General features: G+C 64.2%; 52 protein-coding genes (1 of these 52 running past the window's edge). 33 read left to right on the top strand and 19 right to left on the bottom strand.

The window, feature by feature from the left end:
* From N826_RS16130 to N826_RS16110, 5 genes are all read left to right on the top strand, one after another.
* A protein-coding gene (locus N826_RS16130; protein WP_044430648.1) for a (Fe-S)-binding protein crosses the window boundary here: on the top strand, positions 1-191 show its 3' portion. The gene continues 574 nt to the left of window position 1, outside the view; 191 of the gene's 765 nt are visible here — the last part of the coding sequence; the start codon falls outside the window, past its left edge; it ends in the stop codon at positions 189-191.
* Positions 181-1659: a LutB/LldF family L-lactate oxidation iron-sulfur protein gene (locus tag N826_RS16125; RefSeq protein WP_084720801.1), complete on the top strand. Its 1479-nt coding sequence runs from the start codon at positions 181-183 to the stop codon at positions 1657-1659. The genes N826_RS16130 and N826_RS16125 overlap by 11 nt, the downstream gene beginning before the upstream one ends.
* Complete coding sequence (locus N826_RS16120; RefSeq protein ID WP_044430523.1) at positions 1652-2320, top strand: LutC/YkgG family protein; 669 nt, start codon at positions 1652-1654, stop codon at positions 2318-2320. The genes N826_RS16125 and N826_RS16120 overlap by 8 nt, the downstream gene beginning before the upstream one ends.
* A 91-nt stretch (positions 2321-2411) precedes the next feature.
* A complete protein-coding gene (locus N826_RS16115; protein WP_084720800.1) occupies positions 2412-3188 on the top strand; it encodes an FCD domain-containing protein in 777 nt (258 codons plus the stop codon).
* A 153-nt stretch (positions 3189-3341) separates the two neighbouring features.
* Positions 3342-4397, top strand: a complete 1056-nt coding sequence (locus tag N826_RS16110; protein WP_044430521.1) for a glycosyltransferase — start codon at positions 3342-3344, stop codon at positions 4395-4397.
* On the opposite strand, the gene N826_RS40090 is transcribed toward N826_RS16110, so the two are convergent.
* Positions 4361-6079, bottom strand: a complete 1719-nt coding sequence (locus tag N826_RS40090) for a calcium-binding protein (RefSeq protein ID WP_052831392.1) — start codon at positions 6077-6079, stop codon at positions 4361-4363. The genes N826_RS16110 and N826_RS40090 overlap by 37 nt on opposite strands.
* A gap of 485 nt (positions 6080-6564) precedes the next feature.
* Between N826_RS40090 and N826_RS16100 the strand changes: the two genes are divergently transcribed.
* A complete protein-coding gene (locus N826_RS16100; protein WP_044430519.1) occupies positions 6565-7617 on the top strand; it encodes a LacI family DNA-binding transcriptional regulator in 1053 nt (350 codons plus the stop codon).
* On the opposite strand, the gene N826_RS16095 is transcribed toward N826_RS16100, so the two are convergent.
* From N826_RS16095 to N826_RS16065, 7 genes are all read right to left on the bottom strand, one after another.
* Positions 7598-8533, bottom strand: a complete 936-nt coding sequence (locus N826_RS16095) for a dihydrodipicolinate synthase family protein (protein ID WP_044430517.1) — start codon at positions 8531-8533, stop codon at positions 7598-7600. The genes N826_RS16100 and N826_RS16095 overlap by 20 nt on opposite strands.
* 89 nt (positions 8534-8622) lie before the next feature.
* On the bottom strand, positions 8623-9642 hold the full coding sequence (locus N826_RS16090; protein WP_044430515.1) for a TRAP transporter substrate-binding protein: 1020 nt from the start codon (positions 9640-9642) through the stop codon (positions 8623-8625).
* A gap of 115 nt (positions 9643-9757) precedes the next feature.
* Positions 9758-11281: a malonate--CoA ligase gene (locus N826_RS16085; protein ID WP_044430513.1), complete on the bottom strand. Its 1524-nt coding sequence runs from the start codon at positions 11279-11281 to the stop codon at positions 9758-9760.
* Between the two features lie 124 nt (positions 11282-11405).
* Entirely contained in the window at positions 11406-12905 is a 1500-nt protein-coding gene (locus N826_RS16080; protein WP_044430511.1) for an aldehyde dehydrogenase family protein, read from the bottom strand.
* A gap of 17 nt (positions 12906-12922) precedes the next feature.
* Positions 12923-13816, bottom strand: a complete 894-nt coding sequence (gene mmsB, locus N826_RS16075; protein ID WP_044430509.1) for a 3-hydroxyisobutyrate dehydrogenase — start codon at positions 13814-13816, stop codon at positions 12923-12925.
* Positions 13817-13849: 33 nt separating this feature from the next.
* Entirely contained in the window at positions 13850-14917 is a 1068-nt protein-coding gene (locus N826_RS16070; protein ID WP_044430508.1) for an enoyl-CoA hydratase/isomerase family protein, read from the bottom strand.
* The gene (locus tag N826_RS16065) at positions 14914-16065 is read right to left on the bottom strand and encodes an isobutyryl-CoA dehydrogenase (RefSeq protein WP_084720797.1); all 1152 of its coding nucleotides are present in this window, start codon (positions 16063-16065) and stop codon (positions 14914-14916) included. The genes N826_RS16070 and N826_RS16065 overlap by 4 nt, the downstream gene beginning before the upstream one ends.
* 196 nt (positions 16066-16261) lie before the next feature.
* On the opposite strand from N826_RS16065, the gene N826_RS16060 reads away from it, so the two are divergent.
* Together N826_RS16060 and N826_RS16055 are read left to right on the top strand one after the other, a co-directional pair.
* Positions 16262-17167: a LysR family transcriptional regulator gene (locus tag N826_RS16060; protein WP_044430507.1), complete on the top strand. Its 906-nt coding sequence runs from the start codon at positions 16262-16264 to the stop codon at positions 17165-17167.
* A 166-nt stretch (positions 17168-17333) separates the two neighbouring features.
* Entirely contained in the window at positions 17334-19043 is a 1710-nt protein-coding gene (locus N826_RS16055) for an AMP-binding protein (protein WP_044430505.1), read from the top strand.
* Between the two features lie 122 nt (positions 19044-19165).
* On the opposite strand, the gene N826_RS16050 is transcribed toward N826_RS16055, so the two are convergent.
* Positions 19166-20758: a GMC oxidoreductase gene (locus tag N826_RS16050; protein WP_044430503.1), complete on the bottom strand. Its 1593-nt coding sequence runs from the start codon at positions 20756-20758 to the stop codon at positions 19166-19168.
* A gap of 276 nt (positions 20759-21034) precedes the next feature.
* On the bottom strand, positions 21035-22987 hold the full coding sequence (locus N826_RS16045) for a cytochrome c peroxidase (RefSeq protein ID WP_052831390.1): 1953 nt from the start codon (positions 22985-22987) through the stop codon (positions 21035-21037).
* Positions 22988-23724: 737 nt separating this feature from the next.
* Between N826_RS16045 and N826_RS16040 the strand changes: the two genes are divergently transcribed.
* The 8 genes from N826_RS16040 to N826_RS40085 all read left to right on the top strand — a co-directional run bounded on the left by N826_RS16040 (position 23725) and on the right by N826_RS40085 (position 31944).
* Positions 23725-24765 carry a sugar ABC transporter substrate-binding protein gene (locus N826_RS16040; RefSeq protein WP_044430502.1) on the top strand — a complete coding sequence of 347 codons (1041 nt, stop codon included), beginning with the start codon at positions 23725-23727 and terminating at the stop codon, positions 24763-24765.
* Positions 24766-24811: 46 nt separating this feature from the next.
* Complete coding sequence (locus tag N826_RS16035; protein WP_044430501.1) at positions 24812-26317, top strand: sugar ABC transporter ATP-binding protein; 1506 nt, start codon at positions 24812-24814, stop codon at positions 26315-26317.
* Positions 26318-26435: 118 nt separating this feature from the next.
* On the top strand, positions 26436-27470 hold the full coding sequence (locus N826_RS16030; RefSeq protein WP_084720795.1) for an ABC transporter permease: 1035 nt from the start codon (positions 26436-26438) through the stop codon (positions 27468-27470).
* Between the two features lie 138 nt (positions 27471-27608).
* On the top strand, positions 27609-27830 hold the full coding sequence (locus N826_RS16025; protein WP_147040770.1) for a hypothetical protein: 222 nt from the start codon (positions 27609-27611) through the stop codon (positions 27828-27830).
* A 15-nt stretch (positions 27831-27845) separates the two neighbouring features.
* Positions 27846-28478: a hypothetical protein gene (locus tag N826_RS16020; RefSeq protein WP_044430499.1), complete on the top strand. Its 633-nt coding sequence runs from the start codon at positions 27846-27848 to the stop codon at positions 28476-28478.
* A gap of 116 nt (positions 28479-28594) precedes the next feature.
* Positions 28595-29935 (top strand): CynX/NimT family MFS transporter, encoded by a 1341-nt coding sequence (locus N826_RS16015; protein ID WP_044430638.1) that lies wholly within the window; start codon positions 28595-28597, stop codon positions 29933-29935.
* Between the two features lie 2 nt (positions 29936-29937).
* Positions 29938-31080, top strand: coding sequence for an MFS transporter (locus tag N826_RS16010; protein ID WP_044430498.1), 1143 nt, complete (start codon positions 29938-29940; stop codon positions 31078-31080).
* A gap of 126 nt (positions 31081-31206) precedes the next feature.
* Positions 31207-31944, top strand: coding sequence for an FkbM family methyltransferase (locus tag N826_RS40085; RefSeq protein WP_052831388.1), 738 nt, complete (start codon positions 31207-31209; stop codon positions 31942-31944).
* Positions 31945-31951: 7 nt separating this feature from the next.
* Here N826_RS40085 and N826_RS16000 read toward each other — a convergent pair whose 3' ends face one another.
* Positions 31952-33883: an acyl CoA:acetate/3-ketoacid CoA transferase gene (locus tag N826_RS16000; protein ID WP_044430497.1), complete on the bottom strand. Its 1932-nt coding sequence runs from the start codon at positions 33881-33883 to the stop codon at positions 31952-31954.
* A 109-nt stretch (positions 33884-33992) separates the two neighbouring features.
* Entirely contained in the window at positions 33993-34349 is a 357-nt protein-coding gene (locus tag N826_RS44800; RefSeq protein ID WP_052831386.1) for a helix-turn-helix domain-containing protein, read from the bottom strand.
* A 364-nt stretch (positions 34350-34713) separates the two neighbouring features.
* Here N826_RS44800 and N826_RS15990 point away from each other — a divergent pair, with 364 nt between their 5' ends.
* A complete protein-coding gene (locus tag N826_RS15990; RefSeq protein ID WP_052831454.1) occupies positions 34714-35100 on the top strand; it encodes a response regulator transcription factor in 387 nt (128 codons plus the stop codon).
* A gap of 5 nt (positions 35101-35105) precedes the next feature.
* Here the strand turns inward: N826_RS15990 and N826_RS15985 are convergent, their stop codons facing one another.
* Both N826_RS15985 and N826_RS15980 read right to left on the bottom strand, forming a co-directional pair.
* Positions 35106-36230: a patatin-like phospholipase family protein gene (locus tag N826_RS15985; protein WP_084720794.1), complete on the bottom strand. Its 1125-nt coding sequence runs from the start codon at positions 36228-36230 to the stop codon at positions 35106-35108.
* Between the two features lie 158 nt (positions 36231-36388).
* Entirely contained in the window at positions 36389-37072 is a 684-nt protein-coding gene (locus N826_RS15980; protein WP_044430496.1) for a response regulator transcription factor, read from the bottom strand.
* A gap of 244 nt (positions 37073-37316) precedes the next feature.
* On the opposite strand from N826_RS15980, the gene N826_RS15975 reads away from it, so the two are divergent.
* The 3 genes from N826_RS15975 (at position 37317) to N826_RS15960 (ending at position 39455) form a co-directional block, all read left to right on the top strand.
* Positions 37317-38081 carry an HAD-IA family hydrolase gene (locus N826_RS15975; protein ID WP_044430495.1) on the top strand — a complete coding sequence of 255 codons (765 nt, stop codon included), beginning with the start codon at positions 37317-37319 and terminating at the stop codon, positions 38079-38081.
* Between the two features lie 317 nt (positions 38082-38398).
* Positions 38399-38875 carry a Panacea domain-containing protein gene (locus tag N826_RS40080; protein ID WP_169789359.1) on the top strand — a complete coding sequence of 159 codons (477 nt, stop codon included), beginning with the start codon at positions 38399-38401 and terminating at the stop codon, positions 38873-38875.
* Between the two features lie 382 nt (positions 38876-39257).
* A complete protein-coding gene (locus N826_RS15960) occupies positions 39258-39455 on the top strand; it encodes a hypothetical protein (RefSeq protein WP_044430492.1) in 198 nt (65 codons plus the stop codon).
* Positions 39456-39474: 19 nt separating this feature from the next.
* Here N826_RS15960 and N826_RS15955 read toward each other — a convergent pair whose 3' ends face one another.
* Complete coding sequence (locus N826_RS15955; protein WP_044430490.1) at positions 39475-40968, bottom strand: FGGY-family carbohydrate kinase; 1494 nt, start codon at positions 40966-40968, stop codon at positions 39475-39477.
* 7 nt (positions 40969-40975) lie between these two features.
* The gene (locus tag N826_RS15950; protein WP_044430488.1) at positions 40976-42088 is read right to left on the bottom strand and encodes an ABC transporter ATP-binding protein; all 1113 of its coding nucleotides are present in this window, start codon (positions 42086-42088) and stop codon (positions 40976-40978) included.
* 193 nt (positions 42089-42281) lie between these two features.
* Here N826_RS15950 and N826_RS15945 point away from each other — a divergent pair, with 193 nt between their 5' ends.
* The 7 genes from N826_RS15945 to N826_RS15915 all read left to right on the top strand — a co-directional run bounded on the left by N826_RS15945 (position 42282) and on the right by N826_RS15915 (position 48905).
* Positions 42282-43313, top strand: a complete 1032-nt coding sequence (locus N826_RS15945; RefSeq protein WP_044430486.1) for a zinc-dependent alcohol dehydrogenase — start codon at positions 42282-42284, stop codon at positions 43311-43313.
* 90 nt (positions 43314-43403) lie between these two features.
* Complete coding sequence (locus tag N826_RS15940; RefSeq protein ID WP_044430484.1) at positions 43404-44741, top strand: ABC transporter substrate-binding protein; 1338 nt, start codon at positions 43404-43406, stop codon at positions 44739-44741.
* A gap of 76 nt (positions 44742-44817) precedes the next feature.
* Positions 44818-45744, top strand: coding sequence for a carbohydrate ABC transporter permease (locus N826_RS15935; protein WP_211099301.1), 927 nt, complete (start codon positions 44818-44820; stop codon positions 45742-45744).
* Between the two features lie 3 nt (positions 45745-45747).
* Positions 45748-46620, top strand: a complete 873-nt coding sequence (locus tag N826_RS15930; RefSeq protein WP_084720793.1) for a carbohydrate ABC transporter permease — start codon at positions 45748-45750, stop codon at positions 46618-46620.
* A 31-nt stretch (positions 46621-46651) separates the two neighbouring features.
* Complete coding sequence (locus N826_RS15925) at positions 46652-47656, top strand: sugar-binding transcriptional regulator (protein WP_044430482.1); 1005 nt, start codon at positions 46652-46654, stop codon at positions 47654-47656.
* The gene (locus tag N826_RS15920) at positions 47653-48219 is read left to right on the top strand and encodes a phosphoheptose isomerase family protein (protein WP_244619620.1); all 567 of its coding nucleotides are present in this window, start codon (positions 47653-47655) and stop codon (positions 48217-48219) included. Before N826_RS15925 ends, N826_RS15920 begins: the two co-directional genes overlap by 4 nt.
* 2 nt (positions 48220-48221) lie before the next feature.
* Complete coding sequence (locus N826_RS15915; RefSeq protein ID WP_186818091.1) at positions 48222-48905, top strand: SDR family oxidoreductase; 684 nt, start codon at positions 48222-48224, stop codon at positions 48903-48905.
* On the opposite strand, the gene N826_RS15910 is transcribed toward N826_RS15915, so the two are convergent.
* Entirely contained in the window at positions 48892-50406 is a 1515-nt protein-coding gene (locus N826_RS15910) for a xylulokinase (RefSeq protein ID WP_044430477.1), read from the bottom strand. The genes N826_RS15915 and N826_RS15910 overlap by 14 nt on opposite strands.
* 100 nt (positions 50407-50506) lie before the next feature.
* Here N826_RS15910 and N826_RS15905 point away from each other — a divergent pair, with 100 nt between their 5' ends.
* From N826_RS15905 to N826_RS15890, 4 genes are all read left to right on the top strand, one after another.
* A complete protein-coding gene (locus N826_RS15905; RefSeq protein WP_244619619.1) occupies positions 50507-53170 on the top strand; it encodes an MGH1-like glycoside hydrolase domain-containing protein in 2664 nt (887 codons plus the stop codon).
* Positions 53171-53341: 171 nt separating this feature from the next.
* Positions 53342-53977: a carbonic anhydrase gene (locus N826_RS15900; RefSeq protein WP_044430476.1), complete on the top strand. Its 636-nt coding sequence runs from the start codon at positions 53342-53344 to the stop codon at positions 53975-53977.
* Positions 53978-54057: 80 nt separating this feature from the next.
* A complete protein-coding gene (locus N826_RS15895) occupies positions 54058-54543 on the top strand; it encodes a BPSL0067 family protein (RefSeq protein WP_147040768.1) in 486 nt (161 codons plus the stop codon).
* Between the two features lie 272 nt (positions 54544-54815).
* Positions 54816-55025: a cold-shock protein gene (locus N826_RS15890; RefSeq protein ID WP_044430475.1), complete on the top strand. Its 210-nt coding sequence runs from the start codon at positions 54816-54818 to the stop codon at positions 55023-55025.
* Here the strand turns inward: N826_RS15890 and N826_RS40075 are convergent.
* The gene (locus tag N826_RS40075) at positions 55022-55519 is read right to left on the bottom strand and encodes a hypothetical protein (RefSeq protein WP_052831378.1); all 498 of its coding nucleotides are present in this window, start codon (positions 55517-55519) and stop codon (positions 55022-55024) included. The two genes, N826_RS15890 and N826_RS40075, sit on opposite strands and share 4 nt — an antisense overlap.
* Before the next feature lie 242 nt (positions 55520-55761).
* Here N826_RS40075 and N826_RS15880 point away from each other — a divergent pair, with 242 nt between their 5' ends.
* Entirely contained in the window at positions 55762-55971 is a 210-nt protein-coding gene (locus N826_RS15880; protein ID WP_044430474.1) for a hypothetical protein, read from the top strand.
* A 181-nt stretch (positions 55972-56152) separates the two neighbouring features.
* Here N826_RS15880 and N826_RS15875 read toward each other — a convergent pair whose 3' ends face one another.
* Entirely contained in the window at positions 56153-57136 is a 984-nt protein-coding gene (locus tag N826_RS15875; protein ID WP_044430473.1) for a zinc-dependent alcohol dehydrogenase family protein, read from the bottom strand.
* A 214-nt stretch (positions 57137-57350) separates the two neighbouring features.
* Between N826_RS15875 and N826_RS15870 the strand changes: the two genes are divergently transcribed.
* Positions 57351-57587, top strand: coding sequence for a hypothetical protein (locus N826_RS15870; protein ID WP_044430472.1), 237 nt, complete (start codon positions 57351-57353; stop codon positions 57585-57587).
* The last annotated feature ends 84 nt before the right edge of the window (positions 57588-57671 follow it).

Here is a 57671-nt window from a genome sequence, read left to right as displayed (position 1 = left end):
GCCAGCCGGAGGTTTCCGCCGCGATGGTCGCGGACAAGATCGCATCGGTGGAAGCGACCGGCGCCAGCGAGATGGTCACCGGCGACTGCGGCTGCATGATGAACATCTCGGGCGCAATGGAAAAGGCGGGAACCCCGATGCGCAGCCGCCACCTTGCCGAATTCCTGCTGGAGCGCGGCGATGTCCGCTGAACTGAAGACGGCAGCCCACGTCACCAATCATGGCAACGGCCATGTGACGGTCACGAACTTCGCCGGCCGCGCTCATGTGGCGCTGAACGACAAGCCGCTTCGGGCCAATTTCCGCCGCGCCATGGACGGGCTGATGGCGAAGCGGGCTGCGCAGTTCCCCGATGCCGGCGATCTGGCGAAGCTGCGGGCACGCGGCGCCGCGATCAAGGAACGGGCGCTCGCCCGCCTGCCGGAACTGCTGGAGCAGCTGGAAGCGCGCTGCACCGAAAACGGGATCAAGGTCCATTGGGCCGAGACCACGGGCGAAGCCAACCGGATCGTGCTCGACATATTCCAGGGCCACGGCGTCAGGACCGTGGTCAAGGGCAAGTCGATGGTGTCGGAAGAGATGCACCTGAATGCCTTCCTGGGCGAGCACGGCATCGAGGCGGTCGAGTCCGACCTTGGCGAATACATCATCCAGCTTGCCGGCGAGATGCCCAGCCATATCGTCATGCCCTGCATCCACAAGAACAAGATGCAGATCGGCCAGCTCTTCGCCGAACATATCGAGGGACAGCGCTACACCGAGGACGTCGACGAACTGACCGCCGCCGCCCGGCGCGTGATGCGGGCACGGTTCGCGGAAGCCGATGCCGGGATATCCGGCGTCAACTTCGCCGTGGCGGAAACCGGTACGCTGGTGCTGGTCGAGAACGAGGGCAACGGCCGGATGTCCACGACCCTGCCGCCGCTCCACGTGGCTGTCATGGGCATCGAGAAGCTGGTCGAGACGATGGCTGACATCCCGCCGCTGCTGGCGCTGCTGCCGCGCTCCGCAACCGGCCAGCCGATCACGACCTATGTCAACATGATCACCTCGCCGCGCAAGCCGGGCGAAAAGGACGGACCGCAGGAGATCCATCTGGTGCTGCTCGACAACGGCAGGACCCGCGTCTACGCCGATCTGGAACTGCGCGAGACGCTGCGCTGCATCCGGTGCGGCGCCTGCATGAACCACTGTCCCGTCTATGCCCGCGTCGGCGGGCACACCTACGACGCCGTTTATCCCGGCCCGATCGGCAAGATCCTGACGCCGCAGATCGCCGGGCTCGACGTGGCGGAAGACCTGCCGCACGCCTCCAGCCTGTGCAACGCCTGCGTCGAGGTCTGCCCGGTCAAGATCCCGATCGCGGACATCCTGGTCAGGCTTCGCCGAGAGTCGGTCAGGCCGTCGGCATCGCAGGCCGTCAAGGGCGGCGGCAGCGGCTGGACCCTGTCGGAGGCATCCGCCTGGACCGGCTGGAAATGGCTGAACGCCCATCCCCTGCTCTACAGGATGGGGACGGGGGTGCTTTCCGCCCTAGGCCACCTGATCCCGCCGTCGATGCCGCCGCTGAAAGCCTGGACCAGCGTCCGGACCAAGCCGAAATTCGCCGCACAGACACTCCACCAGCTTGCCCGCGACAAGGGTTTCGACGATGAATGACGCCCGTACCCGAATCCTGTCGCGCCTGCGCGCGGCGCCGCCCTCCGCCGTGCCGGACCTGCCGGAGTGGGACCCGCCGGTCTACGAACAGGCGGCGCGGCTCGCCCGCTTCCGGACGATGTTCGAGGCTATGAAGGCGGAGGTCCACGACGTCGATGCCGCGACCTGGCCCCAGCGGCTCCGGACCCTGCTGGACAACCGGGGTGTGCGTGCCCTGCTTCACGGCGACGGCTCGCCGGTCGCCACCCAGCTTGCCGCTGCCTGGAGCGGTGACGAAAACGCGCCCGAACTGGTCGCGTACGACAGGGTGGTCGAGGATTTCAAGGAAGAGCTGGTCCACCGGATCGATGCGGGGATTACCTGGGCTTCCGCCGGGATCGCCGAGACCGGCTCCGTCGTCCTGTGGCCGACGGCGCGCGAACCCCGCCTGATGTCGCTGCTGCCGCCGATCCACATAGCGCTAGTCGACGAGAGCACCATTCACGATACGCTCGCCGACCTGATGGCGGCGCAGGGCTGGGCGCTGCGGATGCCGACCAATGTCGTCGTGGTGTCGGGGCCGTCTAAGACGGCTGATATCGAGCAGACGCTGGCCTTCGGCGTGCATGGCCCGAAGGAGTTGATCGTCCTCGTTATCCGGAAAGCGGCAAGCGCCGGTTAAAGCTTTTGGCCGATGCAGTTGCCATTGCAAATGCGGCTTACCAACTCCATAAGGAAAGCAGACGTGCATCATTGAAGGGCTGTATCGTTCCATGACCGATCCGATCCGTCCTGCCAAACTCGCGGATGCCATTGCGGAGCGCCTGGAACAGCTTATCCTGGAAGGTTCGCTGCGTCCGGGCGAGCGCCTGCTGCCGGAACGCGAGCTGGCGCAGCGCTTCGACGTGTCCCGTCCAAGCCTGCGCGAGGCTTTGGAAAAGCTCGAGAATCGTGGATTGCTGGTGAGTGGGCGGGGAGGAGCGACCCATGTGGCGCCCCTGCTGGACGAGAGCTTCACGGCTCCGCTGTCCAACGTCGTCCTCACCAATCCGGATGCGACCTACGATTACCTGGAATTCCGCGGGCTCGCCGAAAGCTCGGCCGCCTATCTGGCAGCCCTGCGCGGGACGGAGATCGACCGCGAGCTGATCCAGGGATGCTTCGAAGCCATGGAAGCGGCCCATCAGAAGGACGATCCGACTGACGAGGCGAATGCCGATGCAGACTTCCATCTCGCGATCTACGAGGCGTCGCACAACCTCTTCATGCTCCATGTCATGCGGTCGCTGTCGGACATGCTGCGCAAAGACGTCTTCTATAACCGTGCGAACCTGTACCTGCGGCGCAACGTCCGCGACCTGCTGCTGGCCCAGCACCGCGCCATCCGCGACGGCATCATGGCCGGCGACGCCGAGGCCGCCCGGCAGGCGGCACGCGAGCACATGGCGTTCACGTCGGGCGCCCTGAAGGAGATCGCCAAGGCCGATGCGCGCCTGGAGGTGAGCCTGAACCGCATCGCCCGTCACGATATCGTGTCAGCCTCTCGGTAAGGCATCCGGCAGGTTGCCGGAAGACGGCGGAAAATCAGGGTGCATCCCAGGGGGTGCTACCGAATAGGCCGCCCGGCCGCATCGTAACGGCTGGTCGTGCGCGGCCGCATCTGAATAATGTCTCAACAATTCGTTGTTGTTTCGGGAACGCCTATGGCCAGCCAGTCGAACGATGGGGTTTACGCCTGCATCATCACCTTCAATCGGCGCGATATACTGCTGGAGTGCCTTCAGGCGGTATATTCGCAGACCCATGCCGTTTCGGGGGTGCTCGTTCTCGACAACGCATCGACCGACGGTACCGACGAGATGCTGGCCAGCGAGGGCTTTCTGACGCGGCCGGGTTTCGTCTATCACCGGAACGCCGTCAACTCGGGCGTTTCCCCCGGCTTCGAACAGCTGGTCCGGCTGGGCTACGAGCAGGGCGCTTCGTGGGTCTGGGTGATGGACGACGACGTCATTCCGAGCGAGACCGCGCTGGCCGAACTGATAGGCGCGAGCCGCCATTTCGACAGTCCGGCCGAGATCGGCTTCCTGATCAGCGCCGCCCGGACGCCGGACGGGCTGGAGAACAACGTGCCGCATGTCGACATGCGGCGCGACAGGTCCAACTGGAAGAACCGGCCGGAACCGGAGTGGGGGCACATGCTGGCCCACAGCATGGTCCGGGTCCGTAACGCCGGCCTGACATCCATCCTGATCCCGCGCACCACGATCGAGGCCTGCGGCGTACCGTCGGGCGATTTCGCGGTGCTGGGGGAGGATGCGGACTATACGCTCAGGATCTCGGCATGGCGGCCGGGATATCTGGTCGGGCGCAGCAGGGTCCTGCACAAGCGCTCGATCTCCGGCTATATCCATGTGCTGGTGGAGACGAACGAGGCCCGGCTGAACCGCTTCTACTATTACTACCGCAATTTCTTCTACCTGCGGAAACAGTACCATCCGACAGGCGACCTGATCACCTTCCTGCTTCAATCGGCATACCATCTTCTGCGGATGCCGACGGCGCCCAGCCACAGGCTGCGACGCGCGCGCTACCTGATCCAGGGCCTGGTAGCAGGGCTGTTCTTCAAGCCCCGCTACCAGCCGGTCGTTCCGATCCCTGGCTCATCCCTAAGCCGGACACATTCCGGAAGCATTCAACAGGAAGGCACCCGCCGGGGAGTGGATCAGAACACGAAGCTGGATGCGGTCAAGCTGGGCTGACCCAGCAGGGCGATCTGGAAGTCGGCGGCGCCGTCGCCGTTGGCATCACCCTGGACGAAGGTGTTGCCGTCTTCCTTGACGACATTCAGTTCGCCGGCTTGCTTGGTGAAGCCCTGCGAGCCGATGAACTTGAAGGACTGGTTGCCGCCAAGGCTGGAGTTGGCGTCGATCCCGGAAAGGTCGATGATGTCGCCGTTGCCGAAGTCCTTGATCAGGTCCATGCCCTCGCGGGTCGGCTTGCTGTCGGACAGGTCGGTAAAGACGAACCGGTCGTTGCCGGCGCCGCCGGTCAGCACGTCACGGCCGGCTCCGCCGATCAGCGTGTCGTTGCCGGCGCCGCCGTTCAGGATGTCGTTGCCGCCCTTGCCGTCCAGCAGGTTGTTGCCGCCGTTTCCGGTCAGGATGTTGCCGAGGTCGTTGCCCGTGCCGGCCGAGTTGCTGGAGCCTTCCAGCTTGAGGTTCTCGACGTCGCCCGGCAGCGTATAGCTCGACGCCCAGCTCAGGACCGTGTCGATGCCGCCGCCTGACTTTTCGATGATCTTGTCGCCGGTGGTTACGACGTAGGTATCGTCGCCGCCGCCGCCCGTCATCGTGTCCACGCCGTTGCGGCCATTGATCCAGTCGTTCTTGGTCGTGCCTACCAGAGTGTCGGAGCCGCTGCCGCCGCCGGCATGATTGACCTGGATGGCGCCGCTTTCCTTGAGGGTGACGGCGAGCGGCAGGGCCGCGCTGACGGGAGTGGTGCCGCCATCAGACGGTCCGCCGGCTTCCGGCTGCGTCGGCTCGGGCTGGGTCGGTGTGGGCTGGGTCGGCTGCTCGACCGGCGGCTTTTCGGGGGCCGTGCCGGTGGAGGTGCCGGAACCGGGCTTGTAGCCGAGCCCGACCTTGCTCGCCGGGACGAAGTCCATGCCCGGAGGATGGCCGATCGTCACGTGTCCCTTATAGGGCAGGCCCGGCCACGTCACCTCGTTGCCTTCCCGGACGGCGCCGATCTCGGGGATGCCGGTCTTCGGCCAGATCGCCAGGTATTCACCCTTCTGTCCGGGACGCTCGGATGCGTAGACGTCCTTGAAGGTGATCGGAAATTCCGGCTGCTTGGCGTTGTCGACGAACTGGTACAGATAGGAAATCTTCTGGCCGCCGGAATTGTACGACATGTCGACGCGTTCCAGGTCGGCCGACTTGACCGGCCACTGCGGCGCGATCCGGACGCCCTGATAATTGGTGCTGCCCGTCACGTTATACATATGGATGTTGCCCATCGGGCCGTGCTGCTGGAACACGTCGCCGTGGACGCCGGCTTCGATGCCGGTGACGTTGTCGATCCGGACGTTCTGGAGAGTGATATCGGCCTGTTTGCCGGGTGCGCTGTAGACGGCGATGCCGTCACGCATGCCTGCGTTCTTGTTGTCGATGTGGACGCCTTCGACATAGGCGTGGCCGTTCAGATTGGTGAAATAGATAGTGGCGGTCGCTTTACCTTCGGGCATGAACTTGCCGCCCATGACGACGATATTGTTGCCGCCATCGGTCTGGAGCCTTGGCAGCGTACGTACCGAATCATCAGCAATAAAAAGGACATCCTGGTTGGGTGCGAACTTCCAATAAGTCTTATCACCCGTCTTGCTGAGATCAATGATGGTCGGGTTGTTGAGTTTAGGCTGCGACCATTTATTGGGCATTTTTGAAAGGCTCCGATACTGCGTTCAGGACAATAGCCGCTGAAGGATCCCTTTAGGGACGCCAGATTGAAAGGAAAGACCAGAACCTGCTGGCTGCTGCTTCTATACAACGCTGATATGAGACTGAACTAGGAATATTAATTAATCCTTTACTCCGCAGTATGTCTTCTTTTTATCGTTTTTCCTTGTAAGACATTTGTAGGTTTACCTTAAGATATTTTTGTCTACTTAATGTTATTGGAAGAAAAACGACTTTTTTAAAACTGGATTAGGACGAAATTCGGTTGCAGTGGCAACGAAAAAGGATTGCAAAAACAATCCGAACAATGTCCTTCGGAGAGATTGATTTTCTTGCGTTTTTATGGGTGACGGCATGCTCCGGTCGACATTTGCCCGTGGCGCTTGGAGCGGGAGACGAAGCCGGTTAAAATGGCCGGTATTCGGCTTCGTCACCGAAGCCGTCATTCGCCGGGGAAACAGCCGTCATGCCGCCAAGCAGAAGGTCCGCAGGGAATGCAGGGCCGCCGACGGCGCAGGACGTGGCGGTGGCAGCCGGCGTGTCGACCGCCACGGTGTCCCGCGCCTTCAACAACCCTGAAAAAGTCGCTCCCGAGGTGCGTGCCCGCGTCCTTGCCACGGCGTCTGCGCTGGGATGGATGCCGCACGCGGCTGCCGGCGCCCTTGCGCGTGGGCGGACCAACATCGCGGGCGCCATAATACCGACACTCGACAACGAGATCTTCGCGGCCCAGATCGGCGGCATGCAGTCGGCCTTCGCGACGCGGGCGGTGACGCTGCTGCTGGGCTGTTCCAACTACGATCGCGACGAGGCGTTCAGGCATGCCCAGGCGATGCTGGGGAAAGGCGTGGAAGCGCTGGCCATTGCCGGCGAAGCGCACCGGCCGGAACTGTTCGAAACTATCGCTGCGCGCGGCGTGCCCTATGTCGTCACATATTCATACCGCGCGGACAGCCCGCATCCTTGCGTCGGCTTCGACAACCGCGAGGCTTTCCATCGCATGACGCGCTACCTGCTGGACCTGGGTCACCGGGAGATCGGGCTGATCGTCCAGCCCGTTGCCGGCAACGACCGGATCGAGGCGCGGGTGGCCGGGGTCCGCGAAGCGCTGGCGGAGCGGGGGCTTGGCCTGCGTGCCGGCCATGTGCGGGAGGGGGAGTGGAGCATCGGCTTCGGCCGGGAGAGCCTGCGGGCCATCATGAGCGGCCCGGCGCCGCGCCCGGCATCGCGTCCGACGGCCGTGATCTGCGGCAACGACTGGCTGGCGATCGGCGCCCTGCTGGAAGCGCGGGCGATGGGGCTGGCAGTGCCGACCGATCTGTCGATCACCGGTTTCGACGATGTGGCGATGGCGGCCCAGATGGAACCGGGCCTGACCACCATGCGCGTCGACAACGCCCGGATCGGCAGTCTTGCCGCCGATTATCTGCTGGAGCGGCTGGGCGGCGGAACACCGTCGCCGGTGCCGCCCCAGGTACCCGACCTGATAGAGCGGGGGTCTACCGCCCCGCCGCGCTGACCCGCTCCCGGTAGAGCGCGGTGCCGGCGTCGATCTTGTCGAGCAGCGCTTCCAGCGCCCAGAAGCGCTCGCGGATGTCGAAGTGGACGGCGCGGCTCTTGATCGACGCGAAGGTGCCGAGGCGCTGGTGATGCAGCTTGGCCAGGGCCGGATAGCCCATCGGCTCCGCCATCGCGGCCAGCGCCAGGAAGATCGACAGCTCGTCGGCGAGGCCGGAATGCGCCTGTCCTTCCGTCAGCAGCCACTTGTAGAGGTCGGGGTGGAAGTTGGTGAAGACGCCGTTGAAGCCGGGGGAGCCGGCCTTCATCGCATCCCAGGCGATGGCAGCGTTGGCGTTGAGGATCGCCAGCGGCGAGCCTGTTGTCAGGGCGATCCGGCGCTTGACCGTTTCGAGGTCGCAGGACACATCCTTCAGGATGACGAACCGTCCGCTGTCGGCGCAGAACTTCAGCTCGTCGTCGGTCAGCAGGCGGCGGAACGGGGCCGGGCACTCGTACAGGCCGAGTGGCAGGTCGGCGGGCAGGCGCTCCAGCAGCCATTTCAGGCTTTCCATGAAGGTGGTGCCGCCGGCATCGTGCGGGTCGAGCCGGTTGGTGACGAGCACGACGCCATCGACGCCGGTTTCGGCGGCTGCCAGGAGTTCGCCAAGCTGGTCGTCGCGGTTCTCGCTGATGTGGCCCGATGCTATTACCGGCACGCGCCCCGCCGCCTTCTGCTGGACGAAGCGGGCGAGCGAGACGCGTTCATCAAGGCTGAGGAACTGCATCTCGCTGGACTGGCAGACGGCGAACAGGCTGTCCGAGCCGTTGGCGATGTACCACTCGATCAGGTTTTCGAGGCCTTGGTAGTCGATCGCCCCTTCTTCGGTGAAGGGGGTGAGCATGACGGGGATGATGCCGTCGATCTTGTTCGACATGGTTTTGGTGCCTGTGGGGCGGTTATGGGGGCAGAGAGTTGACCGGTCAGGGGCGTTAGTGTCGGGCCTCTTCAGCCCGACATCTCTGCTTACTTGCCGCGAACCTTCGCGATCTCGTCGTTGACTTGTTTCATCAGCGCCGGATCGATCTGTGCGGCGTATTTGTCGGCGACGGGCTTCGCCTTTTCACGGAAGCGCTCGACCTCGGCCGGCGACAGTTCGGTGATCTGCAAGCCTTCAGCTTTCAGCTCGGCGACCGCCTTTTCCGCCTGCTCGCGCGAGACCTTGCGCTCGTAGTCGCGGGACTCGTTTGCGGCGTCCTGGATCAGCTTCCGCTCGTCGGCGTTCAGCTTGTCCCAGAACTTCTTGCCGATCATAACGATCTGCGGGTTGTAGGTGTGGTTGGTCAGGGTCAGGTGCTTCTGCACCTCATGGAGCTTGGCCGTCAGGATGCTGGGGGCAGGGTTTTCCTGACCGTCCACGGTACCGGTCTCCAGGGCGGGGTAAAGCTCGGGGAAGGGCATCGGCACGGCGTTGGCGCCGAGCGCGTTGAAGAGGTCGATGTATATAGGCGACTGGACCACGCGGATCTTCAGGCCGGCGATGTCGTCTACCTTGGTGACGGGGTGACGGCTGTTGGTGAGCTGGCGGAATCCAAGCTCCCAGTAGGCCAATCCGACCAGACCTTTTTCCGGCAGGCGCTCGGCCAGGGCCTTGCCGACCGGGCCATCCATCACGGCGTCGGCCTCTGCGGGACCGTCGAACAGGAACGGCAGGTCGACTACAGCGAAATCCTTGGAGACGCCGGCCAGCAGGCCCGCGTTCATCGTCGTCATCTCGATCGTGCCGCCCTGAAGGGCCGAGATCGTCTGGACGTCGCCGCCCAGCGTCCCGTTGGGGAAGCTCTTTACCGTGATGTTGCCGCCGCTCTTCTCGGCGACGATCTCGGCGAACTTTTCCATACCGAGAACGATCGGAGCGCCCTTGGCGCCCGTCGAAGCGAACTTTATGGTGTGCTTGCCGATGTCGGCGGCGAAGGCGGCGCCTCCGAACATCACCGAACCCGCGATCACCGCTACCGTCGTCAGACCACCCGCACGTCTCAGCATTTTCATCCCTCCCTGCCGATGTATGCGCATACATAAGGGAGAAACGTTGGATCTGTCAACATTCCCCGGCAACCGGGGAATGTTCGGGCGGGGGATCGAAGTGGGGCGGGGGTGTTTACCGCCCCGGCTGAACGGCGGCGAAGAGGCCGGTGTGCTGATCGCGCAGCAGGTTCTTCTGCACCTTGCCCATGGCGTTGCGCGGCAGTTCGTCCATGAAGAAGACGCGCTTCGGCACCTTGTAGTTGGCAAGCTGTTCCTTGCAGACCGCTATGACGCCGGCTTCCGTGACTTCTGGGCCGGCGGGGCGGCGCAGGACGACGGCGACGACCGCTTCGCCGAAGTCGGGATGCGGCACGCCGACGACGGCGCTTTCGCCGACGCCATCGATGGCGTCGACCACCGTCTCGACTTCCTTCGGGTAGACGTTGTAGCCGCCGCAGATCACCAGGTCCTTGGCGCGGCCGACGATATGGACGTAGCCCCGCTCGTCGATCTTGCCGACATCGCCGGTGATGAAGAAGCCGTCGGGGCGGAACTCGGCGGCGGTCTTCTCGGGCATGCGCCAGTAGCCGGAGAAGACGTTGGGTCCCTTGACCTCGATCCCGCCGATCTCGCCCTGGCCCAGGACGCGGCCGGTTTCCGGATCGGTGACGCGGACCTCGACGCCGGGAAGGGGATAGCCGACGGTGCCGGGGATGCGGTCGCCGTCGAGCGGGTTGGATGTCAGCATGACCGTTTCGGTCATACCATAGCGCTCCAAGATGGCGTGGCCGGTGCGGGATTCGAACTCGCGATGGGTTTCGGCCAGCAGCGGGGCGGAACCGGAGATGAACAGCCGCATCTGCCGGGTGGTGTCGCGGTTCAGGCGCTCGTCGGCCAGCAGTCGGGCGTAGAAGGTCGGAACGCCCATGAAGACGGTCGCGCGCGGCAGCAGGCGGAAGACCTGCTCGACGTCGAACTTGGGCATGAACAGCATGGAAGATCCGTTCAGCAGCACGCAGTTGGTCGCGACGAACAGCCCGTGGGCATGGAAGATCGGCAAGGCGTGCAGCAGTACGTCGTCCGGCTGCCAGCCCCAGTAGCTGTGCAGGGTCAGGGCATTGGAAGCCAAATTGTCGTGGCTGAGCATCGCGCCCTTGGAACGTCCGGTGGTGCCCGAGGTGTAGAGGATGGCCGCGAGGTCGCTGGAACTGGTGGGGACGGTCGGGAAGTCGGGGTCGAAGCTGGCCGAGCGGTCGGGCAGGGAGCCTTCGCCATCCTGGCCGAGGCTGAGCACATGTGCGGAGCCGGCGCTGAAGACGCCTTCCTGGCCGGGCCGGCAGACGATGGCGGACGGTTCGGCGTCGGAGACGAAGTATTCGAGTTCGTGGCGGGTATAGGCGGTGTTGAGCGGCAGGTAGACGGCGCCGGCGCGCAGGCAGGCGAGATAAAGGAAGATCGCCTCGGGCGACTTTTCGACCTGAACCGCGACGCGATCGCCTTTCCGCACGCCGATGGCGGAGAGCAGGCGCGCGTAGCGGCCGGAGACTGCTTCCAGGTCGGCATAGGAGTAGACGCGGCCGGCTTCCGTCTCGAGGAAGGGGCGGGACCGGTCGTCCGGGAAGCGGCTGCGGAACAGATCGTAGAGGTTGTCGGACATCAAGGCGTTTCCTGGGTCGTGGCGATAGGCTTGTGAACGCCTAAGTTGTTGGGCCACGGCCCAACCTACGAAGCAGAAGCCCGTAGGTTGGGCCGTGGCCCAACAACGTCAGCGCTTTATCAAATCACGCCATGTTTATCATGATCGTCTTCTTGTGCGTGAAGTGTTCCAGCATCGATTCCAGCGACGCTTCCTTGCCCAGGCCGGACGCCTTGACGCCGCCGTAGCTGAGGTTCGGCTGGACGACGAGGTTCTGGTTGACCTGCACGAAGCCGGCTTCCAGACGGTTCACGGCGTCCATCGCCTTGTGCAGGTTGTTGGTCCAGACGGTGGCGGCGAGGCCGTACTCGCTGTCGTTGGCGTCGGCGATGACCTGCTCGTAGTCGGTCCAGCGGATGATGCAGCAGACCGGGCCGAAGATCTCCTCACGGGCGAGCTGGCTGTCGTTGGTGAGGCCGGTGAAGATATGCGGCTGGACGAACAGGCCCTTGGCGAGCTTCGGGTCGGCCGGCATCGCCGAGCAGGCATGGGCGACTGCACCGGGGGTCTTCTTGCCGATGGCGATATAGCCCTGGACGCGGTCCATCTGCTGGGGTGAGACGATGGTGCCGATATCGGTCGCCTCGTCCAGCGGGTCGCCCATCTTCATGGCATCGACCTTGGCCTTCAGCTTCTCCACGAAGGCGTCGTGCAGGCTGTCGTGGACGAAGATGCGGGACGCGGCGGTGCAGCTCTGACCCTGGCGGGTGAAGCGCATGCCGGCAATGGCGCCCGCGACGGCGCGGTCGAGGTCGGCGTCTTCCATGACGATCATGGGGCTCTTGCCGCCCAGTTCCAACGTGACCGGGATCAGCTTTTCCGCCGCCGCCTTGTAGACGATCTTGCCGGTCTCGACCGAGCCGGTGAAGGTCACCTTGCCGACCTTGGGATGCGAGACCAGCGGCGCGCCGCATTCCGGCCCATAGCCGGACAGGATGTTGACCAGCCCCGACGGCATCACCGTGTTCATGAGCTGGATGACGCGGAGGACGGTCAGGGGAGCTTCTTCCGCCGACTTGACGATCACGGCGTTGCCGGCGACCAGGGCCGGGGCGATCTTCAGCGCCATCAGCAGCAGCGGCACGTTCCACGGCAGGATGGCGCCGACGATGCCGATCGGCTCGCGCATCGTCATGGTCATGATGGTCGGGCTGAACGGAACCGTCTCGCCCTTCAGTTCGGAACCGAGGCCGCCGAAGAAGGTGAAGGCGTCGGCCAGGACGGAAGCCTCGACCCGGCTTTCGGTACGGAGCGCCTTGCCGGTCTCCAGCGCGATCAGCCGGGCCAGTTCGTCGGCGTGCTCGGCCAGGATCTGGCCGCACTTGACCACTAGCTTGCCCCGGTCGCGGGCTCCGACCTTCTTCCAAGCCTTCTGGGCGGTGGCGGCCGCCTGCACGGCGGCCTCGATGTCGGCGGCTTCACCGAAGGCGGCTTCCGCCACCTGCTCGCCGGTCGCGGGGTTGATGACGGGGAAGGTCTTGCCCGACAGGCTCGGGCGCATCTCGCCGGCGTAGAAGTGCTTGCCGCTGAGGTCGCGCGCCAGGGCGAAGGGGTCGGTCTGGATGTTGGTATCTACGGAAGTCATCGGAAATAGCCCTTAGTTTAGCTGGCGGTGCCGCGCAGGAGCTTGATGATGCTGGAGAAATCGGTGCCGGCCTGACCGTTGCCGGCGTGCAGGCTGTAGAGCTGCGCCGCCAGCCCGCCCATCGGGGTCGAGGCGCCGGCCGCCTGCGACGCGGCCTGGGACAGCTTGAGGTCCTTGAGCATCAGGGCTGTGGCGAAACCGGGCTGGTAGTCGCGGTTGGCCGGGCTGTTCGGCACCGGGCCGGGAACGGGGCAGTAGCTGTTCAGCGACCAGCACTGGCCGGAGGACGTGGAGGCGACGTCGAACAGCGACTGGTGCGACAGGCCGAGCTTTTCGGCCAGGGCGAAGGCCTCGCAGACGCCGATCATCGAGATGCCGAGGATCATGTTGTTGCAGATCTTCGCCGCCTGTCCGGCGCCGGCATCGCCGCAATGGACGATCTTGCCGCCCATCTTCTCCAGCAGCGGCTTGGCCCGCTCGAAGCTTTCCGCAGTGCCGCCGGCCATGAAGGTCAGGGTGCCAGCTGCCGCCCCGCCGACGCCGCCGGAAACCGGCGCGTCCAGGAACTCCATCCCGGCTTCCGACGCGGCGGCGCCGACCTGCCGGGCCGTTTCCACATCGATGGTCGAGCTGTCGATGAACAGCGTGCCGGGACGCGCCGAAGCGATCAGGCCATCGGCGCCGAGATAGACGTCGCGGACGTGCTGGCCGCTCGGCAGCATGGTGATGACGGCGTCGGCCTCGTCAGCCACCGCGACGGCGGAGGCGCTGCAGGCGATGCCCGCCTTGCCGGCGGCCTCGATGGCGGCGGCGCTGACGTCGAAGCCCTTGATTTCATGGCCGGCCTTGGAAAGGTTGGCCGCCATCGGCCCGCCCATATTGCCGAGCCCGATAAATCCAACAACGCTCATGGTCGTTCCTCGTTTTGCTTTTTTATGCCGGTCTTATGCTGGAATCAGGCCCAGTTCCCTGGGACCGAGCGGGGCGAAGTGGGCGGAGACTGAGGCTTCCGACACTTCGGAAAGGGTGGGGGGCTGCCAGCGCGGCGACTGGTCCTTGTCGATCACGGCGGCGCGGACGCCTTCGCGGAAGTCCGGTGCGTGGAACATCCGGGCAATGATGCGGAATTCCACGTTCAGGCAGTCTTCCAGGCTGTCCAGAGCGCGGGCGCCACGCAAGGCTGCCAGCGTGACCTTGACGCTGGTGGGCGACTTGGCCTCCACCTCGGCGGCTGTCTTGACCGCCCAGTCGTCGCCGGAAGTCCGGGCGGTTTCAAGGATCTGCTCGACGGTATCATGGCCGAACATCACGTCGATGGCGGCGGCCTTTTCGGCGAGCGGGGCAGGGCCGGGGTCGCTGGCGAACGACTTCACGATTGCCTCGACGTCGGCGCCTTCGGACCCGGTTAGCGCCTTAGCCAGTTCAGACAGTCGTTCGGACTGGACGAAGTAGTCGGCAAGCCCAGCGTGGATCGCGTCGGCACCGCCGATCCGGCTGCCGGTCAGCGCCAGATATGTCCCAAGCTCTCCCGGAGCGCGCGACAGCAGCCAGGTGCCGCCGACATCGGGCAGCAAGCCGATGCCGACTTCCGGCATCGCCAGCATCGTCTTCTCGGTAACGACGCGGCAGGAGGCATGTGCGGAAATGCCGACGCCGCCGCCCATCACGATGCCGTCCATGAAGGCGACTATGGGCTTCGGGTAGCTGCCGATGGCGGCGTTCAGCTTGTACTCGTCGCTCCAAAACGTCTCGGCCATGCCGTCGTCGCGTGATCCGCTCTCCAGCAGTGCCCGGATATCGCCGCCAGCGCACAGCCCGCGCGTCCCGGCTCCATCGATGACGACAACGTTCACCGCGTCATCCGTAGCCCAGCCGGCGAGTGCCCTCGTGAAGGCGTGGACCATGTCGAGCGTCAGCGAATTCAGCGCCTTCGGCCGGTTCACGGTGATCCGGCCGGCTGCACCCTCGCGGCGAACGATCAGGTCTTCGAGAGTGGCGGCTGAAACGGTCATGAGCGGTTCCCTTCACTGAATACTGACCTGGACACGATCAGGCGCATGATCTCGTTGGTGCCTTCCAGGATCTGATGGACGCGGAGGTCCCGGACGATCTTTTCGATCCCGTAATCCGCGAGATAGCCGTAGCCGCCATGGAGTTGCAAGGCCGCGTCGGCCACCGAATAACCGGTGTCCGTGGCGAACCGCTTCGCCATCGCGCAGAAGGTCGTGGCGTCCGGCGCCTTGGCGTCCAGCTTGGAGGCTGCCCGGTACAACAGCGAGCGGGCGGCTTCCAGCTCCGTCGCCATGTCGGCGACGCGGAACTGGAGAGCCTGGAACTGGTCGAGCGAGCGGTTGAACGCCTTGCGCTCGCCCATGTAGCGGACGGCCTTGTCCAGCGCCGCCTGGGCACCGCCGAGGGAGCAGGCGCCGATATTGATCCGGCCGCCGTCAAGTCCGGCCATCGCGAGCTTGAAGCCGTCGCCTTCGTTGCCGAGCCGGTTTGCCACCGGAACCCGGACATCGTCGAACAGCACGGCGCGGGTCGGCTGGGCGTTCCAGCCCATCTTGCGCTCGTTGGCGCCGAACGACAGGCCGGGCGAGTCGGCGGGGATCACCAGCGTCGAGATGCCGCCGGGGCCGTCGCCGCCGGTCCGGACCATCGTCACGTAGAGATGAGAGGCGCCGGCGCCGGAGATGAACTGCTTGGCGCCGTTGACGACGTAGTGGTCGCCGTCAAGCACCGCCCTGGTCTTGAGCGCCGCCGCGTCCGATCCGGCCCCGGCTTCCGTCAGGCAGTAGCTGGCGAGGTATTCCATCGTGCAGAGCTTGGGCAGCCAGGACTGGCGCTGCTCCTCGTTGCCGAAGCGGTCGATCATGGACGCGGCCATGTTGTGGATCGACAGATAGGCCGACACGGTCGGGCAGCCCTGGGCCAGCGCCTCGAAGATCAGGACGGCGTCCAGCCGCGACAGGGCGGAGCCGCCGACGTCTTCCGCGACATAGATGCCGGCCATGCCGAGGGCCGCCGCCTCGCGCAGGACATCGACGGGGAAATGCTTCTTTTCATCCCACTCGACGGCCTTGGGCTCCAGCGCGTCGGCGGCGAAACCGAGCGCCATCTCGCGGATCGCGCGTTGATCCTCGGTCAGTTCCTGGGACAAGTCGGCGGCTCCCTATTTTATCTTGTTTGCGCGGATCATCTTCTCCCATACGCATTCGCGCTCAGGTATCTGATTAATCGCGCACCGGATGGGCGGAAAAACACACACCTATGGTACTTCCGCGCTATCTTCCGCAAGTGTCAACAGCATTGCAGGACGGCCCGTGCCGCCGTCGCGACGAAGTGAGCCACCGATCATGGGCGATTTCAACTGGAACGATCTCAAGTCCTTCCTGGCCGTTGCCCGCACCGGAAAACTGACCACGGCGGCGCGGTCGCTGGGGGCGGACCACGCGACCGTCAGCCGGCGGCTTGTCTCGCTGGAGGAGGCCATGCATGTCCGCCTGTTCGAGCGGCACCCGACCGGCTACAGCCTGACGGCCCAGGGCGAGCGGCTGCTGCCGCTGGCCGAGAGCATGGAAAGCACGGCGCTGGCGGCCTATGCGGAGTTGGCGAACTCCAATATGTCGGTGTCAGGCGCCGTGCGGATAGGATCGCCGGACGGCTTCGGCAGCTACTTCCTGGCGCCCCGGATCGGCGATTTGTGCCGCCAGCATCCGGCGCTGGAGGTCCAGCTGATCGCGATGCCGCGAATCTTCAGCCTGTCGAAGCGCGAGGCCGACATCGCCATCGGCCTCGCCCGGCCGCAGGAAGGCCGGCTGTCGGCGCGAAAGCTGACGGATTATCACCTTAAGCTCTATGCGTCGCGGACTTACCTGGAGACGGCGCCCGAGATCCGGAACTCCTGTGATCTGGCGAAGCACAAGTTCGTCGGCTACATCGACGACCTGCTCTACGCGCCGGAGCTGGATTACCTGAGCGCCGTCGGTACCATCGATCCGCAGTTGAAGAGCACCAACCTGATCGCCCAGCTCAAGGCGACGGTGGCCGGGGCCGGGCTGTGCATCCTGCCGTACTTCATCGCCAAGGCGGAGCCGGAACTCGTGCCGGTCCTGCCGGACGAAGTGATGCTGACCCGGTCGTTCTGGCTCATCATCCACGAGGACCTGCGCCGGCTCGCCCGCATCAGCGCCACGGCCGACTTCATCGTGGACGCCGTCTACAAGGCGCGGGGGGATTTCCTGTCGCAGAAGGCGGGATGAGGCGGCATCCCATGACCATATGAGTATTTCCGCACATCGGTTTCGCGGGATAGGGCCTTCCAACGGCCGGGCTGGTCCGGGATCATGCCTGCCCGAAGTACCAACACTTCCGCATCGATAAAGCGGAAGGACAACAAGCCCTGTTCCGGGGCAGCAAGGGGAGAGAATGACCGACCGATCCAGCGACTTCATCGCCGCGCGTAACCTGCTGCTGGAAGCCCGGACCGACCGCGCCCGCGCGGTGCGGGATTTCCGCTGGCCCGCCATGCCGGTCTTCAACTGGGCGCTCGACTATTTCGACGCGATAGCGCGCGGCAACGACCGGCCGGCGCTGTGGGTCGTGGCGGAGGACGGAGCCGAGCAGAAGGTATCCTACGCGGAGCTGTCCGAGCGGTCGAACCGGCTTGCCAACTGGCTGCGCGCCCAGGGTGTGCGCCGGGGCGACCGCGTGCTGCTGATGCTGCCCAACGTGCCGCCGCTGTGGGAAACGATGCTGGCCGCCATGAAGCTGGGCGCCGTGGTCATCCCCGCTACCACGCTGCTGGTCGGCGACGAATTGCGCGACCGGCTGGATCGCGGCGGCGCCCGGTTCGTCATCGCGATGGCAGATCAATGCGCCAAGTTCGACGGCATGGAGAAGGGTCTGGGGCTGATCGTTGTCGGCAGCGAGGCCGGCAGCGCTCCGGCGGGCTGGACCGCGTATGAGGACTTTACCAGGTCTTCCGCCGAGTTCGCGCCGGACGGCGAGACGCGGGCCGAAGACCCGCTGCTGCTGTATTTCACGTCGGGCACCACCGCCAAGCCCAAGCTGGTGCTGCATACCCATCGCAGCTATCCCGTGGGCCATCTGTCCACGATGTACTGGATCGGATTGCAGCCGGGCGACGTCCATTGGAACATCAGCTCGCCCGGCTGGGCGAAGCACGCCTGGAGCAACGTCTTCGCGCCGCTCAACGCCGAGGCGACGGTGTTCGTCTACAACTACACCCGTTTCAACGCGCGGGCCGTGCTGGACGTGCTGGTGCGCTGCGGAGTGACGACGCTGTGCGCGCCGCCGACCGTCTGGCGCATGCTGATCCAGGAGGACCTGAAGGCGTGGCCGGTCAAGATCCGGGAACTGGTCGGCGCCGGCGAGCCGCTGAACCCCGAAGTGATCGATCAGGTCAAGTCCGCCTGGGGCCTGACGATTCGCGACGGTTTCGGCCAGACGGAGACGACCGCCCAGGTCGGCAACAGCCCCGGCCAGCCGGTCAAAGCCGGCAGCATGGGACGCCCGCTTCCCGGTTACGACGTCGTTCTGATCGACGCCGACGGCAACGAGACGGAGGAGGGCGAGATAGCGCTCAAGCTCGACCCGCGTCCGGCAGGGCTGATGGCGGGTTATCAGGCATCGTCCGGGGAACCGGTGCAGGCGCCGCAGGGGGCATATTACCGGACCGGCGACGTGGCGAGCCGTGACGCCGACGGCTACCTGACCTATGTCGGCCGCGCCGATGATGTCTTCAAAGCCAGCGACTACCGCATCAGCCCATTCGAACTGGAAAGCGCCCTGATCGAGCATGAGGCCATCGCCGAAGCCGCCGTGGTCCCCAGCCCGGATGCGCTACGGCTAGCGGTGCCCAAGGCCTTCCTGATCCTGACCGGCGACAGGGAGCCGTCGCGCGAACTGGCGCTGGAGATCTTCCAGCACATCCGCGCCACCTTGCCGCCGTACAAGCGCATCCGCCGGATCGAGTTCGCCGACCTGCCGAAGACGATCTCCGGCAAGATCCGCCGGGTCGAGCTGCGCCGCCGCGAACAGCAGGTGGATCGGGGAACGGAGCTGCGCGGGACGCTGGAGTTCTGGGAAGAGGACTTCGCGGAACTGCGGGGGTGAGGCATAGAAGCTTGATCGATCTGAAACGTTAGATGTCGGGCTGAAGAAGCCCGACCTACGTGAGCGTGCTTTTGCCAAGTTCGCTTTTGTAGGTCGGGCCTCTTCAGCCCGACGTCTTTTTCTCAGACCAGCTTGCTGCGCAGATGGTCGGCCAGTCTTACGGCCATGGCCACGATGTTGACGGTCACCATCGTGGCGCCGGTGGTCGGAAACACCGAGCCGCCGGCCACGTAGAGGTTCTCGATCCCGTGGACGCGACAGTTCTCGTCGACGACGCCGTGCCTGGGGTCCTTGTGCATGCGGGTCGTGCCCATGTAATGGGCGGAAGAGTCCACGCCCGTTGGCCACGGGTCCGACTGGTCCTCGAACTCCACCTGGATGCGGCCCAGTCCCAATGCGCCGAACTGGCGGGCCAGCAGTTCCTGGGTGCAGAGAATGGTGTGCTTGTCCAGGTCGCCCAGGCGCCAGTCCAGCACCATCTTGTTCAGGCCTAGCACGTCGCGTTCGGTCCCCAGCGTGATCCTGCTGTCGGGGTTGGGAGCCTGTTCCGAGAAGTAGCGCGTCTGCAACAGGCGATAGCTGTTGTCGCGGAAGGCGCGGGCGTAGAGCGCCTTCGCGACCGTGTCCAGATCGCCGACGATGGTCGCCAGCTCCTCTCCCAGCTTGTCGGGCATCCGGCCATAGGAGAGGTGGCGCAGGATGCGCCGAATCGCGGCGAAGCCGGGACTGCGTTCCCCCTCGTAGCTCTGCTCGAAGAAGACGACGCAGTTCAGCATGCGCTCCGCCGCCTGGGCCTTGGCGGTCGGCTGGAGCACGTCAATCATGGGAAGATCTTCGCTGCGGAAGTTCTCGAACCCCCTGGTCTTGTAGAGCTTGATCGTTTCGTCCGGGATCGACAGCAGCGCCCGTCCGGTGCGCAGCGTCGTGTGCGCCATGAAATAGCGGCCGACATTGTCGTGGTCGTTGCCGAGACCGTTCGGCCGGACCCGGTTCGAGAGCAGCAGAAGCCGCGCGTTCTCGATGCCGGAAGCCAGGATGTAGATCTTCGACGTGAAGCGGCGAGTCTTGCCGTCCAGTCCCTTGGTCAGCAGAGACTCGACCTCGCGGGCGTCCGGTCCCGTCTCGATTTCCACGACGTTGGCGTGCAGGTAGACGGTGCAACCGGATTCGTCCTGCGCCAGCGCGCTCCGATAGACTTCGCCGAAGCGCGTGGGCGGGCTGCGCAGGAACAGCTTCTCGGTGATCGATTCATGATCGACCGCGATACGGCCCTGACCGAACTGAGGGACTTTTTCCGCCCAGTAGTCGGCTGAGAAATTGTCGGAGGGAAGTTCGCAGTACCGATAGGCCTTGGGGTAGAATTTTTCCAGCTCGGCCTTCTGAAAAGGCCAGCCGCTGTTCGGGACCCATGGCCTTTCCTCGAAGTCCATCGCGTCGAGTGGACCGCAATTACCGCCCCAATGACCGGTCGTGCCGCCGAAATAGCGCAGCCGGCTCCAGAGCAGATCGACCTGCTGCTCGCTGACGCAGGCGCCGTCGTTCAGGTTCTGGACATCGTCCTCGAACTCCAGCCCGCCGCTTTCCAGCAAGGCTACCCTGATGTCATGCCCGAGCAATTCCATCGCCAGCGTGATGCCGGCCGCACCGGCACCGACGATGCAGATATCAGCTTCTATGGTCTGACCGTCGGGGAGATTTCGAAGATCGATGAACATCTGCTGATCAATTCTGTCAATATAGCGCGGGCTTTCCGCAATTCTGAAAAGTAGTAGAAATTACCTGAGCGGGCACTGTCCAGTATCTCTTTGGAGTTCGCCATAGTACCCGCGCCCAAGGAAATGCGGGAGGTTATACATCCGGGGAAAGCCGATTCTTCGGGGTCCACCTACCGGCTTAAAACAATCCAAGACGGCCAACTCCAAGGAGCTCTTGAAATCGGGAAGGCCGGCTCTCTCCGTGCTCGGAAAGTGCCGGCCTTTTCTGTGCCGACTCTACGGTTTGAGCGGCAATCCGTTGATGTTCCGGGCAATCTCGAACAGATCGCCGGCATTTGCAAGGCACGAACCCGACGCATCGCCGGCGGCGCCGGTCGCCGACAGTGTCCTCAACTTGTCGGCCAACCGGCCGTCCTTCTTGTACACGCCGGGCTTATGGCCGTCCGGGACCAGCAGTTCGGGATGGTCGAACGGTGCCCGGGAGCAACGCACCCTGTCGTCGGTCAGCGATTGCAGGAAGGCGACCAGATTGTCCTGCTCGGTCTGGGTCAGCCCCAGCCGCGTCACGTCGGGGTCCTTTTCAGGATTGGAGAAGTCGCCGCCCCGGTTGTAGAAGGCGACCACCTGAGCCAGCGATGCCTGGCCGCCGTTGTGGAAGTAGGGGGGCGTCAGCGCGATGTTGCGCAGGATCGGGGTCTTGAACGCTCCATTGACGGCGATCCGTTGCGACTTGAGGTCGAGACCTTCCGGCAGTGAGTCCTCGCTACAGCCCGCGGCTTCCTGGCCGGGGAAGGGCACTTCGAACTCGCACGGCTTGACCTTGAACTTGTCCACCCGCTGACCGGTCACCCATTGCTTGGTAAACGACAGCGGGACGCCATAGGGATCGGTGCCGCCGAGGCCGATATCCTCGGCGGTCGGGCGGACACCGATGTTATAGAAGCCGTTGTCGTAGATCGCGGGCTCGCCATCCTTCATCAGCATGCGCTCGACCTGGCTGTTGTCGAGTCCCTTCGGGCCGACTCCGGCGGCTTTCGAAAACAGCGGACCGTCATGGCAAGCGATGCACTTGCCTTTTCCTTCGAAGACTTCCTTGCCTCGCTTTTGTGCGGCGGTGAGCTGGTCGCGATCGAACGGACTGTCGTCGGAAATCAGCGTCGCTTCGTACATCATGATCGACATGCCGAAGAACAGCGGGAAGTTCAGCTCGATCTGGGTATAGCCGTTGCTGTCGGGCACGAGGCTGGCGGTGCCGTCGTTGTTGTCCTTGATCTTGTACTTGTTGGTATCGCCCCAGAACTTCTTGTCGAAGCCGTTCTTGATCATCTCCCGGTAGGTAAATTTCAGACCGATCCTGGAAGCTGCCACCATATCTCCGACCGGACCCTTGCGGCCGAACAGGCTGTCCTGCATATCGACCGTCTGGAGTTGCAGGGCTTGCTGGGACAGCAGCTTGCGTCCGACATCGGCGAAGGTGCGGCCGGCGCAGGACATCTCGAACTCGCTGAGCGCCGGGCCTACCGCCTGCGAGGCGGCGCTGGCGTTCTTCAACTCGAGCGCCTGAAGCTTCAGCGTGCCGTCAGGCTGCTTCACGACAAGGCGCGCCGATGCATTCATCCTGGTGTCGCGCAGACCGAAGACACCGGAGCCGTTGAAGACGTTGTTTGCCCGCCCGTCCCAGAAGTTGCGATGATTGAACACGGCGTTGATGGCGGTCGGCGAATTGCGCGGCTCGACCTTGCGCACGCCATGGCCATCGACGTTGAAGACCGGATGGACCAGCGCGTCGCATCTGTCGGTATTGGTCGCTCGAGGCGTCTGCTTCGGCTGCTTCTTGCTGGAAACGAAATCGCCGGCGTAAGTCCCTTGCGAGGAGGCAACGTCGTTGCTGTCGAACAGCACCGTGCTGTCTGCGTCGGTCGGGTCGGACAGCCTGCGGAACGGAAAATCCTTGGGCTTGAGCGTGATGTTCGGTCCGGCAGCCTGCCCCGAGCCCATCAGCCCGCTGCCGTTGGAAGCACCGAATACGGTGTTGCCGCCCAGTAGGCCGGGGTCTACCTGATTGGTGATGCGCGGATCGGCACCTGCCCGGAAATGGCAGGTGGCACAGGCGACGGTATCGCTCCCGACCGTCTGATCCCAGAACAGTGCCTTTCCGGCTGCTTGAACCCATGGCAGGTTCGACACGACGCCGGACAGGTCTGGGAGAGCAGGGGACTTGCCCTTCAAGGATTCGATCGGGCGAGTCGGCGGATCTGCTTCCACGGCTTGGGACCAACTGGTCTCGGGCACGGCAAAGCATGTTGCAAAAGTGACCAATGAATAAACAGGCAAGCGAGCGAGAAACTTCTTCAAACCCGCCGCAGCGTTTTTGTTTCCCAATTACCCCTCCACCAAAGATATATGGCCGCGTTCTTTACATGGCGGTCAGACAGGAGACGAACGGGTCGAAATTTACTTCCCAACCTCGGATGACTTTTTCGAGGTTCCATTTTTTCCTGGGAATTTTTGCGAAGGATGCCGTCACCCGAAAGGGGTAAGGAGCCGGAACGATACCGATAGGTATTTTTCCGATGTCTTGGAGGCTGTTACGGGTGAGTTGATTTTTGAAGGTGAGTGGGATCGCGAACAGTTTTATTTATGTTGGTATCAACACATAGTCGTAGTGAAAAAATTTTTAATAATATGAGTCGTCGTGAACGCAGACAACGAGTGAGCCAGCCATGGAACTGTGGATGGTAAAGATATGACCCGAAGCCGAGCAGATACACCCGGAACCGGATCGGCTCACGCCGGCTCCCGACAATCGCCCTAGCCCGGATGGGTAGAGTTACGATCGCAAAAGCCTATGTCACACTGCCCGCGCCGGAGAGGAATGGAAGCCATAAAGGCTCCGCTTCGGCATCGGACCGAGCCGCGATCGAGCGGTGCGGCCCGCAGAGGACAACAGTTCGGGAGGAGCTCCAATGTCCAGCAAGGGAGGTCCGCGGCAGCCGTCGCGGCGCAATTTCATCCGTGCTGCCGCCGCGTCGGCCGGTGCATCCGCAGCGTTGTTCGGCGGTTTCGGCTTCAATCCGGCGCTTGCCGCCGAGATGGCCAAGGAAGTTTCCCGGTCGGAAAAGCCGCTCAAGGCAGCTTTCTCCAATGCCGGCTTGCAGGCTACATGGTGCGCCCAGGGCAAGCGCGCCGCGGAATGGTGGGGCAAGCTGCTGAACGTCGAGATCACCTGGTTCGACGGCGAGTTGAGCGCCACCAAGCAGCGTGCCGCGATCGACAACATGGCGTCGCAGAAGTGGGACTTCGTCGCCATCCAGGCGTTCGGCATCGGCACGCTGACGGCACCCGTCAACAAGATGATCGAAGGCGGCACGCCCGTCATCGACATGGACACGCTGATCGCCCCGCTGGAGCAGATCAACGTCCATAGCTTCCTGGCTCCCGACAACGAGTTCATGGGCGCTTCGGTCACCCAGGCGCTGCTGGACGCCATCGGCGGCTCCGGCACTATCATCATGACCCAGGGCGCCCTTGGCCATACCGGTGCGCAAGGCCGTGCGAGAGGCTTCGAGTCGGTGGTCAAGCGCTTCCCCAAGGTCGAGGTGCTGGACACGACGCCGGCCGATTGGGACGTGACCAAGGCGGTCCGGATCTGGGAAACTCACCTGACCAAGTATCCCAAGATCGACGCCGCCTTCTTCCATAACGACGACATGGCGCTGGCCGCCTGGAACGTCATGAAGGCGCGCAACCGGACCGACATCAAGATCGGCGGAGTCGATGCGATGCCGCCGGCGCTTCAGGCCGTCACGGAAGGCCGGATGCACGCGACGGTGCGCAACCCGTCGTGCCGCATCCATGGCGGCGCAGTGCTGGCCGGGGTCGCGGCCGTCCTGAACGGCGAGAAGTCGGGCGAGGGGATCCCCAAGCACATCATCACCGACGGACCCGTGGTCACCAAGGCCAATGCGCCCGGCATGCAGTGGATGCAGGATCACTTCCTTATCTGATCGCTGATCCGATTGGCCGATTAAGTGAAATACCGGGAGCATTGGAATGGTATTTGGTGGTGACCGGCCGCTGCTGGAACTCTCCGGCATATCCAAGTCCTTCGGCGGGGTCACCGCCCTCCGGGATGTCGATTTCACCCTTCACGCCGGCGAGATCCACGGTCTGGTCGGCGAGAACGGGGCCGGCAAGAGCACGCTGATGAAGATCATCGCCGGGGTCCACACGGACTACGGCGGCACCATGCGGATCGACGGCGAGGAGCGGAACTTCCGCTCCGCCCGCGATGCGCTGAAGGCCGGCATCGGCATGGTCCATCAGGAACTCAGCATCGTGCCCGACCTGTCGGTCGCGGAGAACGTCTTCCTCGGCAGCCAGCCGGTGACGCGCTTCGGCCGGGTCGACTGGCGCGGCATGAACGCGCAGGCGGCGGCGCATCTCCGCAGCCTGGGCATCGACGTCGATCCCCGGGTGCCGATCGGATCGCTTCCCATCGGGCTCCAGCAGATGATCGAGATCAGCCGCGTGCTGTTCTCCGGCGCCCGCATCATCATCCTGGACGAACCGACCTCGGCGCTTTCGCCGCCGGAGATCGAACGGCTGTTCGGCCTGCTCCAGGCGCTCCGGCAGTCGGGACGGAGCATGATCTTCATCTCCCACTTCCTGGACGACATCCTGGGCGTTTCGGACACCGTGACGATCTTCCGCAACGGCCGGAAGATCGTCACGGCCGAGGCGGCCGGCTTGCGCAAGAGCTTCCTGATCGAGCACATGATCGGGGCGGGGCACGAGGACCTGGAAGAAAGCTACACCTCCGAGATGATGCTCGACAGCAAGCCGGATGCCCCGGTGGTGCTGGAAACCTCCGGCCTGACGCTTGGGCGGGCGTTCCGCGATGTGTCGCTCACGGTGCGGGCTGGCGAGGTGCTGGGGATCTACGGCTTCATGGGGTCCGGCCAGCTCGAACTGGCCCGCGCCCTGTTCGGCAAGCTGCATCCGGAAAAAGGAACTGTGGCGATCGAGGGCCGGCAGGTATCGCTGAAAGGCACGGCAGCGGCACGGCGGGCGGGAATGGCCTTCGTGCCGGAAAGCCGGCGGTCGATGCTGTTCAGCCATGAGCCGCTCTATAAAAACATGTCGATCAGCATCCTGGGCCGGCTGCATCCGGTGCTGCTGCGTCCCAACGCCGAGCGCGAGATCGCGGAGCGGCACGTCGTCAGCCTGGGCATCCGGCCGCCGCGCGTCGACCAGCATCTGGGCACGCTGTCCGGCGGCAACCAGCAGAAGGTCGGGCTGGCCAAGTGGCTGACCTACCTGCCCAAGGTGCTGGTGCTGAGCGAACCAACCCGCGGGATGGACGTCGGGGCCAAGGACGACGTTGTCAAGATCGTCCGAGGTCTCCGCGACCAGGGGATCGGCATCGTCGTGGTTTCCAGCGAGCCGGAAACCGTACTATCGCTCGCCGACCGCATCCTCGTCATGAGAAAGGGCGAAGTCGCCCGCGAGTTCGTCAGCGAAGCCGTCAGCAAGGACCGCCTGCTGGACGCGGCTTGAGGGACGAGGATTAAACGGGTGTTGGGCCACGGCCCAACCTACGCAGCAGGAACCCGTAGGTTGGGCCGTGGCCCAACACCCTCCCGCACGTCAAAGGACCCGATCCAAAGGAAAAGCAATGAGTGCCCAATCCGCCGCGTCGGATAAGACGGACCCGCCCAAATCGTCGCGCACGATGATCTGGCTGCGCAGCCGGCTCAGCAATATAGCGCCGTTCATCACGCTGCTGTTCCTGGTCGTCTTCTTCTCGATCGCAAGCCCGTCCTTCGCGACGCTGGACAATGTCGGCAATATCCTCAACCAGATCTCGATCACGGCGATCATGGCGGTCGGGCTCACCTATGTGATCCTCTGCGCGGAAATCGACCTGAGCGTCGCCAGCGTCGCCAATGCGACCGGCATCGTGGTCGCATACTTCACGCTCCAGGACTCCTACGCCAATATCGCCAACGTACCATTGCCGGGCTATGCCGCGATCCTGCTGGCGCTGCTGACCTGCTTCCTGCTGGGTGGCGTCAACGCCTTCGGCGTGACGCGGATCGGTATCCCGTCCTTCATCATGACGCTGGCGATGCTCCAGATCGGCGCCGGCATCTGCGCGATGCTGGTGCGCGGCCAGATCGCCTATGCGGTGCCGCCCTTCATCGCGACGCTGGGCCAGAAGGCGCTGGGTCCCATCCCCTACGTCGTGATCGTGGCGGCGACGTTCCTGCTGGTCGGCCATCTGGTGCTGCAATACACCCGGTTCGGCCGATACGTCTACATGGTCGGCGGCAACCGGGAAGCGGCCGAGTATTCGGGCGTCAACGTCCGTCTGGTCATCGCGTCGGTCATGATCATCTCGGCCGCCTGTTCCGGAGTCGCCGGGATGGTCGGCGTCGCCTATTTCGGCAGTGCCCAGCAGAACGAATTCGACAGCTACCTACTCGACGCCATCTCCGCCGTGGTGGTGGGCGGTACCAGCCTGTTCGGCGGTCGCGGCGGCATTGGTAATACCATTGTCGGCCTGCTTGTATTGGGCGTGCTCAACAATGGCCTGGATCATATCAATATCGACAGTTTCCTCAAGATACTGATCCGTGGTCTGATCCTGCTTGCGGCGCTGGTCATCAACATCTATGCGCAACGCCTGCGCGCTAACCAGATGAACTGATTTCAGGTACTGTACTGTCCTTTGGGACTACTGCTTCGGGTCACACGATAGCTTCAGGGATCGTTAACCATTAACTGCGCAAAATTCCATCACATGAGGGCCGATGGAATACGGCTGATGACGACACCGGAGAATCCTGTGACCGAAAGAACCACCTGGATCGAACTGACGGCGTTGAACTTCATGGCGGAAGCCGCCGGCCAGCGCATCGGTTTCAGCTACGAAGCCGCCGGATTCCAGAGCCGGTGGGCGGTCCTGCTGAACGGCGCCGTCGCCGGTTACCGGAGCGACCTCATGGAAGCGCGCGGCTTCGCGCGTGAACTCCTTCGAGAGTGCCGCACGGACCGTCTTGCGGCCTGATGCCCCGGCATAACGATGACTATCCCGCAACGCCCCGCCAAGCGCGAAATCGGTGAGACCAAGATGTTCGATGTTGAGTTCCTCTCCCCGGCCGATCGGGAATTCGCGGCGCTGCCGGAAACCACCCGCAACGAAATCCTGGCCGCGGTGAAAGCGCTTGCGGCCGAGGGCAAGGCAGCAGTATCCAACCTGGGCTTCGCCGTCGCCCGTGCTGCCGGACAGGTCGCCGTGTGCCAGACCGACGGTTATCTCGAAGGCATTCAGGTCTTGCTTCTTGTAGATGAAAAACTGTGGGACGAGGGCGCCAAGGCGGCTTCCGACAGCACCGACGTCATGGTCGAGCGGATCGTCTGGCCGGCCACTCCGGCAGCCGTGCGCAACGCCCATCTGAGCAGCGCCGAAATATACAGCCTGGAAGAAGCCATCACCCGCGAGCTGGTGGAGATGGGCATGCCGGAAGTCGCGGCGCTGGCGATCGGCTTCGGCAACTGGGTCGCGATCTGCGATCTGGACAGCCGGGGCACCGTTTCGGTGCTGACGCTGCTGCCCCTACCGCAGTACAGCGCCCTGGTCGACGACGAGGACACCGACCTTTTCATGGGCTTACCGGTAACAGTGCTGGACGGCATTCCGTCCACCCGTCACTGACCGGCCTGCGGAAATAGCATACCGGTCTTTCCGCCGGTTGATGTTACCCACTTTCAGAGCACGGGTGCGACGCTGAAGCGCGGCCCGTCCTGTACGCAACAGTGGGTTTCATCCTGATGAACAAGTTGGCGTCAGACGATCGCAAGCCGTCGCTGGCCGACGATCTTCTGATCGATGCCGAGGACGCGCCGCAGCCGGTCCCGGCCCGTGGTCCGCACGCGGTGCTGCTGGCGGTCGGCCTGATGCTGGTGGCGCTGAACCTGCGCCCGGCCCTGTCGAGCCTTGGACCGATCCTGCCGGAAGTGATCCGCGACACCGGCATCACGGCGGTCGGCGCCAGCATTCTGACGACGGCGCCGGTGCTGTGCCTGGGCCTGTTCGGCTTCATGGCCCCTCGGATCGCGGGGCGGCTCGGCACCGAGCGGGCCATCCTGGCCTTCCTGGTCGTGCTCGCGGCGGGGACCGCGCTGCGCGGCACCCTGTCGTTTCCGGGACTGCTGGCGGGATCGATCGTCGCCGGCGCCGCCATCGGCATCATCGGCGTCCTGCTGCCCGGCCTCGTCAAGCGGGACTTCCCGGACAAGGCCAGCCTGATGACCGGCGTCTACACCATGGCGCTATGCGCTGGCGCCGCCTTCGCCGCCGGATCGTCGGTTCCCTTGCAGCAGGCGATGGGCGGAAGCTGGCCGGCGGCACTCGCCGTCTGGGCGATCCCGGCCCTCGTCGCGGCGGCGGTCTGGCTGCCGACGGCGCCACCCCGGCTGGGGGCGGCGACGGGCGGCGGTACCGGGGCTGCCTCGGCAGCCTCGCGCGTGGTCAAGGTCACCGGATTGTGGCGCGATCCGCTGGCATGGCAGGTCACGCTCTACATGGGGCTGCAATCCGCCGTGGCCTATATGGTGTTCGGCTGGATCGCGCCGATGCTGCGCGACCGGGGGCTGGACCCCGTCATGGCCGGTCTGGTGGTATCCTGCTCGATCCTGGTCCAGGTCCCGGCGGCTCTGGTCTCCCCGCTGCTGGCGACCCGGCGTCCAAGCCAAAGCGTCGCGGCGGTGCTGCTGATGGTCTCCACGCTGGTAGGCCTGCTCGGGCTGTTCCATGCGCCGCTCGGCAGCGTCTGGATCTGGGCGGTCCTGCTGGGGATCGGGCAGGGCGGCAACTTCGCCGTGGCGCTGACCATCATCGTGCTGAGGTCGCGCGACGCCCATGTCGCGGCCCATCTTTCCGGCATGGCGCAGAGCGTCGGCTATACGCTGGCGGCGATGGGGCCGCTGGGTGTCGGCGTGCTCCATGAATGGGCGGGCGGCTGGCAGGCCGTCAGCACGCTCTTCATCTGCGTCTGCTGCGTCGCCGCCGTGTTCGGCATCGCGGCGGGCCGCGACCGCCATGTCGCCGCCGTTGTGGCGGATCGAGCGACGGACGGCGCGACAAACCGCGCGACGGCTCAAGGTTCCTGAGAATGCCCTTCATCTTCATCCTGGGGCTGGCGGGGTTCGCCAGCGCGCTGTCGCTGCGCTCCGCCGATCCGCTGCTGCCGGTCCTGGCGCTCGATCTCGACGTCACGCTGCGGGAGGCGGCGCTCCTGGCCTCGGCCTATACGCTGCCCTACGCGATCATGCAGCTGGTGCTGGGTCCCGTCGGCGACGCCATCGGCAAGACCCGGCTGATCCGGATATCGCTGACCGTCCTGACCGTGGCCCTGGCGCTGTCGGCGCTGGCGCCCAGCTACGGCACGGTGCTGGCGGCGCGAGCCTTGGCCGGCGGTTTCGCCGGCGGCATCATCCCGGCATCGATGGCGCTGATCGGCGACCGCGTCGCCTATGCCGAGCGGCAGTTCTCGATCAGCCGCTTCCTGGTGGCGGTGATCTCGGGCCAGCTTGCCGGGTCCGCGATCTCCGGCGTGCTGGCGGAGGTCGCGGGCTGGCGCGCGGTGTTCGGCGTATCGGCGGTGGTGGCGGGAGCGGCGCTGGTCATGGCGACGGTCTTCCTGAAGGGCGAGACCACGCGCGGCGAGCTGTCCCTGTCCGGGTCCATCGCACGGTACCGGACGGTGCTGGAAAACCCGAGGTCGCTGCTGGTCTTCGCGACGGTGCTGGGCGAAGGCGTCCTGATCTTCGGCGTCTTTCCCTTTGTGGCGCCCATGCTGGTCCCCCATGGGGCGAGCGGCGCGATGGAAGCCGGCATCGCCATTTCGTGCTTCGCGGTCGGCGGGATCTTCTACAGCATGGTGGTCCGGCGGCTGGTCGGCAGCCTCGGGCAGTGGGGCATGATGCGGATCGGCGGGCTGGTGGCGGGGCTGGCCTATGTCTCGGTGGCGCTGCCGCTGCACTGGACCGTGATCGCCGGGATCTTCGTGGTGGCGGGCTTCGGCTTCTACATGCTGCACAACACGATGCAGACCCAGGCGACCGAACTGGCGCCGTCGGCGCGCGGATCGGCGCTGGCGCTGTTCGCATCGTGCTTCTTCCTGGGACAGGGACTTGGACCGATCCTCGCCGGCCCGATTTCCCACGCCATGGGCTTCGGCACCCTGTTCATCCTGGCCGGCGTGCTGACGATGGCGCTGGGCGCCGGTGCTGCGTGGCTGATCCGGTCACGATGAGCTGACAAGTAATTCTTTCGGGTGTAGACTCCATAGACTTCGACCGCATACTGAAAAAACAGTTGCGTCGAAATCAATACAGTTCACGCTTAAATATCAGAAGAGGCTAAGACCGGAGGACTCCGCATGGCGCTCGTGGGATGGATCGGCCGCCTGTTCGCCGGAGCCGCACGGCGGAGCGGAGTTCCTTTCCACGCGACGATACGGGGGCCGGGACCGGCCGGGGGCATCCGGATGGACTTGGAGGGCGTCAGGCTCCGCTATCTCTCTGGCCGTCACGAAGCGGACTTCCAGAACTACATCGCCCGGCGACTGCCGGCTGGCGGATGCTTCATCGATGTCGGCGCGGAGGTCGGGTTCTTTTCGCTCCTCGCGGCCAGGCTGGCCGGACCGGCAGGCCGGGTCATCGCCATCGAGCCGATCGAAGCCAACGCCGACCTGATCAAGGCCAACGCAACGCTCAACGGCTTCGACAACATCACCATCGTGACGGCGGCGGCCGGCGCCGCCAACCGGACGGGCGGCGCGTCCGCGGCGAACAGGCCGGTTCCCGTGCTGACGCTCGACGGGCTTGCCTCCCATCTCGGCCTGCCGCCGCCTGATATCGTCAGGATCGACGTCGACGGGGCGGAACTGGAGGTCCTGGCCGGCATGACCGCCACCCTGTGGCGGCACCGGCCCGACATCCTGTTCGAAGTGGCGGCGTCGAGCATCGGCGAGGCGGAAAACCGCTATGCCAAGGTCGGCGAAGCGTTGGTCCATTACGGCTACGACGTGAAACGGCTGGAGCAGGCTTACCCCAACGCGGGGGCGGCCGTCCTCCACGGCATCGGATTCGTCGACGAGTCCGAAGCGGATCCCTGAAGCCAGGTCACGCCAGATCCTGCAAGTACCGCTCGGCCTCCTCCCGGCTCTCGTAGATGTGCGGTGCCACCGACCGGCGCTGGAGGGCGTCGCCGAACTTCATGTGCATGAAGGCGCTGGTGGTGTAGCGGGTGACGCCGGAATAGAAGCGGTCGGCCAGTCCCTTGACCATGTCGGTATAGGCGTCCAGCAGTTCGGGCAGGATCCTGAAGTTGTCGTAGTTGACGATCGCCAGCACCTTGCGTCCGACCGGCTGGAGCCGCTGTTCGACCGCGCGGCGGACGTTGTCGACATCCTCGATCCGGCGGATCGACAAGCCTTCGAAGTTGATGAAGAACAGGTTTTCCGACGGCTCGTAGGTCAAGCGGGATTCCAGCGGCAGGCTGAGCCATTCCTCCCGGTAATGCATGGGGCCGGGTTCGAAAATCCGGGGGTCCATCGGCGCCAGATCGCCGGAGATGGCGGGGCGGAATGCCATTTCGTTCAGGATGTCACGCTCGATATCGACACCGGGCGCCACTTCGGTCAGTTCCAGCCCCTCGGCGGTCAGGCGAAAGACGCAGCGGTCGGTGATGTAGAGGACGGGCTGTTCACGGCGCACTGCCAGCGGCCCGCTGAAGGTGCGGTGCTCCACCCGGTCGACGAACTTGGACACGCCGCGCGCCGAGAAGGTGCCGAGGAACACGACCTTCTTGGCGTTCTGGCTGATGTTGATGAAGCCGCCGGCTCCCGCCAGCCGGGGGCCGAACTTGCTGACGTTGACGCTGCCTTCCCGGTCGGCCTGCGCCATCCCAAGGAACGCCATGTCCAGCCCGCCGCCGTCGTAGAAGTCGAACTGGGCCGGCTGGTCAACCAGCGCCTGGATGTTGCTGGCGGCGCCGAAGTTCAGCCCGCCCGCCGGCATGCCGCCGATGGTGCCCGGCTCCGTCGTCAGGGTCAGGTACTGGAGCGTCTGTTCCTCGTTGGCGACGTTCGAGATGCCCTCCGGCATCCCGATCCCCAGGTTGACGACGCTGTTGGGGCGCAGTTCGAACGCGGCGCGGCGGGCGATGATCTTGCGCGGTCCCATCTCCATCGGCGGGATCGCCCGCATCGGCACCCGGATTTCGCCGCTGAAGGCCGGGTTGTAGGGCGTGCCGAACGTCTGCCAGTGGTGCTCCGGCTTCGCCACGACGACGCAGTCCACCAGGATTCCCGGTATCCGAACGAGGCGTGGATTGAGGCTGCCGGTCTCGGCGATGCGTTCGACCTGGACGATGACGACGCCGCCGGAATTGCGGGCGGCGGTCGCTATCGCCAGCGCTTCCAGGACCAGCGCCTCCTTCTCCATCGTGATGTTGCCGTCGGGATCGGCGCTGGTGCCGCGCAGGATCGCGACGTCGATCGGACGCGCCTTGTAGAACAGGTATTCCTCGCCGCCCAGCGTCACGATCTCGACGATGTCCTCGGTCGTGCCGGCATTGATCTTGCCGCCGCCATGGCGCGGATCGACGAAGGTGTCGGTGCCGACGCGGGTGACGGTGCCCGGCTTGCCGGCGGCAATGTCGCGGAACAGGTGGCTGATCACGCCCTGCGGAAGGTTGTAGGCCTCGATCTCGTTGTCGATGGCGAGCTTCTGGAGTTTGGGACACAGCCCCCAATGGCCGCCGATGACGCGGCGGACCAGTCCCTTGTGACCCAGGTGGTTGAGCCCGCTTCCCTTGCCGTCGCCCTGGCCGGCGGCATACATCAGCGTCAGGTCGCGGGGACGGCCCTGGTCGAGGAAGTGTTTCTCGATCTGGACGGCGATGGCCTCGGCGAAGCCGATCCCGACGAAGCCCCCCGTCGCCACGGTGGCGCCGTCGCGGATCAGGCGGACGGCTTCCTCGGCGGTGACGATCTTGTCCTTGGGGATGATCGTTCCGCCGCTGAGCAGCGGATGGCCCTTCTGATCCGGCATTACTTCTTCCCTCCCGCCATTTTTTGGTCGTGTGCGTTCAGGATAACAAACCGGATCATGCCCGTGTGTTCCCCAAACGCGCCCCGCGCGGGGAAGCGGATGAGGGCGGTCAGGCTACTGCCTGGTTGTCGAAACAGAGGGTGGACTGCGAGGAGCTGCCGCAGCCGTGAGGCCGCCGCTGCAGCCGGATGCGGCGCCAGGTGCCGGGGCTCGTTCCCACGGTGCGCGAGAAGACGCGCGTGAAGTGGCTTTGGTCGGAGAAACCGCAGTCCAGCGCCACCTCCGCCAGGGATGTGCCGGGATCGAGCAGAAGTTCCTTGGCCCGCTCCACCCGGTTTTCCAGCAGCCAGCGGTGCGGCGGCTTGCCTGTGCATTGCTTGAAGGATCGGGCAAAGTGACTGACCGACAGGCGGCACTCGCCGGCGACCAGGGCCAAGGGGATCTGACGAGCGAGATGGGTGCTCATCAGTTCCTTTGCACGGCGCTCCTGCCAGGGTGCAAGACCGCCCCGTGCGGGCGGTGGGTCCATTTCGTCAACGCCGAGTGTCGGCACTGTAACGTCATTAAGTAATCCGCCGGCTTGTTTCACGATACTTCCTCCAGTTCGTTCCGGTATCGTGAATAATATATTAGTTAACCAAAGCCGCCCAATCGGCACTGGTTTGGCTATGCGCTGTTTTGGTTTTACTGGGATATACTTAGGTTTTAGAGCCTTTCCTTGAGCTTCCGTGTCAGACTTGCGTATGATTCCCTCGGTGAGCGACAACGCGCATCGTCGGAGTATCGGCCGTGCGCCATTGGCGCACGGCATGCGTCTTAAGGCGATGCGGATGCCTGACAACCCTTTGATAGCCATTGTCGACGATGATGAGGCCGTTCGAACCGCAACCGCCAGCCTGCTCCGGTCGTTCGGCTACCGGACGCACGTCTTCGCGTCGGCGACCGAGTTTCTCGCTTCCGGCATGGACCGGCAGGCGGCGTGCCTAATTACCGACGTGCGAATGCCGGGCATGGATGGGATGGAGTTGCAGCAAGTCCTGATCGCCCAGAACTGCACGATCCCGATCCTGTTCATGAGCGCCTATAGCAGCGATACCGTCCGCCAGCGCGTGCTGGCGGCCGGCGCCGTCTGTCTGCTGGAAAAGCCTTTCGATAGCGAAGTGATAGTCCGGCACCTTCGGGACGCGTTGAAGCCGCCGGCGGCGCCTTCCGACTGACGGCGTCAGGACTTCGGCGAGGATTGGTGAGGCAGCACCAAGGCCGGGCCGCCCGGCCCGGACGAGGCCGACGGACTCGGCGCGTGCTCCGCGGTCAGGAAGACGCTTTTGACGTCGATGCTCGACCGGTTGCCGATATGGCTCCAGTTCTCCCGCAGCCAGGCATCGGTAGCGTTCTGGCCGAGCGACTTGAGGTGAAGCAGGAAGTCCAGTTCGGCGTTCATCTTGCTCGTGGCGCCCAGCGCGCTCAATTGGTCCTCGTCGCCGATCATATGGATGTTCATTTGCTTCAGGCGCTTGCTTTCCTCGCCGATCAGGCTGCCGTCGGCGACAAGGCGCTGGACGAAGGCGATAGCCCGCATTTCCGCCATCAGCGATGCGTTGAAGCTGATTTCGTTGACGCGGTTGACGATCTCGATGGCCGTCTTCGGCGTGCCCTTCCGCTCGAGCGGATTGATCTGGACGACCGCGATGTCTCGGCTGACGCAGTTGTAGATCAGCGGCCAGATCACGGGGTTGCCCATGTAGCCGCCATCCCAGTAGGGCACGCCGTCGATCTCGACCGCCTGGAAGGTGAAGGGCAGGCAGGCGGAGGCGAGCAGCACGTTCAGTGTCACTTCATGGCGCCAGAATACCCGGGCACGGCCGGTCTCTACATTGGTCGCGGCGATGAACAGCTTGATCCCGGAACACCCCTGGATGTCGGGTTCGTTGATCAGTTCCGTCAGGACGGTCCGCAGGGGATTGAGGCCGAGCGGGTTGCTCTGGTACGGCGACAGCAGATGGGAAAACCACTCGACCGCCCCGACGACTGGGGATTTGTCAAGGTTCCAGCGGCCGAGCAGGCGGTCGACGAAGCTGCGGCGGATCGGGTTGAACTGCGACAACTCCGCCGTCCGATACCAGAACTGGTCGAGCACCGCCTTGGCGCCAGTCCTGCCGCCCTGCTTCCAGCCCTGGGCGAGTGCTGCCGCGTTCATGGCTCCGGCGCTGGTCCCGCTGATTCCTTCGATGACGAGGTGCTGTTCATCGAGCAGGCGGTCCAGCACGCCCCAGGTGAAGGCGCCGTGGCTGCCTCCGCCCTGAAGCGCCAGATTGATCGTCTTGACGCCATGGCCGTTGGTCTTCATGCGGATCTCTCGTTCCTGAATGCGGGACGATCGTATTCCGCATTGCGATATTGGCAAGCGAATGACAGCGGGGGCCGGTATGTCCGGCTTCAGGATTGGACCTGTGATGCCATCACGCCTGGGCATGCGACGCCATCACGCCTGGGCGTGCGACGCCATCACGCCTGGGCGTGCGACGCCATGGTGAGATCGGACGGAGCGCCGATCCCCAGCGCTTCGGCCTTGCGGACCAGATCGGCCAGCGATCTGGCGCCCATCTTCCGCATCAGGTTGCCGCGGTGGATCTTGACCGTGATCTCGCTCAATCCCAGCAACGCCGCGATCTGCTTGTTCATCAGACCCGATGTGACATGCTCCAGCACTTCGCGCTCGCGCGGAGTCAGGGAGGACAGCATAGACTTGAGGCTGGACAAGGCCTCGCTGTCGCGGCGGCGTCTGGCATCGCATTCGATCGCGGCGGCCACCGCGTCGAGCATGTCCTGCTCACGGAAGGGCTTTGCCAGGAAATCCACCGCTCCGGCCTTCATAGCCCGCACCGACATCGGTATGTCGCCATGCCCCGTCATGAAGATGATCGGCAGGTGGATACCGGATGCCGCGAGCTGCGTCTGGAAATCCAGCCCGCTCAGTCCCGGCAGCCGGACGTCGAGCACGAGGCACCCGGCAGCATCCGAACGGCGACCATTGAGGAATTCCATCGCCGACCCGTAAAGCTCGACGCGGAGGCCGACCGACCGGAACAGCGCGCTGAGCGCTTCCCGGACCGACCTGTCGTCATCTACGATGAAGACGACCGGACTGGCCGCTGCGACGAAGGTCGCGTTCTTTACAATGGCGTTCATCTGTAGAAACCGGTGCTGAACATCGCCATGACGGTTCTCCTGACGCGTTCCGGATGGGTGGCCATTATGCTGGTATGAGAAATTATTGGCACCTAAACCAACGTATAATTATGTGGGGGCTTTTGGAAACGTTCGGTCTGGCAGGCCCCGCTCCCGTAGCGTTCGGTTTCGCTTCGCATAGCCGAATATGACCTGCATAATCCCGGTAAAGATCGTACTGGAAAGATCCGGGAGGAAAGCGGTCATGACGTTTCAAGCTCTGATCTTCGACGTGGACGGCACCTTGGCGGAGACCGAGGAAGCTCATCGGCGCGCTTTCAACGAAACCTTCGGCGATTTCGGCTTGGATTGGCACTGGAGCCGGGCTGTTTATGCCGATCTTCTGAAGATTACCGGCGGGAAGGAGCGAATCAGGCACTTCATCGACCATTACAGACCCGAGGACGCCGAACGGGTGCGCGACATCGTCGGTCAGCTCCATCAGGAAAAGACCGCGCGCTATGTCCGCAACATGGGCGGCGGCGGGGTCCGTCTGCGGCCTGGCGTCGAACGGCTGATCCGCGAGGCGGCTGCCGCCGGGATGCGGCTGGCGATCGCGACGACCACCAGCTTGCCCAACGTCAAGATCCTGCTGGACGAGGCGCTGGGCGCAGGTGCGACCGGCCTGTTCGAGGTGATCGCGGCGGGCGACATGGTCGCGGCCAAGAAGCCAGCCCCCGACGTCTACCTGCTGGCGCTGGAACGGCTGGGACTGCCGGCCGACGCCTGTCTGGCGATCGAGGACTCCTACAACGGCGTGATGTCGGCACGGCGCGCCGGGATCACGACGCTGGCCACGACCAGCGACTACACCCGGCTGGAAGACCTGCGCTACGCCTTCGGCGTGCTGTCCGATCTAGGCGAGCCGGATGCTCCCTTCCTGCATTTCAGCGGCGTCGGCGCCGGGGAGAGCCACGTGACCGTGGATCTAATTCAGCGCTGGTGTCACGGCCGGGCGATGCCGCAATGAAATGGTGATCTACCGATACCTCGCCGAACACAACGAACATCTCATGCCCTTGGCAAGGCCATCGCCTGTCCGGGCACCAACCTAGCGGATTGGGTAGATGATCGTGGGCTGGGTGGACGCATTGGCTGCATGGCGGCTTGCCAAGGCATCATCTGATCTGATGCTGGCGCGTTCCGCCAATTTATACTACTATCCATCGGATAAATGTTAACCGCCTGGGTAGAGCGGAGAGAAATATGCCCGTTAGCGCAAATATGGTCGTTGACCGACTCCTGTCCTTGGGGTGGGACGCCGGGCGTCCGCTCACGCAGATTGAAGTGCAGAAGCTTTTGTTTTTTTCGGAAGGCTGGCACCTGGCAATCGTAGGCGAGCCGTTGTTTGACGAGGAGTTCCAGGCGTGGGCGAATGGGCCTGTAATACCTTCAATCTATGATAGATTGAAGAGGTATTCTTCTCATACAATTCCAAGAAGTGAGATCAAGTCACTTGATTTCTTGGCTTTAGGTGGGCTTTTACTTGATTTAACCCTTCGCATATTTGAGACATACAAAGAAAATGACCCAGGGGCCATGGTTGGCCTGACGCATCTCCCAGGAACTCCTTGGATTCAGGTAAGGCAAGAGCACAGCCTCCCGAAGGGGGCGCCTTCGAACGAGGTTGTTTCCAAGGACACCATGAAGGTTTGGTTTTCTGACGTATGGCGATCCGCCTTGGAGCCAGCCAACAGAGAACTGATAGAAGCTTCGCCGGAGGACTACGCAGATTGGGCAGAAGCCTCAACGGTAGCAGCCTGATATGCCGGGGGCGCATGTAATACTGATAGATCAGGAACTGGAAGCCATAGTCAAAGAGGCAGGGAGACAGATAGCTGGTCTTTTTGACTTGCTGCTTGGAGGCAAGAGGTACCTCGAAGACAAAAGACTGACGGACTATACCGGAGGTGTATTCATATATACCCCGAAGGCTCGCAGAGGCTATCTTGAGCCGGCCCCCATTGCGCGCGTCGTCCACGTTCATCTGCGCATAGATCCGGCTTTTGCAACCATCATCGGCTTATGGCTTCCGGAGCGCCAGCAGGGATGGGGTATTCCCCCAGCGTCCGGCACACCGTCAGTCGAAGTGGCCTAGTTTGCGAGTTCAAGCTAAGTATCCCGCAAGCTCCTGATCAACTGGGACGTGCTGCTGCCGCTGATTACCTTGCCATCCACCGCCTTCGGACCTTTTAGCGTCATCCCGCTGCTGGAAATCTCGTTGCGTTCGATGACCGCGCGGATCGGGACGATACCGGTCGCCTATGAAACGGTCTTCGTCGGCGCGTTGCTCCTGGTGGGCGTCGGGTTGTCGTTCCTGGTGCTGCCGAAGGCGCGGCGGTGATGAGGTAGGCGGCGCGCAGCTAGCGGGCGATGCCCGCCAGGGCGGGGTAGAGCGCCTTGTAGGCCTGATACGGCTCCGCATAGGCGGCGTGGCGCGTCTGGTCGGGTTCGATGGTGCGGGAGATCTGGACCATCCGGCCGGCGGCACTCGCGATGCTGTCGTAGTGGCCGGCGCCGACGGCGGCGAGGATGGCGCTGCCCAGCATGGGGGCGTTGGGAACGGCGGTCAGCTTGAGCGGCAGGCCGGAAACGTCGGCGTGGATCTGCATCCACAGATCCGACTTGGTCGAGCCGCCGCAGACGACGACGTCTTCGGGGTTGAAGCCGGCGGCGCCCATGGTTTCCAGGATCAGTTCGGTGCCGAAGGCCACGCCTTCCATCATCGCGCGGAAGATATGCGCTGGGCCGTGGCGGAGCGTAAGGCCGGTGATGGCTCCGCGTGAGTTGGGGTCGGTATAGGGTGTGCGATTACCCTGGAAATGGTCCAGCACGACCAGCCCTTCGGAACCGGGAGGAAGGGCGGAGGCTTCCGCGTTGAGCTGTTCATAGGTTATCCCAGAATCGATCAGCTTCTTGAACCAGTTGATGATCGACCCGGTTGAGGTCTGGCCGCCCTCGATCGCATGCAGGCCGGGAATCACGGCATCGGGGTAGGTTCCCCAGAAGCCGGCGCCGTGGACTTCCGTATCGGTGAAGCCCAAGTGGTTGTGGGACGAACCGGTGATCATGGCGAGGCGGTTGGGCTGGACCACGCCCATGCCGATCATGCCGATGAAGGCGTCGGATCCGCCCTGCGCCACCGGAATGCCGGCGGGAAGCCCGAGGTGGTCGGCGGCAGCCGTCGTCAGTCCACCGATCACGGTACCGAGCGGCAGGACCTCGCGCGGCCAGCGGTCGAGCAGGGCCTTCAGGTTCAGTTTATCGAGCAGGCCGGTGGCGTAGCCGGTGCGGCTGTCGTAGTGCCAGCGGGTCGAAGCGCTGGTGATGTTGGCGACCATGCGGCCGGTCAGATGGAAGTTGATGTAGTCCTGACAGTCGCAGATATAGTCGGCGCGCTCGAACAGGTCGGGCTGGTTTTCCGCCATCCACAGCGACTTGGGGATCATCCATTCCGCCGAGATCGGTCCCCGGCCGGCATTGTTGACCTTCAGGGCGGGATCGTCGAGGGTCGCGATGCGGGCGGCCTGACCGGCGGCGCGCATGTCCATCCAGATGATCGCCGGGCGGAGTGAACGGCCCTGCGCGTCCAATGCCACCACGGTGCAGCAGGTCGTATCGGCGGCGAGGCCGACGATCTGGTCGGGGCGGATCTTGGCGTTGGCAACCGCCTGACGGACCGAAGAACCGAGCGCCTGCCACCAGTCCTCCGGGCTTTGCTCGGCCCAGCCGGCTTGGGGAAAGCGGGTGGCGATGGGCGTGACGCCTTCGGCGATCACGGTTCCCGTCAGGTCGAAGACGCCGGCCCGCATGCTCTCGGTCCCGGCATCGACGCCTATCACGTAGATCTCGGCCATGATGCGCTCACGCCGCCGCAGCGGATTTACGGGCGAGGTTGGGCAGGGCGACTCCCGCTTCGTCGAACAGGTGGCAGTAGCGGGCGGTGACGCCGGCCGAGAGGGTGTCGCCGGCGCGGGGCTCGAAGTTGCCGTCGCCCTTGACCATGATTTGCGAACCGTCGGCGGTCTTCGTGTAGGCGAAGGTCTCGCCACCCAGGTGCTCGACGACGAGGATCTGGCCGGGAATGCGGGCCTCGCCCTGGCCGGTTTCGGACAGGTCTTCCGGACGCACGCCGAGCGTCAGGGACGCACCGGGAGCGACGCCGCCGGATGCGACCGGCACCAGCAGCCTGTCGCCGCCGGGCAGGGTGACGGTCACTCCGCCGGGTGCTACGGCCGACGCCGTGACCGGCAGGAAGTTCATCTGCGGCGATCCGATGAAGCCGGCGACGAAGCGGTTGCGCGGATGGCGGTAGAGTTCCAAGGGTGAGCCGACCTGCTCGATCCGGCCCTTGTTGAGGACGACGATCTTGTCAGCCAGCGTCATGGCTTCGACCTGATCGTGGGTGACGTAGATCATCGTCGCCTTCAGGTCGGCGTGAAGCTTGGCGATCTCCACCCGCATCTGGACGCGGAGCGAGGCGTCCAGGTTGGACAGCGGTTCGTCGAACAGGAAGACCTCCGGCTCGTGGACGATGGCGCGGCCGATGGCGACGCGCTGCCGCTGGCCGCCCGAAAGCGCCTTGGGTTTCCGCTGGAGCAGCGGTTCGAGTTGCAGGATCCGGGCGGCGTTCTGGACTTGGCGGTCGATTTCCGCCTTGGGCTTCTTGGCCATCTTCAGGCCGAAGGCGATGTTGTCGTAGACCGTCATGTGCGGGTAGAGCGCGTAGGACTGGAACACCATCGCGACGCCCCGGTCCGCCGGCTCCAGGTATGTGACATCCCGTCCGCCGATGCTTATCTGGCCCTGGGTGATGTCCTCCAACCCGGCGATCGACCTGAGCAGGGTCGATTTTCCGCAGCCCGATGGGCCGACGAAGACCACGAACTCGCGGTTCTGGATGTCCAGCTTGATGTCATGCAGGACCTTGACATCACCGTATGCCTTCTCGACGCCGTTCAGCCTGACTTCGGTCACAGTCGTCTCCCCTCCCAGGATTCTCGTTCTTGGCCGGCGGTGCCGGTGCGTTCCTTCGGTGCTTAGCTCGGAATATATGTATCTGACGAATTACAAATGCTTGACACCCTTAGATACCGCACAATACGATATTTGTAAATTCGCCGATACAAAAGTTCTCTAACGATACGAAAGCCAGGGGGGAGTGCTGAGCATGCGCGCCGCGTATATACACGGGGTCCGTGACCTGAGGGTCGGCGACAAGGCGACGCCGGAGCCCGCGGCCAACGAGGTTCTGCTGAACGTCAGTGCCGTCGGCGTGTGCGGCAGCGACCTGCACTACTACAAGGAAGGCGCCATCGGCTCGGCTGTCATCAGCCAGCCTTTCGTCCCCGGCCATGAATTCGCCGGCCGCGTGATCGAGGACCGGCCCGACCTGGGGCTGCGCGCCGGCCAGCTCGTGGCGGTCGATCCGGCCAAGCCCTGCGGCCATTGCGAATGGTGCGAGCGCGGTCACGTCAACCTGTGCCCGAACGTCGTCTTCATGGGTGCGCCGCCGACGACCCACGGCGCCATGACCGAGCAGATCTCGGCGGCGCCTAGCCAGATCTTCCCGGTCCCCGACAATTTCACCGACATCCAGGCCGTCATGCTGGAGCCGCTTGGCGTCGCGATCCACGCGATGGACCTTGCCAAGATGAAGCGGGTGATGGAGACGGTCGCCGTGATCGGCGCCGGTCCGATCGGGCTGTGCCTGCTTCAGCTTGCCAAGATGATCTGCCCGGACAAGGTCTACTCGATCGATCCCGTCGGCTATCGCGCCAATCTGGCGAAGAAGCTTGGGGCCGACGACGTGGCCGACAGCCACACCGCGATCTCCGACTGGACCAACGGTCGCGGCGTCGATCTGGTGCTGGAGGCGACGAACTCGCCGATGGGCTTCCAGGTGGCGGCGGAGACGGCGCGGATCGGCGGCCGGGTCGTGCTGGTCGGCATTCCCGACGGCGACCAGTACATGCCGCTGTCGGCATCGCTGCTGCGGCGCAAGGGGCTGGACATCAAGATGTCGCGCCGCATGGGCCATGTCTATGAACGCGCCATCAAGCTGGTCGCATCGGGCCGGGTGGATGTCGATACCATGGTGACCCATCGCTTCGCCCTGGAGGACGCGGACAACGCCTTCAGCTACCCGGCGGAATTCCACGATGGCGCCGTCAAGACCATCATTCTTCCCGGCCAGGCGTAAGGCTCGAAGACTGCTCGTTCGGCAGTCTCATGCCAAGCAGTCTCGGGTATGTCCGTAATCAACGTCAATAAGAACATGGAGGGGGACGCAATGAGGAAAAAACTATGGGGCGCCATCGCTTTCGCGGGCGCTCTGATGACGTCGGTCAGCGCCATGGCATGGACCCTGGAAGAGGCGGCACAGCCTTATAAGGGCACCAACATCAAGGCGATCTTCCTTGACCGTCCCGGCTATGCGGCGGCGATCAAGCTGCTGCCGGAGTTCGAGAAGAAGACCGGCATCAAGGTCAACTACGAGATCGTCCCCTACGAGAACAGCCGCGAGCGGCAGGTGCTCGACTTCACCGGCGGCGGCGAGATCGACGTCGTCCTGACCGACGTGGTCTGGATCGGCGAGTTCGCCGGCAACGGCTGGCTGGAGCCGGTCAAGACCTTTACGGACGACGCCAAGCTGGCCGATCCCAAGCTGAACCTGAAGGGCTTCTTCCCGATCCTTCTGGAATCCTTCGGCACCTGGGGCGATGAAGTCTACGGCCTGCCGTTCGACAATTATTCGGGGCTGCTGTACTACAACAAGTGCACGCTTCAGCAGGCTGGCTTCGACAAGCCGCCGGCGACGTGGGACGAGCTGATGAACGTCTACGCGCCGAAGCTGACCGACACGGCCAACCGCAAATACGCCTACGCGCTTCAGTCGCGCCGAGGTGAGACTCAGTCCGCCGACAGCTTCATGCGCGTGCTGTGGCCGTTCGGCGGATCCCTGCTGGACGACAAGTTCAAGTCGAACCTGAACTCCGCCCAGTCGCAGGCCGGTCTGAAGTTCCGTCAGGACCTGATGAAGTACATGCCGCCCGGCATCGTCGACTATGACCACGCAGAGGCCGTCAACGCGCTGGCCCAGGGCAACGTGGCGATGATCACGGAATGGTCGGCGTTCTATTCGACGCTGTCCGATCCGTCCAAGTCGAAGATCACCGACTGTCTGGCGGTGGCGACGGAGCCTGCCGGTCCGGCCGGACTCAAGCCCGCCCTCGGCGGGTTCTCGCTGGGCGTCAACGCTCAGTCGTCGGACGCCAAGAAGGCGGCGTCGTGGCTGTTCATCCAGTGGGTAACGTCGGAAGAAATGGCGAAGCCGTATATCGAAGCCGGCGGCGTCAGCGGACGGACCGAGGTCTACAAGGACGCGGACATCCAGAAGCGCTATCCGTTCGTCGCCCCGATGGTCGCCTCCTGGGATGGCGGCGTCCCCGACTTCCGCCCCCGCTTCGCCGAGTGGCCGGAACTGTCCGAGGTCGTGGCCGAGTGGGGCACCCGCATGATGCTGGGCAATGTCAGCATCGAGCAGGGCGCCCAGTCGATCGGCGCCCGGATGGAAGAAATACTGGGTCAGGCCGGCTACTACGACGGCAGCAAGCCGCTGCGGAAGTAATACCGGGAGCCGTGTTCCCTCGCCCCCTTGGCGGGGCGAGGGACAACAATCGAAGTTCTGAGGGGGAGCCTCGCCCATGTCCAGCGGCACTCAGCCCGGCACGCCGGCCAAGCCGGCGGTGTTCCCGACGATGTGGAACAACAAGCGCGCGGCTTTCGCCTTCCTGGCGCCTGCCGTCGCGGCCTTGGCGCTGATCGGCATCTTTCCGACGGTCTTCGCGCTGGTCAACTCGTTCCGGCGCTACAACCTTGCCAAGCCGCGCGATCCGACGCCTTTCATCGGCTTGGACAATTACCTGACGGTGCTCTACGACCCGTCGTTCTGGGGTGCGCTGGGGCGGACATTCATGTTCCTGGTCACCGTCGTTCCGATCCAGATCGCGCTTGGGCTGATCATAGCATTGCTGCTGCACAAGCCCGGTCTGTCGGGCTTCAAGCTGCTGGCGCGGCTTAGTCTGGTGATCCCGCTGGCGACGGCGCCCGCCGTGGCCGGCCTGATCGGACGCCTGATCTTCAACCGCGATTTCGGCGTGGCGAACGCTGTGCTGGCCTTCGTCGGCGCAGGGCCGGTCGAGTGGCTGGGCGACACCACCAACGCTTTCATCGCGGTCGCGCTGATGGACATCTGGCAGTGGACGCCGTTCTGCGCGCTGGTCCTGCTGGCGGGCCTGACGATGGTACCGACCGAGATCGAGGAGGCGGCCCGGCTGGAAACCAAGAGCCGCTGGCAGATCGTCCGCTACGTCCAGATGCCGTTCCTGCTGCCCAGCGTCACCGTCATCCTGATCCTGCGGACGGCGGATATCCTGAAGATGTTCGACACCGTCTTCACGATGACGCGCGGCGGTCCGGGCGCCGCGACCGAGTTGGTCAGCGTCTACATCCAGCGAGTCGGCTTCCGCGTGTTCGACCAAGGGGTCGCGTCGGCGCAGGCGATCATGCTGCTGATCCTGACCATCGTTCTCGCGCGTCTCTACGTCAAATACGTCTACCGGGAGGTCTGAGCCATGGCGGTAGCATCAGCCGAAAACACGGCGGTCCGGCAAGCATCGGCTCCGGCGAAACCGAAGCGTCTGGTCAACGCCTGGCATCTGGTAGGATTGCTGGCGATCTTCCTGTTCGCGGTCTTCCCGTTCTACTGGATGGTCGCGACCAGCCTGAAGACTCAGGCGGAGGCTTTGGCTTCGCCGCCGATCTGGGTGTTCACGCCCAACCTGGACAACTACTACTCCGTGCTGTTCAACCGGGACGTCCTGTCCAGCCTGATCAACTCGGTCATCATCGCCGTATCGACGACGGTGCTGGCGGTAGGGCTGGGAACCCCGGCGGCCTATGCGCTGGCTAGGTTCGAGTTCAAGTCCAAGGAAGAGCTGTGGTTCTGGTTCATCACCAACCGCATGCTGAGCCCGATCGTCGTGGCGCTGCCGATCTTCATCATGGCGCGGACGCTGAATCTGATCGACACGCATCTGGTCTTGGTCCTGGTCTACCTGACCTTCAACCTCCCCATCGTGGTGTGGATCTGCACCGACCAGTTCAGGGGTGTGCCGCGCGACCTGGACGAGGCGGCGCGGCTGGCGGGAGCGTCCCGGTTCACGATCTTCTGGCGGATCGCCTTGCCGCTGGCGATGCCGGGTGTTGCCGTTTCGGCGATCTTCTCCTTCATCTTCTCGTGGAACGAACTGCTCTATGCCCTTGTCCTGACACGCAATACTGCGCGAACAGCCCCGGTTGCGGCCACCAGCTTCATGAGCGGCTACGATTTGCCCTGGGGTGAGATCATGGCGACCGGCACGCTGATCGTGCTACCGGTGATCGTCTTCGCTCTGATCGTTTCCAAGCACCTCGTCCAGGGTCTGACCATGGGAGCCGTCAAGTAAAGGCCGTTGCCGATGCGGGAAGGAAAAAGCTGTGCAGAACAAACACTTGGACGACGACGTCATAGCCAGCTCTGAAGATCAGCTCAACATCCGCATCGCGTGGTACTACTACATCACGGACATGACCCAGCAGCAGATCGCCGATCGCTTCGGCATCACGCGGGTACGGGTCAACAAGGCGCTGGCGAACTCCCGTGAGACCGGAGTCGTCCAGATCCGGATCAACTCCAAGCTCGCGTCCTGCATCCGGCTGGAATACGAGCTGGAGCGGATGTACGGGCTGGAGCGCGTGACCGTGGTCCCGACGCCGGAGGACCAGCGCTTCATCTTCCGCGTCCTGGGTGTCGGCGTCGCACCCTACATCCACGATCAACTCGTGGACGGCTGCACCCTGGCGGTCGGCTGGGGAAGGACGCTACGGCAGGCCGTGCGCGAGACGCGCGGCAAGTCGCTGCCGAACCTGAAGGTGCTGTCCCTGCTGGGCGGGCTTCACTACGGGTCGGCCAACAACACGGCGGAAATCGCGTCCAGCTTCGCCAGCCTGTTCGGCGGGTCGTACTATTATCTGGCGGCCCCGGTGTATGCGAGCTCGGACGAGTACCGCGACATGATGCTGGCGGAGGGGTCGGTTCAGGACGTGTTGGGGCAGGCCCGCAACGCCGACATGGCGCTGGTGACCGTCGGCGATCTCAGCAAGCGCTCGCTGATGATCGAACTGGGGCTGGTCAGTCCGGAGGATGCCCGGACGCTGAAAGCCGCCGGTGCTGTCGGCGATCTGCTCGGACATTACCTTAACAAGGACGGCGAAGAGGTTGATCATCCATTGAACCGGCGGGTGATCTCGCTGGATCTTGAAGATATCAGGCACATAAGGAAAGTCGTGCTGGTGTCGGGCGGACCCTACAAGGCGGACATCATCCGGGCGGTCCTGCTGCGCAAGTTCGTGCATGAACTGGTGATCGACGAGGCGACCGCCGAGCAACTGATCGGCCAGCCGGTGACGGAAAATCCCCATTTGGAGAAGAGGGTGTCGTGACGAAGAGTGTGGGCGAACTTGCCAGCCGGGCCTGCGCGGAGATCGCGGCGACGTTCGGGAGCATCGATGAAAGCGCCGTTTCGGTGCTGGTCGAGGAACTTGCGGCGGCGCGGCGCATCGCCTTGCACGGCGTCGGACGCGAGGGTCTGATGATGCGGGCGCTGACCATGCGGCTGTTCCACATGGGCCTGGACGCGCATCCCGTGGGCGACATGACGACGCCGGCGATCGGACCGGGCGACCTGCTGGTGGTCAGCGCCGGACCGGGCGAGTTCTCAACCATCATGGCGCTGATCGGCGTCGCGCGGGATGCGGGTGCGCGGGTCGCGTTGGTGACGGCGCAGCCGGAGGGCGGGGCCGCCAAGGCGGCTGATGTGGTGATGTGCCTGCCGGCGCAGACGATGGCGAGTGATTCGGGACCGCGTGCCAGCGCGGTGCTGTCGATGGGCAGCGCGTTCGAGGGCGCGCAATACGTCTTCTTCGAGGTGCTGGTCCTGTTGCTGCGGGAGCGGCTGGGCATCGCCGCCGAGGCGATGCGGGCGCGGCACACCAATCTGGAATGATCATGACTGACGATTTTACCGGCAAACGGGTGCTGGTTACCGGCGCCGCCAAGGGCATCGGACTGGCGACCGCGAAGCTTCTGGCGGAGCGCGGGGCCGAGGTGATCGCGTTCGACCGCAGCGTCGTCGATCTGGGCGACGTGGAGGCGACGAGGATCGCCGTGCGGGAAGTTCTGCCGATCGACATGCTGGTCAACTGCGCCGGGATCGTCGAGCTGGAAAGCTTCCTGGAGACCAGCGCCGAGACCTTCGACCGCACCATGGCGATTAATACGCGGGCGCCGCTGGTGGTGGCCCAGGAGGTAGCGCGGGATCTGGTCCGGCGCGGCAGCCCCGGGGCCATTGTCAACGTGTCGAGTTTGGCGGCCGCCGTGGGAACGAGGGACCACACCGCCTACTGCGCATCGAAGGCGGCGCTGGACGCCATCACGCGGGTCATGGCGCTGGAACTGGGGCCGCACCGCATCCGCGTCAACAGCGTCAATCCCATCGTGACGCTGACGCCGATGGCGGAGAAGGCCTGGAGCGATCCAGCCAAATCCGGGCCGATGCTGGGGCGTATCCCGCTGGGGCGGTTCGCCGACCCAGATGAAGTGGCGGCGACGATCGCCTTCCTGCTCAGCGACGCCGCCGGGATGATCCACGGCGCCTGCGTCACCGTGGATGGTGGCTTCAGCGCCGGCTGAGAGCGGCCAGCCGGGGATAAAGGTCGCGCAGGCGCGGGTACAGACCGGTGTAGAGCGCCAGCAGTTCCGCGTGGAAATCCGCCAGGGATGCGTCGGGCTCGAACACCGTGCCGGTCCGGGTCATGGCGGCTGCCGCTTCGGCGAAGCTGCCGTACCAGCTGACACCGACCGCCGCCGCGATGCCGGCTCCCAGGCTCGACGCTTCCGCCGTTTCGGCGCGGACGACAGGGCGGGCGGTGATGTCGGCCATGATGCGGCACCACGGATCGCTGGCCGAACCGCCGCCGATCGCGACGAAGCTTTCGACCGGAGTACCGGTCGCGGCTGCGACGCGATTGGTGGCGAAGGCTTGCTCGAGTGCTATGCCCTCCAGCAGCGCGCGGTAGATCTCTCCCCGGCCATGATCGGGCGACAGCCCGAGCAGGCAGCCGCGTGCGTCCTGGTCCCAGTAAGGGTTCATGACGCCGTTCCAGTAGGGCAGCAGCAGCAACCCGCCGCTGCCGGGGCGGACGGATGCTGCTTCCTGCTCCAGCTGGCGGAAGAGGCCGGAATCGGCATCGGGGTCCAGCCCAAAAACCTGCCGAATCATGGAGTTGACGAGCAACGTTCCCGATCTAAGCGAGGTTTCCAGGATGTAGCCGTCGCGGTCGATGGCGCACATCGTCCGGAACGCCGGATCGATCCGGGGCTGCCGGTCATAGACGCCTGAGACGACGGCGGTGCCGAGGTTGAGGTACGCCGTGCCCGGCTTCGCGACGCCGGTCCCAAGCCCGCCTGCCTGACCGTCGCCGCCACCGGAGACGACAGGAGTACCGGCGCGAAGACCGGTCGATGCTGCGGCGGATGTGCTGACCTGCCCGATGACGGTACCGGGCGCTGCGGCGCGTGGAAATTTCTCCGGCGCCAGCGGAAGCGCTTGAAGCACATCGTCAGCCCAGACGTGAGCGCCAATGTCGAAGGCGCCGAGCGGATCGGCGCTGGCCCAGCTCGTGGCGAACTCACCGGTTAGCTGGCGAACGATCCAGGCATGCGGGTCGTAGACATGGGCGATCCGGGAGAACACATCCGGTTCGGCGCCGGCCAGCCACGCGAGGCTGTAGACTGCCGGCGCGAAGTCCAGCGGCTTGCCGGTCAGCGCATGCATGCGCTCGACGCCGACTTTGGCGGACAGCGCCGCAACCTCCGCCTTGCGGCGCTCGTCCAGCCACAGGATTGCAGGGCGCAACGGCCTGTCGTCGGCATCGGTGACCGCAATGGTTTCGCGCTGGTTGACGACGGCGACGGCGGCGACGCTGTCTTCTGGGATCTGCGCCGTGACGCCGGCCAGCGCCGTTTGAACCGCGTGCCACCACGCGTCGGGGTGCTGCTCGTAGGCATTCGGCTCTGGCCGCTCCAGCGATAGCGGAGCGCGCCCTTCGGCGACGGGACGACCGTCCGGGCTCCAGGCGATGGCCTTGGCGGTGGTGGTGCTGAGATCGAGTCCGATGACGGTGTTCTGCATGATGGCGGCAAACCTAACATACCGAAGGGCCTGAGTGTACACCCGTATGGCCCGCTTCTTGCGTGTGTGTAGCCGCAAGATTTGTAGAGAGGCGGACCACATGATGGCTCCCCACGCCACCAACGGGCTCGACCCGGAACGGCTTCGGCTCAAGGAACAGGCACAAGGCCTGCGGAATTGGCAGCTTTGGGGACCTTACCTGAGCGACCGGCAGTGGGGCACGGTGCGCGAGGACTATAGCGCCGACGGCGAAGCCTGGAACCACGTGACCTACGAGCAGGCCTGCTCGCGGGCGTATCGCTGGGGTGAGGACGGGCTGGCGGGGTTCTGCGATGCGACGCAGCGGCTGTGTCTTGCATTGGCGCTGTGGAACGGCGAGGACCCGATCCTGAAGGAGCGGCTGTTCGGGCTGTCGGGGCCGGAAGGCAGCCACGGCGAGGACGTCAAGGAGCTTTACTGGCATCTGGACGCCGTGCCCTCGCATGCCTACCTGCGCATGCTCTACAAGTACCCGCAGCGCCGCTTTCCCTATGAGGAACTGCGCGCGGCCAACCGGGGCCGGGCGCGGGCGGAGGGCGAGTTCGAGCTGATCGATACCGGCATCCTGGCCGAGGATCGCTACTTCGACGTCTTCGTGGAATACGCCAAGGCGGACGAGGCCGATATCCTGATGCGGGTGACCGTCCATAACCGGGGGCCGGACCCGGCGCCCCTGCACGTCGTTCCCCAGCTCTGGTTCGCCAACCACTGGTCCTGGCGGGAAGGGCACCCGAAGCCGGCGATGTCGGCGGAAGCGCTGGATTCCGTGTCGGCCGAGCACCGCATGCTGGGCGAATACACCTTCCACGTGGAGCCGGACGCCGAGCTTCTGTTCTGCGAGAACGAGAGCAATCCCTACGCCTTCGGGATGCCGCCGGAAGCGGGCGTCTACAAGGACGGTCTGCATGACAGGATCGTCGGCGGCTGGAAGGATGCCGTCCGGCCCAAGGGGCCGGGGACCAAGGTCGGGGCGTGGCATGTCCGGACGCTGGAGCCGGGGGAGAAGTGGACCGTCCGCGTACGGCTGATGCGCGGTCACCCGATCCTGCCGCCGTTCACCGGGTTCGACGCGCTGGTCGACCTGCGGCGGGCGGAGGCCGATCGCTTCTATGCCGAGTTGCAAAAGCATATCGAGGACGAGGACGCCCGGCTGGTGCAGCGGCAGGCCTTTGCCGGCATGATCTGGAACAAGCAGTTCTACAAGTTCGACGTCTACCGCTGGCTGCGCGGCGATCCGACGATGCCCCCGCCTCCGCCGGAACGGCAGCACGGGCGGAACTCCGACTGGCGGCACCTGTCGGCGGAAGACATCATCTCGATGCCGGACAAATGGGAATATCCGTGGTTCGCGGCGTGGGACCTTGCGTTCCACTGCGTGCCGCTGGCACTGATCGACCCGGCCTTCGCCAAGCAGCAGTTGCTGCTGCTGACGTCCGAAGACTACATGCACCCCAACGGCCAGATCCCCGCCTATGAATGGCATTTCGGCGACGTGAATCCTCCCGTCCATGCCTGGGCTGCGTGGCGGGTGTTCGAGATCGAGCGGGAGATGGTGGGAGGGCGCGGCGACCGGGTCTTCCTGGAGCGTATCTTCCATAAGCTGATGCTGAACTTCGCCTGGTGGGTGAACCGCAAGGACGCGCAGGGGCGGAACGTCTTCCAGGGCGGTTTCCTCGGGCTGGACAATATTGGAGTGTTCGACCGGAGCCGGCCGCTGCCGACTGGCGGCTATCTGGATCAGGCCGACGGCACGGCGTGGATGGCGATGTTCGCGCTGAAGCTGATGCGGATAGCACTGGAGCTGGCGCTGGAAGACGATGTATTTCAAGATATTGCGAGCAAGTTCTTCGAGCACTTTCTTTACATCGCACAAGCCCTGAACAACATCGGCGAGCGCGGCATCGGACTGTGGAGCGAGTCCGACAAGTTCTTCCACGATGTGCTGAACCTGCCGGACGGCACGATGCACGAGTTGAAGCTTCGCTCCATGGTCGGGCTGATCCCATTGTTCGCGGTCGAGACGATCGAACCGGACATGCTGCGCCGCCTGCCGCGCTTCGCCCGGCGGCTGGACCTTTTTCTGAGCCGGCGCACCGACTTGGCCGATCTTGTTTCGCGCTGGGATGAACCGGGCGTGGGCGAGCGGCGGCTGCTGTCGTTGCTGCGCGGGCACCGGATGAAGCGCCTGCTGGTGCGGATGCTGGACCCGGCGGAGTTCCTGTCCGACTACGGCATCCGGTCGATGTCGCGGGTCCATGCCGATGCGCCCTACGTGTTCGAGACCGAGCACGAAAGGATCAGCGTCGGCTACGAGCCGGGCGAGAGCCAGACCTATATGTTCGGCGGGAACTCGAACTGGCGCGGACCTGTGTGGTTTCCGATGAACTACCTGATCGTCGAGGCGCTGGAGCGGTTCCACGGCTATTACGGCAACGATTTCCTGGTGGAATGTCCGACGGGTTCGGGGTGCCTGATGCCGCTGCGCGACGTCGCGGACGAGGTTTCCGTGCGGCTGACCCGGCTGTTCCTGCGGAACGAGCAGGGTGCCCGGCCGATCCACGGACGGGAACACCGCTTGCAGGCCGACCCGCACTTCTCCAGCTATATTTGGTTCCATGAGTATTTTCATGGAGATACCGGCGTGGGTCTGGGCGCCTCGCATCAGACGGGCTGGACAGGGCTGGTCGCAAACCTTCTGCACAAGCAGGGTGGGAGGCGGAGTTGAGAGCGATCCGGGCGGGGTACTGAAAGGATATAACTTTTGTACGGGGCGAAGATGCGGTAATCAGTCACCTGCCGCACTGCGGTATCGCTGCGGCATAGGATGGCCGGCATGCGATACGGTATCAGGTACGTGGCTTGCGGACGGGCGTAACTGTTGTTGGAAGGGAAGACGATGTCTGTGATCGATAGTCTGGTTGCCGGGTTCAAAGCGTTCCGCGTGACCAATTTCGAGCAGCGCCCAGCCCTGTACGAGGCGTTGGTGAACAACGGCCAGCAGCCCGAAGTCCTGATGATCGCATGCTCGGACTCGCGGGTCGATCCGGCCCTGCTGCTGAACTCCCAGCCGGGCGAGTTGTTCGTCGTCCGTAACGTCGCCAACCTCGTGCCACCCTACGCGCCCGACGACAATTACCACGGCACCAGCGCCGCGCTGGAATTCGCGGTGCGGGACCTGAAGGTGGCGCACATCGTCGTGCTGGGGCACTCGCGCTGCGGCGGCATGGACGTGCTCCGCAAGGCGTCATGGGGCGAAAAGCCGGACCGCGAGTTTATCGCGCCCTGGGTTTCGATCGCGGAACGCGCCTGTGATTGCATCGGGCATGAGGCGATTACTGGGCCTGAAGGCAGCCGTCTGGTCGAGCAGGCCGGACTGAAGGTCTCCCTTGAGAACCTGATGACGTTCCCTTGGGTGCGCGAGCGGGTCGAGGCTGGAAATCTGACGCTCCATGGCTGGTGGTTCAACCTGGAAAAGGGCGAGTTGTGGGGTATCGGGGACTCCGGGGAAGAGCCGTTTATTCAGCTGGTCTGAGGCAGTTGGTCTGAGGCACTGCCAAACGCTCGCCAAGCCGCTATAGTAACTCCCTGACGCATCAAGGGGAGATCGGCCTTATGCCGGGAATGGGCATCGTTCGCGCCGCCCTTTTCGTTTGTGCGCTGACCGGCTGCGCCGGAACGCAGACATTCAGCGGCCGGAGCTATCTGGCGGATAACCCGCAGGCTTTCGCCGGCCGGGTGGTCGGCGACGGCCACTGCGTGCGGTTCGTCCAGACCGCAGCGGCGGCTCCCCGGACCACAGCGTGGCGGGCAGGGGCCTGGGTACGCGGAAACGATGCCATCCCTCCGGGCACGGTCATCGCCACCTTCGAGTCCGACGGCACATACACGCCGGAAACCGGCAATCACGCGGCCGTCTACCTTTCCCAGGACAGAACAGGCATCCGCGTCTACGACCAGTGGAGCGGCCAGCCCGTGCATCAGCGTGTGATCCGCTTCGAGGGTGGACGCGGTGCCGGGAGCGGCAGCAAAAGCAACGATGGCAAGCTCTTCCGCGTCGTGGTGGTGGACTCCGGTGCTGAGATGGCGGGTGGCATGTGAGAGAAGCGGATTTCGGGAGGTGCTGCATAGCGCTCGGGGCAATGGTCGGAGGCTGACGGTGACGGCGGAGGGCCGCCGGACAGCTACGCAAATTGGATTGGATGGTAAATTTTCACTTGTGCGAGGGGTCGTTTTGACCCATCTTACTTACGTCGAGTGTTGCTCTGGGCTATGCGTTCTTCAGCCCCATCCGTGGGTCTGGGTCTCTCCCTGTAGTGAATTTGATGCCTCTCACATGTCGTGTGGGGCAACGCCATCAAGGGAACTGACCCATGGCTACCGGTACTGTTAAGTGGTTTAATTCCACCAAGGGTTTTGGCTTCATCCAGCCGGATGACGGCGCGTCTGACGTGTTCGTCCACATCTCCGCTGTCGAGCGCGCCGGTCTTGGCAACCTTCAGGAAGGCCAGAAGGTCTCCTTCGAAGCTGTCACCGATCCGCGTCGTGGCAAGACCTCTGCCGAGAACCTGCGCGCCCTCTAAGCGCTGCGGGACTTGGTACAAGAAAAGGGCGGCTTCGGCCGCCCTTTTTTGTTGTCTGAAGTTTGTAGTACCAGCGGCATCGAAGCTTGATCGGTCGGAAATGCCAGACATCGTGCCGATAGCCCGCCACGGGGCTGCTGGAGCGGCGTAACCGTTTCGCGAAGGCTTTTACTTCTTTCCGCCGCCGTGTCCGCCGCCATTGCCACCACCACCGTGGCCGCCGCTGCTTCCACCGCCGCTCCCGCTATTACCACCGCCCCCACCACTGCCGCCGCCGCCACTTCCACTGCCTCCACCATGGCCGCCGCTGCCGCCTTTGCCGCCACCACTGCCGCTGCTGCTTCCACTCCCGCCACCGCTTCCACTGCTGCCACCTTTGCCGCTACCGCTACCGCTTCCACTGCTGCCGCCTTTGCCGCCACCACTGCCGCCGCTGCTTCCACTGTTGCTGTCGCCGCCGCTGCCACTTCCTCCACTGCTACCGCTGCTTCCATTGCTGCTGCTACCGCTCCTGCTGGCGGACCCGCTGTTTGCCCCTCCACTGGAATTACCTGATCCGCTTGCGCTCGAACCGCCAGTGCTGTTCGCCGAACTCGCCGGGCTGGTTTCCGATCCAGCGGCTCCACCTGTCTCGCTTCTATTGACCGATACAACCGGCGCTCTATCCCGACCGTTCGTTGCTGGAACGGGAACAGGAGGCGGTGGGACGACTTCGACATAGGTTTCGAATGGGTCGATGCACTTGCCTTGCTGCTTCGCGGCCGCCAGTTCCCGGTCCTTGATCACCCAGCAATCCATGATCACCGTCTTCTCGCTGGCACAAGCCGAAATCCCCATGACGGCAGGGATCACCAACAACATGTGGCGAAATGCCGGCTTCCTGATCTTCGACACGCTGCTGGGGAATCGCATTGTAATCTCGGTCTCCACGGAGGAAGCTCATTGAACACAGATGCAGAGTTATTGATTTCAGGTGATACTTATAACCTGATTTCTTGAAAATCTCTGTAATCGCATCTCGGTTACAATGCCACTATAGAGTTTTATGCAGTAGTTTGTGCCGGTGTACTGCTGATTTTCCGCGAATATTGCACTTGAGTTACCTCGGCACGACTGCGGAATTAAATTCAAAGCGTGAGCACGGCAGCGCCGGTGATGGTGCCGGAGCGGAGTGCCACAATGGCATCGTTCGCCTGGGCAAGATCGAATGTCGTGACATGGGTCCTGACCGGGATGGTCGGCGCCAGCGTCAGGAACTCCTCGCCGTCTCGCCGCGTCAGGTTGGCAACGGAGCGGACGACGCGCTCTCCCCACAGGATGTCGTAGGGGAAGGCCGGTATGTCGCTCATATGGATCCCGGCGCAAACGACGGTGCCACCCTTCGCCACGGCGCGGAGCGCCGTCGGGACGAGGGCGCCGGCAGGTGCGAAGATGATGGCGGCGTCGAGCAGGACGGGAGCCTGTTCGTCCGATCCTCCGGCCCAGGATGCGCCGAGGTCGAGGGCCAAGCGCTGGGCCGCCGCGTCGCCCGGCCGCGTGAAGGCATAGACGTCGCGACCCTGGTGGCGAGCGACCTGTGCTATGATATGGGCTGCCGCGCCGAAGCCGTACAGGCCGAGGCGTTCCACGTCCCCCGCCATGCGCAGAGCGCGGTAGCCGATCAGGCCTGCGCACATCAGGGGGGCGGCTTCGTCGTCCAGGTACGATCCGGCGATGGGAAAGCAGAAGCGGGCATCGGCCACGGTCATTTCGGCATAGCCGCCGTCGATCTGATAGCCGGTATAGCGGGCGCTGTCGCACAGGTTCTCCCGTCCGGACAGGCACCAGGGACAGGTGCCGCAAGTCCAGCCCAGCCATGGAACGCCAACGCGGTCTCCCGGAGCGAAGCGATCGACGGCGGAGCCTTTGGCGAGGACGGTCCCAATGATTTCATGGCCGGGGATCAGCGGCAGCTTGGGGCTGGGCAACTCGCCGTCGATCACGTGAAGGTCGGTGCGGCAGACGGCGCAACTATGAACCCTGATGAGAAGCTGTTCGGGAGCGGGGATCGGATCGGGCACTTCGGCGAGCGTCAGGAGAGTGCGTTGCTCCTTTAGGATCATCGCTTTCATCGGCTTTTCTCCACTCTTCCTCCGGCACTCGTCCCCCGGTTGGACGGGGCGGACCGCATCGTGCCGCGCCGATGAAGAGGGAGCTTTGATCTATATTAACCAGGTTGCTTGCCGTATTCGATCGGGGTCACTTGATCTGGATCAACGTAGTTTTCCCAATTATGGCGAATTATGGTTACCAAAGATTAAGCATATGGCCTGTGGGAGGGCTGAGATGGTTGCTCATATCGTCTATGTCGTCGATCGGCAGGAAACTCACTGGACTATCTCCGGCTGCGGCGACAGCGGATGCGGATGGTTCCCGACGCGGAAGGAAGCACTCAAATCCGCATTGTGGGATGCGGCTCGGGTCCGGCGCCTGGGCCATGACGTCGATGTGATGGTCAGGCGCAGAAACGGTACCGTCCGCGCAATCCCAACCCGCGTCAGTCCGGAAGGTGCGGAAGCTTGAATAACTTTAGTGCGCGACGGCTCCGAAATTCGGACTAATACCAACGGCATTGAAGATTGACTCGTCGATTGAGGATTCCTCTGG

The sequence above is a fragment of the Skermanella aerolata KACC 11604 genome (genome assembly GCF_000936425.1).
In the GTDB taxonomy this organism is placed as follows: Bacteria; Pseudomonadota; Alphaproteobacteria; order Azospirillales; family Azospirillaceae; genus Skermanella; species Skermanella aerolata.
This window is presented reverse-complemented; position numbering and strand designations above follow the sequence as displayed.

Bases quoted from the DNA above. Each gene is read 5' to 3' on its own strand.
- N826_RS16125 (WP_084720801.1), top strand. From the start codon at position 181: ATGTCCGCTGAACTGAAGACGGCAGCCCACGTCACCAATCATGGCAAC.
- N826_RS16120 (WP_044430523.1), top strand. From the start codon at position 1,652: ATGAATGACGCCCGTACCCGAATCCTGTCGCGCCTGCGCGCGGCGCCG.
- N826_RS16115 (WP_084720800.1), top strand. From the start codon at position 2,412: ATGACCGATCCGATCCGTCCTGCCAAACTCGCGGATGCCATTGCGGAG.
- N826_RS16110 (WP_044430521.1), top strand. From the start codon at position 3,342: ATGGCCAGCCAGTCGAACGATGGGGTTTACGCCTGCATCATCACCTTC.
- N826_RS40090 (WP_052831392.1), bottom strand. From the start codon at position 6,079: ATGCCCAATAAATGGTCGCAGCCTAAACTCAACAACCCGACCATCATT.
- N826_RS16100 (WP_044430519.1), top strand. From the start codon at position 6,565: ATGCCGCCAAGCAGAAGGTCCGCAGGGAATGCAGGGCCGCCGACGGCG.
- N826_RS16095 (WP_044430517.1), bottom strand. From the start codon at position 8,533: ATGTCGAACAAGATCGACGGCATCATCCCCGTCATGCTCACCCCCTTC.
- N826_RS16090 (WP_044430515.1), bottom strand. From the start codon at position 9,642: ATGCTGAGACGTGCGGGTGGTCTGACGACGGTAGCGGTGATCGCGGGT.
- N826_RS16085 (WP_044430513.1), bottom strand. From the start codon at position 11,281: ATGTCCGACAACCTCTACGATCTGTTCCGCAGCCGCTTCCCGGACGAC.
- N826_RS16080 (WP_044430511.1), bottom strand. From the start codon at position 12,905: ATGACTTCCGTAGATACCAACATCCAGACCGACCCCTTCGCCCTGGCG.
- mmsB (WP_044430509.1), bottom strand. From the start codon at position 13,816: ATGAGCGTTGTTGGATTTATCGGGCTCGGCAATATGGGCGGGCCGATG.
- N826_RS16070 (WP_044430508.1), bottom strand. From the start codon at position 14,917: ATGACCGTTTCAGCCGCCACTCTCGAAGACCTGATCGTTCGCCGCGAG.
- N826_RS16060 (WP_044430507.1), top strand. From the start codon at position 16,262: ATGGGCGATTTCAACTGGAACGATCTCAAGTCCTTCCTGGCCGTTGCC.
- N826_RS16055 (WP_044430505.1), top strand. From the start codon at position 17,334: ATGACCGACCGATCCAGCGACTTCATCGCCGCGCGTAACCTGCTGCTG.
- N826_RS16050 (WP_044430503.1), bottom strand. From the start codon at position 20,758: ATGTTCATCGATCTTCGAAATCTCCCCGACGGTCAGACCATAGAAGCT.
- N826_RS16040 (WP_044430502.1), top strand. From the start codon at position 23,725: ATGTCCAGCAAGGGAGGTCCGCGGCAGCCGTCGCGGCGCAATTTCATC.
- N826_RS16035 (WP_044430501.1), top strand. From the start codon at position 24,812: ATGGTATTTGGTGGTGACCGGCCGCTGCTGGAACTCTCCGGCATATCC.
- N826_RS16030 (WP_084720795.1), top strand. From the start codon at position 26,436: ATGAGTGCCCAATCCGCCGCGTCGGATAAGACGGACCCGCCCAAATCG.
- N826_RS16020 (WP_044430499.1), top strand. From the start codon at position 27,846: ATGACTATCCCGCAACGCCCCGCCAAGCGCGAAATCGGTGAGACCAAG.
- N826_RS16015 (WP_044430638.1), top strand. From the start codon at position 28,595: ATGAACAAGTTGGCGTCAGACGATCGCAAGCCGTCGCTGGCCGACGAT.
- N826_RS16010 (WP_044430498.1), top strand. From the start codon at position 29,938: ATGCCCTTCATCTTCATCCTGGGGCTGGCGGGGTTCGCCAGCGCGCTG.
- N826_RS40085 (WP_052831388.1), top strand. From the start codon at position 31,207: ATGGCGCTCGTGGGATGGATCGGCCGCCTGTTCGCCGGAGCCGCACGG.
- N826_RS16000 (WP_044430497.1), bottom strand. From the start codon at position 33,883: ATGCCGGATCAGAAGGGCCATCCGCTGCTCAGCGGCGGAACGATCATC.
- N826_RS44800 (WP_052831386.1), bottom strand. From the start codon at position 34,349: ATGAGCACCCATCTCGCTCGTCAGATCCCCTTGGCCCTGGTCGCCGGC.
- N826_RS15990 (WP_052831454.1), top strand. From the start codon at position 34,714: ATGCCTGACAACCCTTTGATAGCCATTGTCGACGATGATGAGGCCGTT.
- N826_RS15985 (WP_084720794.1), bottom strand. From the start codon at position 36,230: ATGAAGACCAACGGCCATGGCGTCAAGACGATCAATCTGGCGCTTCAG.
- N826_RS15980 (WP_044430496.1), bottom strand. From the start codon at position 37,072: ATGAACGCCATTGTAAAGAACGCGACCTTCGTCGCAGCGGCCAGTCCG.
- N826_RS15975 (WP_044430495.1), top strand. From the start codon at position 37,317: ATGACGTTTCAAGCTCTGATCTTCGACGTGGACGGCACCTTGGCGGAG.
- N826_RS15955 (WP_044430490.1), bottom strand. From the start codon at position 40,968: ATGGCCGAGATCTACGTGATAGGCGTCGATGCCGGGACCGAGAGCATG.
- N826_RS15945 (WP_044430486.1), top strand. From the start codon at position 42,282: ATGCGCGCCGCGTATATACACGGGGTCCGTGACCTGAGGGTCGGCGAC.
- N826_RS15940 (WP_044430484.1), top strand. From the start codon at position 43,404: ATGAGGAAAAAACTATGGGGCGCCATCGCTTTCGCGGGCGCTCTGATG.
- N826_RS15935 (WP_211099301.1), top strand. From the start codon at position 44,818: ATGTCCAGCGGCACTCAGCCCGGCACGCCGGCCAAGCCGGCGGTGTTC.
- N826_RS15930 (WP_084720793.1), top strand. From the start codon at position 45,748: ATGGCGGTAGCATCAGCCGAAAACACGGCGGTCCGGCAAGCATCGGCT.
- N826_RS15915 (WP_186818091.1), top strand. From the start codon at position 48,222: ATGACTGACGATTTTACCGGCAAACGGGTGCTGGTTACCGGCGCCGCC.
- N826_RS15910 (WP_044430477.1), bottom strand. From the start codon at position 50,406: ATGCAGAACACCGTCATCGGACTCGATCTCAGCACCACCACCGCCAAG.
- N826_RS15905 (WP_244619619.1), top strand. From the start codon at position 50,507: ATGATGGCTCCCCACGCCACCAACGGGCTCGACCCGGAACGGCTTCGG.
- N826_RS15900 (WP_044430476.1), top strand. From the start codon at position 53,342: ATGTCTGTGATCGATAGTCTGGTTGCCGGGTTCAAAGCGTTCCGCGTG.
- N826_RS15895 (WP_147040768.1), top strand. From the start codon at position 54,058: ATGCCGGGAATGGGCATCGTTCGCGCCGCCCTTTTCGTTTGTGCGCTG.
- N826_RS15890 (WP_044430475.1), top strand. From the start codon at position 54,816: ATGGCTACCGGTACTGTTAAGTGGTTTAATTCCACCAAGGGTTTTGGC.
- N826_RS40075 (WP_052831378.1), bottom strand. From the start codon at position 55,519: ATGGAAGCAGCGGTAGCAGTGGAGGAAGTGGCAGCGGCGGCGACAGCA.
- N826_RS15880 (WP_044430474.1), top strand. From the start codon at position 55,762: ATGCACTTGCCTTGCTGCTTCGCGGCCGCCAGTTCCCGGTCCTTGATC.
- N826_RS15875 (WP_044430473.1), bottom strand. From the start codon at position 57,136: ATGAAAGCGATGATCCTAAAGGAGCAACGCACTCTCCTGACGCTCGCC.
- N826_RS15870 (WP_044430472.1), top strand. From the start codon at position 57,351: ATGGTTGCTCATATCGTCTATGTCGTCGATCGGCAGGAAACTCACTGG.